This window comes from Empedobacter sp. 225-1, assembly GCF_030328185.1.
Classification (GTDB): domain Bacteria; phylum Bacteroidota; class Bacteroidia; order Flavobacteriales; family Weeksellaceae; genus Empedobacter; species Empedobacter stercoris.
In genome coordinates this window covers 1-57671 of sequence record NZ_JACALO010000015.1, presented here as the reverse complement: position 1 = coordinate 57671, position 57671 = coordinate 1, and the positions used below count along the sequence as shown (strand labels likewise).

General features: G+C 31.1%; 55 protein-coding genes (1 of these 55 running past the window's edge). 20 read left to right on the top strand and 35 right to left on the bottom strand.

Annotated elements, in window-relative coordinates:
• The 3 genes from HX088_RS06260 to HX088_RS06250 all read right to left on the bottom strand — a co-directional run.
• A protein-coding gene (locus tag HX088_RS06260; protein WP_260543371.1) for an AMP-dependent synthetase/ligase crosses the window boundary here: on the bottom strand, positions 1-628 show its 5' end (the start). 1148 nt of this gene lie to the left of the window's left edge; only the first 628 of its 1776 coding nucleotides appear in the window; the start codon lies at positions 626-628; the stop codon falls past the left edge of the window.
• A gap of 121 nt (positions 629-749) precedes the next feature.
• The gene (locus HX088_RS06255) at positions 750-986 is read right to left on the bottom strand and encodes a DUF8828 family protein (protein WP_171621734.1); all 237 of its coding nucleotides are present in this window, start codon (positions 984-986) and stop codon (positions 750-752) included.
• A 1-nt stretch (position 987) separates the two neighbouring features.
• Positions 988-2439, bottom strand: coding sequence for an MATE family efflux transporter (locus HX088_RS06250; RefSeq protein ID WP_260543372.1), 1452 nt, complete (start codon positions 2437-2439; stop codon positions 988-990).
• A gap of 136 nt (positions 2440-2575) precedes the next feature.
• Between HX088_RS06250 and HX088_RS06245 the strand changes: the two genes are divergently transcribed.
• The 4 genes from HX088_RS06245 to HX088_RS06230 all read left to right on the top strand — a co-directional run bounded on the left by HX088_RS06245 (position 2576) and on the right by HX088_RS06230 (position 5593).
• The gene (locus HX088_RS06245) at positions 2576-3541 is read left to right on the top strand and encodes an NAD(P)H-dependent flavin oxidoreductase (RefSeq protein ID WP_171621732.1); all 966 of its coding nucleotides are present in this window, start codon (positions 2576-2578) and stop codon (positions 3539-3541) included.
• 8 nt (positions 3542-3549) lie between these two features.
• Positions 3550-4419 carry an acyl-CoA thioesterase gene (locus HX088_RS06240; protein WP_286483692.1) on the top strand — a complete coding sequence of 290 codons (870 nt, stop codon included), beginning with the start codon at positions 3550-3552 and terminating at the stop codon, positions 4417-4419.
• Between the two features lie 10 nt (positions 4420-4429).
• Positions 4430-4957, top strand: coding sequence for an NADPH-dependent FMN reductase (locus HX088_RS06235; protein WP_260543373.1), 528 nt, complete (start codon positions 4430-4432; stop codon positions 4955-4957).
• Between the two features lie 90 nt (positions 4958-5047).
• Positions 5048-5593 carry an NADPH-dependent FMN reductase gene (locus tag HX088_RS06230; RefSeq protein ID WP_286483691.1) on the top strand — a complete coding sequence of 182 codons (546 nt, stop codon included), beginning with the start codon at positions 5048-5050 and terminating at the stop codon, positions 5591-5593.
• Between the two features lie 78 nt (positions 5594-5671).
• On the opposite strand, the gene fsa is transcribed toward HX088_RS06230, so the two are convergent.
• Together fsa and HX088_RS06220 are read right to left on the bottom strand one after the other, a co-directional pair.
• Positions 5672-6328 (bottom strand): fructose-6-phosphate aldolase, encoded by a 657-nt coding sequence (gene fsa / locus HX088_RS06225; protein WP_171621728.1) that lies wholly within the window; start codon positions 6326-6328, stop codon positions 5672-5674.
• Between the two features lie 84 nt (positions 6329-6412).
• Positions 6413-7165: an SDR family NAD(P)-dependent oxidoreductase gene (locus HX088_RS06220; protein WP_260543374.1), complete on the bottom strand. Its 753-nt coding sequence runs from the start codon at positions 7163-7165 to the stop codon at positions 6413-6415.
• 159 nt (positions 7166-7324) lie between these two features.
• Between HX088_RS06220 and HX088_RS06215 the strand changes: the two genes are divergently transcribed.
• Genes HX088_RS06215 through HX088_RS06205 form a run of 3 tightly spaced genes read left to right on the top strand, consistent with a single transcriptional unit; the run spans position 7325 to position 10929 of the window.
• Positions 7325-8083 carry a hypothetical protein gene (locus tag HX088_RS06215; RefSeq protein WP_225538974.1) on the top strand — a complete coding sequence of 253 codons (759 nt, stop codon included), beginning with the start codon at positions 7325-7327 and terminating at the stop codon, positions 8081-8083.
• Between the two features lie 6 nt (positions 8084-8089).
• A complete protein-coding gene (locus HX088_RS06210) occupies positions 8090-8851 on the top strand; it encodes a hypothetical protein (protein WP_284583789.1) in 762 nt (253 codons plus the stop codon).
• A 35-nt stretch (positions 8852-8886) separates the two neighbouring features.
• Positions 8887-10929, top strand: a complete 2043-nt coding sequence (locus HX088_RS06205) for a S9 family peptidase (RefSeq protein ID WP_286483690.1) — start codon at positions 8887-8889, stop codon at positions 10927-10929.
• Positions 10930-10999: 70 nt separating this feature from the next.
• Here HX088_RS06205 and HX088_RS06200 read toward each other — a convergent pair whose 3' ends face one another.
• From HX088_RS06200 to HX088_RS06175, 6 genes are all read right to left on the bottom strand, one after another.
• The gene (locus HX088_RS06200; RefSeq protein ID WP_260393761.1) at positions 11000-11644 is read right to left on the bottom strand and encodes a SanA/YdcF family protein; all 645 of its coding nucleotides are present in this window, start codon (positions 11642-11644) and stop codon (positions 11000-11002) included.
• A gap of 112 nt (positions 11645-11756) precedes the next feature.
• Positions 11757-12323 (bottom strand): elongation factor P, encoded by a 567-nt coding sequence (efp, locus tag HX088_RS06195; protein ID WP_171621722.1) that lies wholly within the window; start codon positions 12321-12323, stop codon positions 11757-11759.
• A gap of 23 nt (positions 12324-12346) precedes the next feature.
• A complete protein-coding gene (gene lpxA / locus HX088_RS06190) occupies positions 12347-13132 on the bottom strand; it encodes an acyl-ACP--UDP-N-acetylglucosamine O-acyltransferase (RefSeq protein WP_225539029.1) in 786 nt (261 codons plus the stop codon).
• A gap of 18 nt (positions 13133-13150) precedes the next feature.
• Complete coding sequence (locus HX088_RS06185) at positions 13151-14539, bottom strand: bifunctional UDP-3-O-[3-hydroxymyristoyl] N-acetylglucosamine deacetylase/3-hydroxyacyl-ACP dehydratase (RefSeq protein WP_286483689.1); 1389 nt, start codon at positions 14537-14539, stop codon at positions 13151-13153.
• Between the two features lie 6 nt (positions 14540-14545).
• On the bottom strand, positions 14546-15571 hold the full coding sequence (gene lpxD / locus HX088_RS06180) for a UDP-3-O-(3-hydroxymyristoyl)glucosamine N-acyltransferase (protein WP_171621720.1): 1026 nt from the start codon (positions 15569-15571) through the stop codon (positions 14546-14548).
• Positions 15572-15658: 87 nt separating this feature from the next.
• Complete coding sequence (locus HX088_RS06175) at positions 15659-16849, bottom strand: HD domain-containing protein (RefSeq protein WP_286483688.1); 1191 nt, start codon at positions 16847-16849, stop codon at positions 15659-15661.
• 279 nt (positions 16850-17128) lie between these two features.
• Between HX088_RS06175 and porX the strand changes: the two genes are divergently transcribed.
• The 4 genes from porX to HX088_RS06155 are packed head-to-tail and all read left to right on the top strand — an operon-like array spanning position 17129 to position 20676.
• On the top strand, positions 17129-18682 hold the full coding sequence (gene porX / locus HX088_RS06170; RefSeq protein WP_286483687.1) for a T9SS response regulator signal transducer PorX: 1554 nt from the start codon (positions 17129-17131) through the stop codon (positions 18680-18682).
• Positions 18683-19087: a tRNA (adenosine(37)-N6)-threonylcarbamoyltransferase complex ATPase subunit type 1 TsaE gene (tsaE, locus tag HX088_RS06165; RefSeq protein ID WP_286483686.1), complete on the top strand. Its 405-nt coding sequence runs from the start codon at positions 18683-18685 to the stop codon at positions 19085-19087.
• 6 nt (positions 19088-19093) lie between these two features.
• A complete protein-coding gene (locus tag HX088_RS06160) occupies positions 19094-20299 on the top strand; it encodes an alanine dehydrogenase (protein ID WP_284583794.1) in 1206 nt (401 codons plus the stop codon).
• Positions 20300-20316: 17 nt separating this feature from the next.
• A complete protein-coding gene (locus tag HX088_RS06155) occupies positions 20317-20676 on the top strand; it encodes a hypothetical protein (protein ID WP_260543384.1) in 360 nt (119 codons plus the stop codon).
• A 274-nt stretch (positions 20677-20950) separates the two neighbouring features.
• Here the strand turns inward: HX088_RS06155 and HX088_RS06150 are convergent, their stop codons facing one another.
• From HX088_RS06150 to HX088_RS06130, 5 genes are all read right to left on the bottom strand, one after another.
• The gene (locus HX088_RS06150; RefSeq protein WP_284583796.1) at positions 20951-22165 is read right to left on the bottom strand and encodes a porin; all 1215 of its coding nucleotides are present in this window, start codon (positions 22163-22165) and stop codon (positions 20951-20953) included.
• Positions 22166-22231: 66 nt separating this feature from the next.
• Positions 22232-22762, bottom strand: a complete 531-nt coding sequence (locus HX088_RS06145) for a hypothetical protein (RefSeq protein WP_284583797.1) — start codon at positions 22760-22762, stop codon at positions 22232-22234.
• Between the two features lie 149 nt (positions 22763-22911).
• A complete protein-coding gene (locus HX088_RS06140; RefSeq protein WP_225532372.1) occupies positions 22912-23160 on the bottom strand; it encodes a T9SS type B sorting domain-containing protein in 249 nt (82 codons plus the stop codon).
• A 13-nt stretch (positions 23161-23173) separates the two neighbouring features.
• On the bottom strand, positions 23174-23590 hold the full coding sequence (locus HX088_RS06135; protein WP_171621712.1) for an OsmC family protein: 417 nt from the start codon (positions 23588-23590) through the stop codon (positions 23174-23176).
• 82 nt (positions 23591-23672) lie between these two features.
• Positions 23673-24866, bottom strand: a complete 1194-nt coding sequence (locus HX088_RS06130; RefSeq protein ID WP_188320137.1) for a Pycsar system effector family protein — start codon at positions 24864-24866, stop codon at positions 23673-23675.
• A 24-nt stretch (positions 24867-24890) separates the two neighbouring features.
• Here HX088_RS06130 and HX088_RS06125 point away from each other — a divergent pair, with 24 nt between their 5' ends.
• From HX088_RS06125 to HX088_RS06110, 4 genes are all read left to right on the top strand, one after another.
• Positions 24891-28613 carry a metallophosphoesterase gene (locus tag HX088_RS06125; protein ID WP_286483685.1) on the top strand — a complete coding sequence of 1241 codons (3723 nt, stop codon included), beginning with the start codon at positions 24891-24893 and terminating at the stop codon, positions 28611-28613.
• Between the two features lie 90 nt (positions 28614-28703).
• Positions 28704-30566, top strand: coding sequence for a RecQ family ATP-dependent DNA helicase (locus HX088_RS06120; protein ID WP_286483684.1), 1863 nt, complete (start codon positions 28704-28706; stop codon positions 30564-30566).
• A gap of 2 nt (positions 30567-30568) precedes the next feature.
• Positions 30569-31510 (top strand): methionyl-tRNA formyltransferase, encoded by a 942-nt coding sequence (gene fmt, locus HX088_RS06115; RefSeq protein ID WP_225538988.1) that lies wholly within the window; start codon positions 30569-30571, stop codon positions 31508-31510.
• A gap of 132 nt (positions 31511-31642) precedes the next feature.
• Positions 31643-31927, top strand: a complete 285-nt coding sequence (locus HX088_RS06110) for an HU family DNA-binding protein (RefSeq protein ID WP_171621708.1) — start codon at positions 31643-31645, stop codon at positions 31925-31927.
• Between the two features lie 62 nt (positions 31928-31989).
• Here the strand turns inward: HX088_RS06110 and HX088_RS06105 are convergent, their stop codons facing one another.
• The 7 genes from HX088_RS06105 to HX088_RS06075 all read right to left on the bottom strand — a co-directional run bounded on the left by HX088_RS06105 (position 31990) and on the right by HX088_RS06075 (position 38527).
• Positions 31990-32823, bottom strand: coding sequence for a 5'-nucleotidase, lipoprotein e(P4) family (locus HX088_RS06105; protein ID WP_260543389.1), 834 nt, complete (start codon positions 32821-32823; stop codon positions 31990-31992).
• A 54-nt stretch (positions 32824-32877) separates the two neighbouring features.
• Positions 32878-33372 carry a hypothetical protein gene (locus HX088_RS06100; RefSeq protein ID WP_260543390.1) on the bottom strand — a complete coding sequence of 165 codons (495 nt, stop codon included), beginning with the start codon at positions 33370-33372 and terminating at the stop codon, positions 32878-32880.
• Between the two features lie 154 nt (positions 33373-33526).
• Complete coding sequence (locus tag HX088_RS06095) at positions 33527-34090, bottom strand: GNAT family N-acetyltransferase (protein ID WP_171621705.1); 564 nt, start codon at positions 34088-34090, stop codon at positions 33527-33529.
• A gap of 53 nt (positions 34091-34143) precedes the next feature.
• Positions 34144-34671, bottom strand: coding sequence for a hypothetical protein (locus tag HX088_RS06090; protein ID WP_284583803.1), 528 nt, complete (start codon positions 34669-34671; stop codon positions 34144-34146).
• Between the two features lie 107 nt (positions 34672-34778).
• Positions 34779-35606 carry a peptide chain release factor N(5)-glutamine methyltransferase gene (gene prmC, locus HX088_RS06085; protein WP_171621703.1) on the bottom strand — a complete coding sequence of 276 codons (828 nt, stop codon included), beginning with the start codon at positions 35604-35606 and terminating at the stop codon, positions 34779-34781.
• A gap of 201 nt (positions 35607-35807) precedes the next feature.
• The gene (locus HX088_RS06080) at positions 35808-37190 is read right to left on the bottom strand and encodes an MFS transporter (RefSeq protein ID WP_188320144.1); all 1383 of its coding nucleotides are present in this window, start codon (positions 37188-37190) and stop codon (positions 35808-35810) included.
• Between the two features lie 14 nt (positions 37191-37204).
• Complete coding sequence (locus HX088_RS06075; RefSeq protein ID WP_171621701.1) at positions 37205-38527, bottom strand: DcaP family trimeric outer membrane transporter; 1323 nt, start codon at positions 38525-38527, stop codon at positions 37205-37207.
• A 588-nt stretch (positions 38528-39115) separates the two neighbouring features.
• On the opposite strand from HX088_RS06075, the gene HX088_RS06070 reads away from it, so the two are divergent.
• The gene (locus tag HX088_RS06070; protein ID WP_286483682.1) at positions 39116-39955 is read left to right on the top strand and encodes a GNAT family N-acetyltransferase; all 840 of its coding nucleotides are present in this window, start codon (positions 39116-39118) and stop codon (positions 39953-39955) included.
• A 42-nt stretch (positions 39956-39997) separates the two neighbouring features.
• Here the strand turns inward: HX088_RS06070 and tyrS are convergent, their stop codons facing one another.
• On the bottom strand, positions 39998-41200 hold the full coding sequence (gene tyrS, locus HX088_RS06065) for a tyrosine--tRNA ligase (RefSeq protein WP_171621699.1): 1203 nt from the start codon (positions 41198-41200) through the stop codon (positions 39998-40000).
• A gap of 296 nt (positions 41201-41496) precedes the next feature.
• On the opposite strand from tyrS, the gene ybaK reads away from it, so the two are divergent.
• Positions 41497-41988, top strand: coding sequence for a Cys-tRNA(Pro) deacylase (ybaK, locus tag HX088_RS06060; protein ID WP_286483681.1), 492 nt, complete (start codon positions 41497-41499; stop codon positions 41986-41988).
• Positions 41989-42001: 13 nt separating this feature from the next.
• Here the strand turns inward: ybaK and HX088_RS06055 are convergent, their stop codons facing one another.
• The gene (locus tag HX088_RS06055) at positions 42002-43123 is read right to left on the bottom strand and encodes a redoxin domain-containing protein (protein ID WP_286483680.1); all 1122 of its coding nucleotides are present in this window, start codon (positions 43121-43123) and stop codon (positions 42002-42004) included.
• Between the two features lie 186 nt (positions 43124-43309).
• Here HX088_RS06055 and HX088_RS06050 point away from each other — a divergent pair, with 186 nt between their 5' ends.
• Positions 43310-44080, top strand: coding sequence for a hypothetical protein (locus HX088_RS06050; RefSeq protein WP_225541571.1), 771 nt, complete (start codon positions 43310-43312; stop codon positions 44078-44080).
• Positions 44081-44371: 291 nt separating this feature from the next.
• Here HX088_RS06050 and HX088_RS06045 read toward each other — a convergent pair whose 3' ends face one another.
• The 3 genes from HX088_RS06045 to HX088_RS06035 form a co-directional block, all read right to left on the bottom strand.
• Positions 44372-44710: a cysteine-rich CWC family protein gene (locus HX088_RS06045; RefSeq protein ID WP_171621695.1), complete on the bottom strand. Its 339-nt coding sequence runs from the start codon at positions 44708-44710 to the stop codon at positions 44372-44374.
• Between the two features lie 271 nt (positions 44711-44981).
• Positions 44982-46271 carry a branched-chain amino acid transport system II carrier protein gene (brnQ, locus tag HX088_RS06040; RefSeq protein ID WP_260543398.1) on the bottom strand — a complete coding sequence of 430 codons (1290 nt, stop codon included), beginning with the start codon at positions 46269-46271 and terminating at the stop codon, positions 44982-44984.
• Positions 46272-46641: 370 nt separating this feature from the next.
• A complete protein-coding gene (locus HX088_RS06035; RefSeq protein ID WP_171621693.1) occupies positions 46642-47361 on the bottom strand; it encodes a 3-ketoacyl-ACP reductase in 720 nt (239 codons plus the stop codon).
• Between the two features lie 149 nt (positions 47362-47510).
• Between HX088_RS06035 and HX088_RS13920 the strand changes: the two genes are divergently transcribed.
• Positions 47511-47780, top strand: coding sequence for a DUF1294 domain-containing protein (locus HX088_RS13920; protein WP_188320150.1), 270 nt, complete (start codon positions 47511-47513; stop codon positions 47778-47780).
• A 2-nt stretch (positions 47781-47782) separates the two neighbouring features.
• Here the strand turns inward: HX088_RS13920 and arfB are convergent, their stop codons facing one another.
• The 7 genes from arfB to HX088_RS06000 all read right to left on the bottom strand — a co-directional run bounded on the left by arfB (position 47783) and on the right by HX088_RS06000 (position 55934).
• Positions 47783-48175, bottom strand: coding sequence for an alternative ribosome rescue aminoacyl-tRNA hydrolase ArfB (arfB, locus tag HX088_RS06030; RefSeq protein ID WP_286483679.1), 393 nt, complete (start codon positions 48173-48175; stop codon positions 47783-47785).
• A gap of 19 nt (positions 48176-48194) precedes the next feature.
• Positions 48195-49148 carry an aldo/keto reductase gene (locus HX088_RS06025; protein ID WP_225541576.1) on the bottom strand — a complete coding sequence of 318 codons (954 nt, stop codon included), beginning with the start codon at positions 49146-49148 and terminating at the stop codon, positions 48195-48197.
• 260 nt (positions 49149-49408) lie between these two features.
• Positions 49409-52438, bottom strand: a complete 3030-nt coding sequence (locus tag HX088_RS06020; protein ID WP_286483678.1) for a sensor histidine kinase — start codon at positions 52436-52438, stop codon at positions 49409-49411.
• Positions 52425-53219, bottom strand: coding sequence for a LytR/AlgR family response regulator transcription factor (locus tag HX088_RS06015; protein WP_284583809.1), 795 nt, complete (start codon positions 53217-53219; stop codon positions 52425-52427). The genes HX088_RS06020 and HX088_RS06015 overlap by 14 nt, the downstream gene beginning before the upstream one ends.
• Before the next feature lie 78 nt (positions 53220-53297).
• Positions 53298-54452: an MFS transporter gene (locus HX088_RS06010; RefSeq protein WP_286483677.1), complete on the bottom strand. Its 1155-nt coding sequence runs from the start codon at positions 54450-54452 to the stop codon at positions 53298-53300.
• 8 nt (positions 54453-54460) lie between these two features.
• Positions 54461-54850: an SMU1112c/YaeR family gloxylase I-like metalloprotein gene (gloA2, locus tag HX088_RS06005; protein WP_260543406.1), complete on the bottom strand. Its 390-nt coding sequence runs from the start codon at positions 54848-54850 to the stop codon at positions 54461-54463.
• A gap of 4 nt (positions 54851-54854) precedes the next feature.
• A complete protein-coding gene (locus HX088_RS06000) occupies positions 54855-55934 on the bottom strand; it encodes an NADH:flavin oxidoreductase/NADH oxidase (protein ID WP_260543408.1) in 1080 nt (359 codons plus the stop codon).
• 294 nt (positions 55935-56228) lie between these two features.
• Between HX088_RS06000 and HX088_RS05995 the strand changes: the two genes are divergently transcribed.
• Positions 56229-57563 carry an NAD(P)/FAD-dependent oxidoreductase gene (locus tag HX088_RS05995; RefSeq protein WP_260543410.1) on the top strand — a complete coding sequence of 445 codons (1335 nt, stop codon included), beginning with the start codon at positions 56229-56231 and terminating at the stop codon, positions 57561-57563.
• Positions 57564-57671: the final 108 nt, after the last annotated feature.

Sequence of the window (57671 nt, the reverse complement as noted above, 5' to 3'; positions counted from 1 at the left end):
CTGGGATACGATCAACAGACATTAACACATTTGAAACAATATTTTCGTGTGTTAAGACCACTCCTTTTGGACGTCCTGTTGTTCCTGAAGTATAAATTAAGGTAGCAACTTCAGAAGGTTTAATGATTTCCTTGATACTATCGACTTCGTGTTGAGTAGAATTATCTTCGCCCAAATCTAAAATTTCTCTAAAATTGGGAACTCCATTAATTTCATCAAAACTATAAATCCCAACTAACGTTGAAACCTTCTCTTTTACCGCAGACACAGTATCGTATAAATTTTTGTCGGAAACAATGACGAACTTACATTCGGCATTATTTAATATATAATCAAAATCATCTTCTGAAAGTGTAGGATAAAGCGGAACAGAAATAGCACCAACTTGTTGTATACCGATGTCACAAATATTCCATTCGGTACGGTTAGTAGTAGTTACAATTGCTATTTTATCTTGTGGTTTTATTCCTAATTGTAATAATCCTCGACTAAATGCATTGGCTTTAGCAAGATATTCCTGCGTTGAGGTTTTCACCCAAGCTCCGTTTACTTTGGACACTAATGCATCTTCTCGAGGATTATTTTCTAATTGATTTTGCGGAAAATCAAATAATCGTTTTATTTCCATGGTTTTGAATAATTTTCTTAGTTGCAAAATATGAATAAAAAAAATAGTATGCAAGCATAAAAAAATATTTTAGTGTATTTCGTACACTAATAAAAACTATGGTTTTTTATTAAAAAAAGACTTATTCTTCTTCATCTAAAAAAGACATTTCTTGATCATAAAAATCTAAAGCGTCTTCAATAAGATTTGCAACTTCTGTGTTAAATTCTTCATTATCTTCTTCTTCAGAAATATCTTCAAACCACTCGATATCGTCTGTTTCAACATCTAATAAAAAGCGTGGATATTCTGTATGTAGAATAAAGATTTTCTCTGGCATTGTTGAATTATCTGCCAATAAAAATTTTGGTAATTCCATGTTATATATTATTTAATTTATCTTCTAAAATTAGTTCAGAATTAGGATTTTCCCTAATCATTTTTTTGGTTTGACGATTATATCGAATCATTAAAAATATTGCTGATGCTGTTAGGCCTGTCCCCAAACCAATCCACATCCCGAAAGCTCTCATTTCGAATACAATTGCTAACACTACACCTATCGGAATTGCAATTAACCAATATGAAATAAAGGTCAATATTGAAGGGATTTTAACATCCGTCATTCCTCGCAAAGCTCCTAACAATACCAATTGTACTCCATCTGACATCTGGAAAAGAGAGGCTATAATTAATAACGAAGCAGCCATATTTATGACTTCTGGATTATCTAAATAAATGGTTGGCAGTTGATAACGAAAAACAATAAATAAAATTCCACAGAATATCATAAAAGTTAACACCATCAAAATACAAGACCAGCCAGCTTCTCGTAAGGTTTTATAATCCTTTAATCCCAATTGATTTCCAATTCTAACAGTTGCCGCCACTCCAATTCCAGTACACATCATAAATGTCGTCGAAGCAAGGTTTATTGCAATTTGATGCGCAGCCAAATTTACTTTTGCCAGTTCTTGATCAGCAATAGAATTTGTAAACGTATATCCACAAACAAAAGCTGCCAAAGAGAACGCACTCATTTCAAAAAATGAAGTCAAGGCAGTTGGAATACCAATTCCTGCAATTTTTCGAAAAATAACTTTCTTAAAATTACTTGTTTTGAACTGAACTTCTTGTAGTACTGCTTTTGTTTTCTTAAAATTAAGTAATACAACAACCAAGAAAATCATCATCACCAAACGAGCAACAAATGTTCCCCAAGCTGCACCAGCAACTTCTAAACGAGGAAATCCCCAATTCCCATAAATCCATCCATAGTTTAACGCAATATTGATAACATTACTCAAAACAGTTGCAATAGTTACAGGGACAGTCAAAGATAAGCCTTCAGATAATTGACGAAACGTTTGGAAAACCATCAAAGGAATCATAGAAAACGTCATGATCGTTAAATATGGAATACATTTTTCGACTACATCTTCTGGTTGTCCCATGTGATACATTAATGGTTTTAAGAACGTAATCAATAAGAATAAGCCAATCGATAAAGTAACATTTAAAACAAAACTATGCGAAAAATAACTTGCTGCCATTTTTTTATCTCCTTTCGAATCTTCTGCGGCTATCAAAGGTGACAAAGCAAAACTAAATCCAAAGGCAAATACTAATACAGCAAAAAACAATGAATTTCCTAACGATGCTGCAGCTAAAGCTGTTTTTCCTAAAACTTCATCCTCAATATTATCGTATTTTCCACCTAAACCTCCCACCATAATATTATCTATAATGTTGACAGAAATCTGCCCCATTTGAGTAATCATTACTGGAAATGCTAATTTTATATTACGTCTTAAATGTTCTTTTAACTCCAATGTATTATTTATTTTCGTTTGCAAAGATACATTAAAGGATTTGCTTCTACATTTAGAAATTGTGAAGGAATTTTTATTTTCCTAAAATTAATTTATACTTATATTGCAGATGTAACCACATTAGAAAATTTTAAAAATGACTTTACACGAATTTAAAAATAGTTTAGACCTACCCTTAATTACATCACCAATGTTCTTAGTTTCAAGAACAGAATTAGTTGTAGAAGCTTGTAAAAATGGTGTTTGTGGAACATTTCCTTCTCTCAATGGAAGGACTGCCGAAGATTTCGAGCAAATGTTAATTGATATCACTACTCAATTAAAACAATTTGAAGATGAAACGGGAAAAAAAACAGCTCCATTTGGCGTTAATTTAATTGTTAATAAAACGAATCCAAGATTAGAAACTGACTTATCTTTGTGTGCAAAATATAGAGTACCACTTATTATTACTTCGCTTGGTGCTGTAAAACAAGTTGTAGACGCTGTACATAGCTATGGTGGTTTGGTTTTTCATGATGTAATCAAAAAACGTCATGCAGAAAAAGCTGCTGAAGCGGGGGTTGATGGAATAATTGCAGTTGCTTCGGGTGCCGGCGGTCATGCAGGTACAGCTAATCCTTTTGCTTTGATTGATGATATTCGAACATTTTACGATGGTTGCTTGATTTTAGCAGGTGCTATGAACGATGGAAATGATATCTTAGCAGCTGAAAATATGGGAGCTGACTTTGCGTATATTGGAACTCGATTTATCGCTACAAAAGAAGCTTATGCTGAAGAAGATTATAAAAAAATGTTAGTCGATTCTACTTTTGAAGACGTGCTATATACGGATGGAATTTCTGGCGTAAATGCTAATTTTTTGAAACCAAGTATTATTCATTCTGGAATTGATTTAGACGAAAAGAAAGAAGAAGATTTTTCTAAACTAATCGGCGGTGACGGACATAAAGCATGGAAAGACATTTGGTCAGCTGGTCATGGTGTTTCAGGAATTCACGATGTTATTTCGACAGCAGAATTAATCACTAGAATGAAAAAAGAATATAAAACTGCATTGGAACAAAATATGCAGAAATTAAATAATTTGAAATTTTAAACTTTATAATGAAAACGACTCAAGAACTCATCGAATTGATTTCACTCAAAAAATTAGAAACAAATCTATTCGAAGGGAAAAGTTCTTTTATGGGAAGTCCAAACGTTTTTGGAGGTCAAGTCGTAAGCCAAGCGTTACATGCCGCTTATCAAACTGTACCTTCAGATCGTTTTTGTCATTCCCTTCACTCTTATTTTATTTTACCAGGAGATTTAGAAAAACTAATCTATTTTGAAGTTGCAAATCTTCGCGATGGAGGAAGCTTTAGTACACGTGTTGTCACAGCAAAACAAGACAATGTTCCGATTTTTGTGATGGCATGTTCTTTTCAATTAAAACAAGAAGGTTACGAACATCAAGATGAGATGCCTGTTGTCACACCACCTGAAGAATTGATGAGTTGGAATGATGTTGCAGAACAATTTGGATCAATTTTACCCAAATCAATTATGCGATTTGTTTTAGCTGAGCGACCATTAGATTTCAAACCAGTTGAATTGATGAATCCTTTCGAAAAGAAAGACTATCCGAATAAAAGTAATGTTTGGTTAACATTTAATGATGTGCCTGATAATTTACCTTTGCCGATTGTACACCAATTAATGGCATATAGTTCGGATTATAATTTACTTTCGACAGCCATAAAACCACATGCGTCCAAAGCTCATTTCGGGAATACACAAATGGCAAGTTTAGATCATTCGATTTGGTTTCACCGCAAACCAAATTTACAGGATTGGATTTTAGTCAATGTAACTTCTCCGAGTGCTGTAGACACAAGAGGTTTTACGAGAGGAAATCTTTTTAATCGATCTGGAGAATTGATTTGTAGTGTAGCGCAAGAAGGTTTAATGCGACCTATTATAAAAGATAAATAACAATAACACTATGATAATTAAAGCTTTTGCAGGAAGTAATAGTTCAACATCTATTAACAAACAATTGGTAACCTATGCTTCATCTTTGTTGAATGAACATGAAATTGAAATTTTAGATTTAGATGATTACAATATTCCAACTTTTGATATTGACATCGAAAAAAACGAAGGCTTCTCTGATGAAGTCAAAAGATTCTATTCAAAATTAGTCGATTCAGATATTCTTATCATTTCATTAGCAGAACACAACGCAAGTTTTTCAGCTGTTTTTAAAAGTTATATGGATTGGTGTTCTCGTATCAATTACAAATTTCTCGAAGGTAAAAAACTATTTGTTATGAGCACTTCTCCAGGTGGATATGGAGGAAAAAATGCTTTGGAGGCAGGATCTAAATTGTTAACAAAACTTGGAGGAACCATCTTAATTGATTTTTCTTTACCAAAATTTGACGAAAATTTTTCGGACGGAAAAATCTCAAACGAAGAATTAAATAACGAGTTAATGAAAAAGGTAAATGAATTTAAAAATAAAATTTAAGTTATTTATCATTTCCTAACATAGGTCAATAAAAATTGCTTGGTGTTGCGATAAATTTGCTTTATCAAAATAAAATAACGAAATAGAAATATGAAAATTTTAGCATTTGCCGGAAGTAACAGCAAAACATCAATCAATAAACAATTATTAAATTATACATTAAATCAAATCGAAAATGCAGAAATTGATTTAATCGATATTAATGATTTTGAAATGCCAATTTATTCCACTGATCGACAAGTAGAAAATGGGTTTCCACAAGAAGCGCAAGATTTTTACAAAAAAGTACAAGATGCAGATGGCTTGGTCATTTCTTTAGCAGAGCATAATGGTAATTTTTCTGTTGCTTTAAAAAACATTTTAGATTGGGTTTCTCGTATTAATATGCCTTATTTAAAAGGAAAAAAATTATTGTTATTAAGTACTTCTCCAGGTGGATACGGTGGCGGAAACGTGATGGAAGTTGCAACAAAATATTTCGGAATGTTTGCAAGCGGAGAGATTGTAGCAAGTACTACATTTCCTTCTTTTCACGATAATTTCCAAAACAATGAAATTGTAAATGAGGAATTAAAAAATAAAGTATTAGATCAAGTTAATATTTTTGTTGAAGCTTTAGCAGCTGTTGAAGCTTAATTGAAAAGTATGTACATAAAAAAGCTCATCAAAATTTGATGAGCTTTTTTTCGCGTATAGTTTTTTTATAAATAAATCTTAGTTATTACCCTTCGCGTAATCAGCTAAAAATTGAGCTAAACCAGAATCTGTTAAAGGGTGTTTTAATAATCCTAAAATAGACGATAAAGGCCCAGTCATTACATCAGCACCAATTTTAGCACAGTTTACAATATGCATTGTATGACGAACTGAAGCTGCTAAAATTTGAGTTTCGTATAAGTAGTTATCATAAACCAAACGAATTTCTTCGATCAAGTTTAAACCATCTGTCGAAATATCATCTAAACGTCCGATAAAAGGAGAAACGTAAGTTGCACCAGCTTTTGCAGCCAATAAAGCTTGTCCTACTGAAAAAACTAACGTTACATTAGTTCTGATTCCTTTTGTAGAAAAGTATTTACATGCTTTAACACCATCTTTTGTCATTGGAATTTTAACCACAATTTGAGGATTCAAAGCAGCTAAAGCTTCACCTTCTTTTACCATTCCTTCAAAATCAGTAGAAATTACCTCTGCAGATACATCTCCATCTACCAATTCGCAAATTGCTTTGTAGTGATTGATAATATTTTCTTGACCAGTAATTCCTTCTTTCGCCATTAAAGATGGATTCGTTGTCACACCATCTAAAATCCCTAAATCTTGCGCTTCTTTAATATCAGCTAAGTTTGCTGTATCGATAAAAAATTTCATTGCTTGTTTGTATTTCGTTTAAGCAAAATTAAGGATTAAATGCTAATTATCCATTCAATCCTTTAAGATAAGATCAAAAATATTCTAAACAGCTGTGTATCCTCCATCTACAAGATAATAACCTCCTGTCATAAAAGATGCTTTGTCCGAACTTAAGAATAAAACCAATTCAGCAACTTCTTCTGGTTGACCTAAACGACCCATTGGATGTTTTGTAACCAATACTTCTAAATGATCTGCACTCAAATTATTTGATAATAAAGGGGTCATAATATAACCAGGACCAACAGCGTTACAACGAATATTTTTTGGCCCATATTCTGCTCCAATATTTTTCGTCAATCCAACTACTCCATGTTTAGCAGAAGTATAAGCAGAACTCATTGGTGCTGCTACCTCTCCATGAATAGAAGCCATGTTCACAATAGCACCTCCTCCATTTTTTTCCATTGCTTGTAGTTGATATTTACATCCATAAAAAACACCATTAAAATTAATGTCAATTACTTTTTTCCAACCATCCAACGGATAATCTTCTGTTAATGCAGCAGGACCTCCAATTCCTGCATTATTACAAGCAATATCCAATTTTCCATACACCTCAACCGCTTTATTCACTAAGGCTTCGTTGTCTTCTGCCAAAGCAGTATCAGCTTTGAAAAAAAACGCTTCTCCTCCATTTTTTTTAATGATTTCGACAACTTCTTTTCCACCTTCTTCATTAATATCAGAAACGACAACTTTTGCGCCTTCCTTTGCATACAATTCAGCAACAGCTTTTCCAATCCCAGAACCTGCACCAGTTACAATGGCAACTTTATCTTTTAATATTGACATAATTTTATGATTTTTTATTGATTAAATTTAAACAATTATTATTGAATTAATACAATATTATATAATTAGAATACTATTTTAATTAAAAATTATCATAAAATAGTATTATCACCTAAGTTTGAATGCTTTTTTTTATATTTGATACAAATAACTTTTTACATGAAAAACTTAATAGCAACATTACTTTTATGCAGTATCTCAACTGTAAATGCACAAGAAGTAAATGATTATAAATATATTCATATTCCAGAAAAATTTTCGGGTTTTGAACAAGATCAGTATCAATTAAATAACCGATTGAGATATTTATTAACTCAAAAAAAATATGAAGTTTTACCTTCTGACAAGTCAACTTGGCCTCAAGAAGTCACTCAAACTCCATGCTCTGTATTAAATACTGATATTCTTAAAGTAAAGAGTTTTTTAAATAATAAATTAGAAGTCGTTTTTACGGATTGTTCTCAAAATAATATTGAAACTTTTGAAGGAACTTCAAAAATAAAAGAGTTTGATAAAGGATATCAAGAAGCATTAAAACTTGCTTTGATGAAACTAAAAACTCAAAATGCGAAAACTTCTATTCCAATGACTAAATTGGAACAATCGAAAAAAGAAGTAAACAAAGTCGCTACTCCCGAACCTAAAAGTGCGGACGTAACCATTTCAAATCTTTTAACAGATGGTTCAAAAAATTATCAAAAAATTGACTTACAAAATGGTGGTTTTATGCTGATGTCAGAAAACGGAAATCAAGTTATTGCTAAATTCGAAACTACTTCAAAAACGGGTGTTTACAGAGTAGTTGTTACAAATGGTAATTCTAATTATTCGTCTGTTGGTTACAGCAATGAAAATTCTATTGCGTACGAAGTTTTAGAAAATAATGTTTGGAAAGAAGTTAAATTAACGGCTAAATAATCAGCGATGAAAAAAATACTTTCGGGGTTCTTCTTTCTTGCCTTAATTTCTGCGCAGGCACAAAGTGTTACGGATTATAAATATGTTATCGTTCCTGATAAATTTACTGATTTTGCAAAAGAAGATTATCAACTAAACACAGCATTAAAAATCGCTTTAAAAAAGAAAGAATTTGAAATTGTAAATGAAAAATCAATTCCATTAGATATTCAAATTAATCCATGTTTAGCTGCAAAAGCAAATATTGAAAACACTTCTGTTGCTTTTCGAAATAAACTAAAAGTTACTTTTTCTGATTGCAATAATACTGTTTTTGATTCTTATGAAGGTATGTCGAAAGAAAAAGAATTTGCAAAAGGTTATCAAGAAGCGCTTAGCGTTGCTATGAGTCATGTTAAAAAACAGAATGCAAAAGCTTTACCTTTAACAAAAATTGAAAAAGGAACATCAATTACTACAGAAACTATCAAACCAAAGGAAGATGTAATTGCTGCTAAAAAAGATATAGCTGAAGCAGATATTTATAAACTTGATGGTAAAAATTATATCAAAACAGTTACTAAAAACAATGAATTTGTTTTAATTGATAAACATAATTCGAAAGTTATAGCTCAGTTTTATCCTGCTTCACAACAAAATGTTTATCATGTAACTGTTATTTCTGCAAATGGTAATTACGAAACTATTGGCTATACAAATGATCAGAATATTATCATCGAATATAAAACAGCTGACAAATCATGGTCAACAACAACTTATACAAAGTAGTTTTACACTAACTTTGTCCCTTAAAATTAAACGCAATGCAAGCACCTATTGCTAAAAAAATAGAACAAAAATTAGAAAAACACGGCGATATTCGCATCGATAATTATTATTGGTTAAATGACCGCGAAAATCAAGAAGTGATTGATTATTTAAATCAAGAAAACGAATATACTAAAGCTGTTTTAGCGCCAACAGAAGAATTACAAACTAACTTATTTGAGGAAATGAAAGCGAGAATCAAAGAAGATGACTCGTCTGTTCCTTATAAATTGAATGGTTATTGGTATTTGACTGAATTTCAGAAAGGCAAAGAATACCCTATTCACAAACGTCGTAAAGACACTTTAGATAACGCTGATGAAATACTTTTTGATGTCAATACAATGGCAGAAGGTCATTCGTATTATCAATTAGGAGGAATTTCGATGGCTCCAAATAATCAATTGGTTTCATTTGGAGTTGACAATGTTTCGCGCAGAATTTATACGATACAAATCAAGAATTTAGCAACTGGAGAAATACTTTTAGATAAAATTGAGAATACTACTGGTGGTTCTGTTTGGGCGGCAGATAATCTAACATTATTCTACACGCGAAAAGACGAAACGTTACGTGCTTATCAAATTTGGAAACATAAATTAGGGACAAAACAAGAAGAAGATACTTTGGTTTTTGAGGAAACAGATGACACCTTCAATGCGTATGTTTACAAATCAAAATCACGAGATTATATTGTCATTGGATCTTCGAGTACTGTTTCAGATGAATACAGATATATTCCTTCTAATCAACCAGATGCTGAATTTAAAATCTTTCAAGAAAGAAAACGAGATTTAGAATATTCGATCGAACATTTTGGAGATTCATTTTATATTCAAACCAATAAAGATGACGCATTTAACTTCAAATTAATGAAAACTTCTGTCGAAAAAACAGAACAAGAAAATTGGGTTGATGTAATTCCTCATCGTGATGAAGCATTGATTGAAGGATTCGAAATTTTCAAAAATTATTTGGTTATCGAAGAACGTACAAATGGTTTGTTGCAAATGAATATCAAAGCATGGGACAAATCGACAGATTATTATTTACCATTCAACGAAGAAACCTATACAGCAAATGTTGGTACAAACCCAGATTTTGAAACAGACATTTTACGTTATGGATATACATCTCTAACAACGCCTTCCTCTGTGATTGATTTCAATATGAATGATAAAACATTCGAAGTAAAAAAAGAGCAAACAGTCTTGGGAGATTTTGATAAAGAAAACTATATTTCAGAACGTATTTGGGCTGAAGCACGCGATGGAGAAATGGTTCCAATTTCATTAGTTCGTAGAAAAGACACTCCTCTATCAGCCGAAACACCACTTTTACTTTACGCCTATGGATCGTATGGTTACACCATCGAACCTTATTTTAGTTCGATTCGTTTAAGTCTTTTAGATCGAGGATTTATCTATGCAATTGCACACATTCGTGGCGGACAATATCTTGGTCGTGAATGGTATGAAGATGGTAAAATGTTAGAAAAGAAAAATACGTTCTTTGATTATATTGATGCTGCTAAACATTTGATCCAACAAAATTACACGTCATCAAAACACTTATATGCAATGGGTGGTTCTGCTGGAGGATTGTTGATGGGGGCTGTGATTAATTACGAGCCATCTTTATTTAACGGTGTTATCGCACAATTTCCTTTTGTAGATGTTGTGACGACTATGTTAGACGATACTATTCCATTAACTACAGGAGAATATGACGAATGGGGTAATCCAAATGAGAAAGAATATTATGACTACATCAAATCTTATTCGCCATACGATAATGTCGAAGCAAAAGATTATCCAAATTTATATGTTTCGACTGGTTTACACGATTCGCAAGTACAATATTGGGAACCTGCAAAATGGGTGGCTAAATTACGAGAATTAAAAACAGACCATAATATTTTACTTTTGGATACCAATATGGATACTGGTCATGGTGGAGCTTCTGGTCGATTTGAATCTTTAAAAGAAGATGCAAAAGAAGATGCTTTTTTATTTATGTTGGAAGGAATTAAAAATTAATTTTAAAAAATATTTTCTAAAACACCTCTAAAATAAATTCCATTTTAGAGGTGTTTTTTTGAAATGCAATTTATATTACGTCTATTTTCTCACCTAAAAATTTAGGTTGAATCCCTAAAAAACTATCCACAAAAACTTTTGTTCGTGCAAAATATTCACGGATATTTGTTTTCAATCCTGCTTGTTTATTCACATCTTTTGCATTATAACCATAAGCATTTATCCCGTTCTGTCTTGCAATGTAAACTGCTCGTTGATTATGAAACTCTTGCGAAACCACAATAAATTCATTTTGACTAAATATTTCTTTCGCACGAATCATCGAATCCAATGTTCTAAATCCAGCATAATCTAAATAAATTACGTGTTCTGGAATTCCATTTTTTATCAACGCTTGTTTCATCGCTTCAGGTTCATTATAATCTTTCTGACCGTGATCACCACTTAAAATAAAATGGGTTACTTTTCCTGATTGATATAATTTAGTCGCTGCTTCGATACGATAAGTAAAGTAATAATTTTGATAACCATTCATCAAATTTGGAGCAGTCCCTAATACAACTGCAACTTTTATTTTGGGTAATTTATCCGTATGATTTGTTACAAATTCTTCTGTAGATTTTTCGATTCTATAATTCGAAAAAGCGGTAAATAACAGACAAAAAACACAGAAAATTGCTCCGTAAATAAACATTTTTTTGAATATTTTTTTCATCTTCATAAGATTTGTTCATTAAACTCTTAGCTAAAATACACGATTAACTTGATTTTACCCAATAAAAAAAGTAGCTATAAATAGCTACTTTTTGATATGATATGTACTTCAATTATTCTTTAATACGTTCAACGTAAGAACCGTCTTCTGTATTGATTTTCACTTTATCACCTTCGTTAATAAATAAAGGAACACGGATTTCAGCACCAGTTTCCGTCGTTGCAGGTTTTGTAGCATTTGTTGCTGTATCGCCTTTAAGACCTGGCTCTGTATACGTAATTTCCATAATTACTGTATTTGGTAACTCTGCTGCTAAAGCAGTTTCATCAGAAGCACGGAATAAGATTTTCACTTCGTCTCCAGCTTTCATAAATTGTGCATTTTCGATCAATTCTTTGTTTAAATAAACTTGAGAGAAATCATCATTATTCATAAAGTGGAAACCATTATCGTCTTCGTATAAATATTGATAGTTACGTGTTTCTACACGAACTTCGTCAATTTTATGACCAGCAGAAAATGTATTATCTAACACTTTTCCTGTTGTTAATGATTTTAATTTTGTACGAACGAAAGCAGGACCTTTTCCTGGTTTAACGTGTAAAAATTCGATAATTTTGTATGTATCATTATTAAAAACGATGCATAAACCTTTTCTAATATCAGCAGTTGTTGCCATTTATTCTATTTTATTATTTTTAATTAAACTCCCGAACTATATCCTTTCATAATTCCACGATCACTTGTATTAATAAAATTTAAGATCACTTCACGATAATGTGAATCTGGGAATTTTTCTAAGATTTGTTCTACAGCTTGAGATACATTATTTTTTTGTTGATATAAAATTCTGTAGATTCCTTGAATTTCAAAAATTTCTTCTGAAGAGAAACCTTTTCTCCTTAATCCAATTGCATTAACACCAGCATAAGCGACAGGATTTTTTGCAGCTTTTACATAAGGAGGCACATCTTTACGAATTTGTGTTGCTCCAGCCACAAAAGCATGTTCTCCAATTTTTGTAAACTGATGTACAGCACTATATCCTCCTATAAAAGCGTAATCTCCAACTTCTATATGTCCTGCTAAACCAACGGCGTTAACAATCACAACATTGTTTCCAACAACACAATCATGTGCAATGTGAGCTGTTGCCATAATCAAGCAATTATCACCAATTTTGGTATATCCTAAAGCGTTTGTTCCTTTGTTTACTGTAACACATTCACGAATTGTGGTATTGTCACCGATATAAGTAAAAGTTTTTTCACCTCCATATTTTAAATCTTGGGGCTCACCAGAAATTACTGTACCTGGATAAATTTTACAATTTTTCCCAATACGAGCTCCTGACATAATTGTTACATTAGGACCAATCCATGTTCCTTCACCAATTTCCACATCTTCATAAACAGACGAAAAGGGGCTTATAGTAACATTTTCACCTATTATTGCAGTTGGATGAACATATGCCATCGGATAATTCATAACTTCCATTTCTTTAAATTATTCTTTTGTAATAACTGCCATCATTTCTGCTTCCACAGCGATTTGATTGTTTACATATCCAATTCCTTGCATATGAACGATTCCTCTTCTAATTGGTTCTACCAACTCTAACTTAAACACAATTGTATCTCCTGGGATAATTTTACGTTTAAACTTTGCTCCTTCAATTTTCATGAAGTAAGTTGAATAATCCTGAGGATTTTCGAGTTCACCTAAAATTAATAAACCTCCTAATTGTGCCATTGCTTCGATCTGTAATACACCTGGCATTACTGGTTCTTTTGGAAAATGTCCTACAAAAAACGGTTCGTTCATCGTTACATTTTTCACACCAATCAGTCCAGTTGCAGTTTTAGAAATTACCTTGTCAATCAATAAAAATGGTGGACGATGAGGTAAAAGTTTCATAATATCATTGATATCATAAACAGGTTCAGCTGTTAAATCAAATTCAGGAACTTTGTTACGTTGTGCTAATTTGATTTGTTTGCTTAATTTTTTTGCAAAATTTGTATTGGTGTGATGTCCAGGTTTTGTGGCAATAATTTTAGCCTTTAACTTCTTTCCTACTAAAGCTAAATCTCCCACAACATCTAATAATTTGTGACGAGCAGCTTCGTTTGGATAGTGTAAAGTCAAGTGATCTAAAATTCCATTTGGACGTATAGAAACATTATCTCTATTAAAAGCTTTACAAAGTTTTTCTTTCGTTTCTGGCGTAATTTCTTTGTCAACATAAACAATTGCATTGTCTAAATCTCCACCTTTTACTAAACCAGCTTCTAACAATTGTTCTAACTCATGTAAAAAACAGAACGTTCTTGCTTGAGAGATATCTTGTTTGAAATTTTTTATAGACGATAATGTCGCATTTTGAGTTCCTAAAACCTTAGTTCCAAAATCAACCATTGCCGTAACTTGATATTCATCTGCTGGAATTGCAGTGATTTCTGATCCTGTTTCTGGATCTACGTAAGTTACAATTTCTTTAATTCTATAATATTCTCTGTCTTTGTCTTGTTCAACAATTCCTGCAGATTCTATTGCTTCTACAAAAAAACGTGAAGAACCGTCCATAATTGGAGGTTCTGCATTATCGATTTCAATGTAACAGTTATCAATATCCATACCTACCAAAGCCGCCAAAACGTGCTCAGTTGTATGTACTTTAACTCCCTTCTTTTCTAAAGTTGTTCCTCTCGCTGTACTCACAACATATTGTGCATCTGCTTCTACTTGAGGTTGACCTTCTAAATCTGTTCTAACAAATACAAATCCTGTATCCGGTTCAGCTGGTTTAAATGTTAAGGTAACAAATTTACCTGTATGTAAGCCTACACCTTTTAGAACGGCTTCATTCGCTAAAGTTTTTTGTTTATCAGACATTAACTTTTACTTTTGTTTGTTCTCTTTTTCTAATTTATCGATTCGTTTCACAATTTCTGGAAACTTTCTAAAATGTACGTATGCTTTTCTAAAGCTTGCCGCCTCCATTGCTGGTGAACCATACAACTGCGTTTTGCTTTCTACATCTCCGTTAATACCACTCTGAGCTTGTACTTGTACAAAATCTCCAATTGTCAAATGACCTGCGATACCAACTTGACCTCCAATCATACAATTGCGTCCAATTTTGGTCGAACCTGCTACTCCACTTTGCGAAGCTATAACAGTATTCTCATCTATTTGAACATTATGAGCAATTTGTATTTGGTTATCTAATTTTACTCCTTTACGAATAATTGTAGATCCCATTGTTGCTCTATCTATTGTTGACCCTGCTCCAATTTCGACATTATCTTCAATTAAAACATTTCCTATTTGAGGAATTTTTTCAAAAGATCCGTCTGGATTTGGTGCAAAACCGAAACCATCAGCTCCTATTACAACGTTAGAATGAATGATGCAATTCTGACCAATTTCACATTCTTCATATACTTGTACGCCTGAATGTAAAACAGTATTATCTCCAATCTTCGCATAATCACCAATGGTTACATTTGGATATATCTTCACATTATTCCCAATCGAAACATTAGCTCCAATATAAGAGAAACTTCCTATATATACATTATCCCCTAATTGGGCAGTAGAATTAACTTTCGTATATTCTTCTATTCCAACTTTATTATTTTTTATGGTATTGTAATAGTGTAATAATTGTGTAAACGCTTGATAAGCATCTTCCACAACAATTAAAGTAGAAGATATTGAATCTGTCGCTACAAAATCTTTACTCACAATTACAATAGAAGCATGAGTTGAATAGATAAAATGTTCGTATTTCGGATTTGCTAAAAACGAAATCGAACCTTCTTTTCCCTCCTCTATCTTTGATAGTGTGGAAACCTCTACATTTGCATCCCCTTTTACGGTTCCTTGCAATAATTGCGCAATCTCTGCAGCTTTAAACTTCATAGTCTGCAAAACTAATAATTATTCTTAAATTTATAAAATGATTATATAAGTTATTTAACTTTTTTGTCAAATTCTTTAAATCAATCCTTATACACTATGGTAGTGATATTTTGTAATTTCTTGTCCCAAAAATTGCGTTAACAAACTTTTTCCGGAACAGGATAATTCTTTAACATCACCATTCTTATACAAAACCTTAATTGGACTTTTTGATTTTTCGTACGGAACTATTTTAATTATTGTCTGCTCCACAAAATAGCTTGCATCTTCAATTTCTAAAGCTTCTTTTACTCTATTCTTTTCAAACAAAATTTCTTCGTCAGTCAATTTATTATCCATTAAATAGGATTTTGGTAACGTTCGCTGAATGATATTTTTTGATAATTTACTTAAAATAAAATCATCGTGATATTGCCATTCTTTAATTGCTGATAACACATCCGAATCGTCTAAATGCGTAAATATCTCTAAACCTTCTTTTGATAAACTTCCCTGTTCATTATCTTCTAAAAAATACTTAAAAGCTGAAGTAGCAAACAGATGTTCACCTTTTCGTGTCAATTCTTTTGCTCTTCTTAAAACATTAATCAAAAAATTTTCGGCTGTAAAAGATTTTTTGTGCATGTACACTTGCATATACATAAACATACGTGCAATCAAAAATTTTTCGACAGAAGGAATTCCTTTCGCTTCGATCACCAACTCATTATCCGAAACATTCATCATCGAGATAATTCGTTCTGGATTAATATTTCCTTCTACAACACCAGAATAAAAACTATCTCGTTTCAAATAATCCATACGATCGCAATCCAATTGACTCGAAACCAATTGTGTTAAAAACTTTTTTGGATATTGTCCTTTAAAAATTTGAATAGCTAACGTTAATTTTTGATCAAAAATTTGATTTAATTCTTCCATCAAACGAAGCGAAATTTCTTCGTGATGAGAACCATTAATAATCGAATGTTCAAGAGAATGTGAAAAAGGACCATGTCCCAAATCATGTAAAAGAATGGCTATCAACGCCGCATTCTCTTCTTCGGAAGTTATTTCAACGTTTTTTCTTTTAAGGATATTTAGGGCTTTTTGCATCAAATGCATACAACCTAAAGCGTGATGAAAACGAGAATGTCTTGCACCAGGATACACCATTTCAGTCAGTCCTGTTTGCGAAATTCTACGAAGTCGTTGAAAATATGGATGTTGAATAATCTGATAAATAAGCTCGTTTGGAATCGTTATAAATCCATGAACTGGATCATTTACTATTTTCAACTTATTATTGTTTAATGGATTCAAACGTACAATTTTGTTAACAAAGATATAAATTTTTACCCATTCTAAAGAGTACTTTGATCAGAAAGAAACGTTTTTATAAAATATTTTTCTTTAAAATCATTTTTGGAATTATTTATGCTAAAAAAACAACGCAAATTTTAGCAAAACTCCTGTTTTGTTTAACATACAATTTAGATGTTAACATTTCTGTTATCGCTATATTTGGAAGAATTCTGATAGTAGAAAAATCATAATAAAAAATATAAATTATTACAAATGGCTATAAAAATTTTATGGATTGACGATGAAATCGATTTATTGAAACCGCACCAACTTTTTTTAGAGAAAAAGGGATACGATACGACAATGATAAACAACGCAACGGATGCGTTAGAAGTGATTGAAAAAGAAAATTTTGTAGCGGTTTTAATCGATGAAAATATGCCAGGGTTAAGCGGCTTAGAAGCTTTGCCAAAAATCAAAGAAATCCGCCCAAATCTTCCCGTTATTATGGTCACAAAAAGTGAGGAAGAACATATTATGGAAGATGCAATTGGTGCACATATTTCAGATTATTTGATTAAACCTGTTAACCCAAATCAGATCTTATTAAGTTTAAAAAAGATTTTGGATGCTTCTAAAATTATTTCCGAAAAAACAGTTATCAATTACCAACAAGAATTCAGAAATATTACGATGAATATGATGAATGCGCATGATTTTGAAGATTGGCAAGAGATTTATAAAAAATTGGTTTATTGGGAACTTGAATTAGAAAATATTGAAGATACTGCTTTAACGCAAATCATCGAAAATCAAAAAAGTGAAGCCAATGCAGCTTTTTTTAAATTCATTGAACGTAATTACGAAGATTGGTTACATGATGACGAAGATCGCCCTGTTTTATCGCACACAGTTTTTAATCAATTGGTTCGCCCACAATTAGGGAAAGACAAAAATGTATTATTGATAATGGTGGACAATTTACGCTATGATCAATGGAAAGTGATTGAACCTATTTTTAATCGTTATTATAATTCTGAAAACGAAAATCTATATTACAGTATTTTGCCGTCAGCAACACAATATGCAAGAAATGCATTCTTTTCGGGACTGATGCCACTTGAAATTGAGAAAAAATATCCTCAGTATTGGTTAAATGACACCGATGAAGGAAACAAAAATATGTACGAAAAAGAATTGTTAGGAGAACAATTAAAACGTCTTGGATTGGGAGATCTTACATACAATTATTTCAAAATTTTAAATTCTGATTTTGAGAAAAAAATTGCAGATGATTTTAACAATTACAAAAACAATAATCTGAATGTTATCGTCTATAACTTTATTGATATTTTATCGCATGCGAAAACTGATAATCGTATTGTAGGCGAAATGATTCGAGACGACAAAACCTATCGTTCAATTACAAAACATTGGTTTGAAAATTCGTATTTAATGGAAATTGTAAAAAAAGCGGCTCAAAACAAGATGAAAATTATTGTAACAACCGATCATGGAACAATTTACGTGAAAGAGCCAACAAAAGTCATTGGAGATAAAGAAGCAAGTACCAACCTACGTTACAAATTAGGGAAACAATTGCAATATGATCCAAAAGATGTTTTGGCAGTTGATCAACCAGAAAAATTCCTTTTACCTAAGGTTAATGTTACGTCAAAGTATATCTTTGCAAAAGAAAATTTATTTTTAACGTATCCAAAAAATTACAATCATTTCGTTAATTATTACAAGAATACTTACCAACATGGTGGAATTTCGTTAGAAGAAATAATTATACCAATGGTTGTTTTAACACCAAAAAATTAAATGGAATTTATCATTCATAATTTAGACGAATTACCCGAAGTTGCACATCAAATAATAGATCAGCTTCACTATAAATTAATCACTTTCGAAGGAGAAATGGGAGCTGGAAAAACAACTTTTATTAAAACGTTTGTAAAAGCTTTGGGAACAAGAGACGAAATATCGAGTCCTACTTTTTCGATCGTAAATGAATATGACACCAAAAAAGGAAAGGTCTTTCATTTTGATTTTTACCGTTTGAATCATGAAGATGAAGCATTAGATTTTGGTATTGAAGAATATTTATATTCTAATCATTATTGTTTGATGGAATGGCCAAATAAAATTGCTAACTTTATACCTGATGAGCACCATACAATTACACTAAAAAATGTAGATGGAATTCGTCATTTAAACTTTAGCTAATACATTATGGACGGAAAAAATATTTTCACGCCGTTTTCTCAAGAAGAACTTATTCCTCAACCCGAGCGTTTAGAGATTCCTCATAAGAAAGAGCGCTTCGATATTGGAATTCCAAAAGAAACAAATAATCAAGAAAAACGAATTTGTCTTTCTCCTGATGCAGTCGAAATTTTAGTCAATAACGGACATCAAGTAACGATTGAAACTGGAGCAGGAGAAGGTGCAAATTACTCAGATAAAGAATATTCAGAAGCTGGTGCGCAGATTTCTTACAATACGCAATCCGTTTTCGAAAAACCAATTATTCTAAAAGTAGGCCCACTTACATTAGAAGAAATTGATTGGGTAAAACCCCATGCATTAATCATTTCTTCTGTACCTACCAACACGTTGAAACGTGAATATTTTCAGAAACTTATCGCAAAACGTGTAGATGCTGTAGGTTTTGAGTTTATTCGTGATGAACAAAATCATTTACCAGTCGTTCGTTTATTAAGTGAAATTGCAGGAACTACGGCTATTTTGGTAGCGAGTGAATTGATGTCTTCAACAAATGTTGGGAATGGTATTTTAATGGGAGGCGTTACTGGAGTACGACCAACAGAAGTTGTTATTCTTGGAGCAGGAACTGTTGCTGAAAATGCAACAAGAACTGCTTTAGGTTTGGGCGCTTCGGTTCGAGTTTTTGACAATTCATTGACGAGATTAAGACGTTTACAACAAAATATTGGTCAACGCGTTTCCACTTCGACATTAGATCCTAAAGAATTAGGAAAAGCTTTAAGACGATGCGATTTAGCAATTGGAGCACTTCGTGGCGAAACACGTACACCATGTGTCGTTACTGAAATGATGGTTCAAAATATGAAAGCTGGCGCTGTTATTATTGATGTTAGTATAGATCAAGGTGGATGCTTTGAAACTTCAGAGTTGACAACACATGATCAACCAATCATTATAAAGAATGATATCATTCATTATGCCGTTTCTAATATCACTTCTCGCGTTGCACGTACGTCTACTAAAGCGTTGAGTAATTATTTTTTATCCTATTTATTTCAAATATCAGAAGAATCTGGTTTTGCAAATGTGGTACAAACGGATAAAACTATAAGAAATGGCGTATATTTGTACAAAGGAAGAATTGTAAAAAAGAACTTATGTGACTGGTTTGATTTACCATTTCACGACATTAATTTATTGATCATATGACGTTTACGCAAAGATTTATGAAGTATATGATGGGAGTAGGAATTGGGATGGTTTTCGTCGCAATGGCGTTTGGTCCACGCGCATTCTCATGTAATTACTTTCCAAATGCAAGAGTTTTGGACGAAGCTTATTCTAAAAGATTATCGATTTCACCAGAAGCACAAGCATTTATGAAAACTGAAAATTTAGATTCTACATTTTTGAAAAAAGAATTATTCAAAAGAAGTAAAGTTGATTTTGATAACTCTAAAAAAGATCAAGTTCCATGTAGAGAATATTTAGCAAATTACAAAAGCAAAGACAATTCTAAAGATTATGACTTCGTTCTTGAGATTTGTAAAGAAGATTCGAAATTAGTTTCTATTGAGAAAAAATAGATAAAAAAAATCCCTTCATCTGAAGGGATTTTTTTATTAGATTATTTTTAATTTACAAATTTCAATATTGTTAAAACGATTACAAATATTAAAATTGCTACAATTATTACGTCTTTAAACTGTACTTTTTTTGTGCCGAATTCCACATTACGATTCAGGCTGCTTTTTCTTTTATTGGGTTGCATGGGTTGATATTGTTACTACAAATTTAAACAATTTATTTAAATATCATACCATTAAATCTTCGTAAAATAGTTTACTTAAATAAGATAGCTTATATCCCAATTTCTATTTGTAAACGGGCATACCAATTGTTTTTCTTTTCTAAATTATAAAACTTCTGTTGCTCATAGGACACTTCTGCTTGTAATTTGAAGGCATGTTCCCAGATATACTTCGTCAACCCTAAACTATATTGATTTGTGTTTGGAGTAAATTCAAAAATTTTATCATTTACTTTTTGCGTAGAATAGCGTCCAATTACTTCCCAATGTTTTGGAAAAGTGTATGAACCTTGAAAATCCATTCCATGACCATTGTAGATGTAATTAAAATCGGTTGCATCTTGCGGGTTATGGAATACAGTTTGATCAGAATTTCTATTCAAGTAAGCATACATAAAACTCCAACCACGATATTTGAACATTGCATCAAAAAATAAAGATTGAATATTTGCTGTTCCAAATAACTCATCTCCTTGCTGACCTTTGGTTTTATGCGCATTATTATTGTAACTGTACGCACCAGAAAGCATCAACTTTGGTGTTTGCTCATGAAATAAATCTCCTTCGTAACTACTTCCGTCATTTGTAAAAGCCCCGAACGGAAACAATTCTACTTTTCCTGTATAGGCTAAACCTGTATCATCAAACTTTGTCCAATTTCTCCCTTCTCCAGTAGAAACAGCTCCACGCAATGTATACGAAAAATGTTCTTTTGATTTTTTTGAATGTTGTACTTGAAATCCAAAATCACGGTCGATGTTAAAGTCCGCATTGTTGATGGAACGATCTGTTAACTGTAATGCACCCGACGAATTATTTCGCTGTCTATTTCCTGGCAATTTGGTTTGACCAAATCCAAAACTCCAATGTTTATTTGGGTTATAAAAAATCATGGCATCTCGAATGATGTTAGTATTTTTTCCCTCCTCTGCCTTTCCTACATCGCCAGAAGCAAAAGAAAGTTGCAACGAATATTCGAACTTTGGATTACCAATATAACCGTCTAATCGAAGCCTTAAACGACGAATTTGCGCATCAATTTTATCTTCTTCATCTTGATTATCAATATAAGACACTCTATTTTGCATTCTGAATCGAATATTTACCTGATACAAACTATCGGGAGAAGTAATTCCCAAACCATCTCCATAACTGTAATAAGGCGACATCAAGTTTTTATATTCTTCTGTTTGAATAGAATCTTTATTCTGTCCAAAAAGACTTACAGTTATTAATAATAACGGTAAAACTAAATAATGCTTCATAATTTGAGTGACTTAATTTTGATGCAAAAATGCATGGAATAAAATTAAATAATTGTAAAGAGTAAATTAAATTAACGTTAACAATGACTCGAAGTTATGAATACGATGATCATCATCAATTTCGATCATATCAATTTGATTTGGAAAAATATTGTCTTGCATTTCGAAGAATTTTTTTAACTTTTCAAAATCTAACACTTCATCATGAACGGATAAAAAAACTTTAGTATTTTCGAAACGATTCATATCTACTAAAAATTGGATAAGATTTTCTGGAAAATCAAGCTCTTTTATGACTGATACATCAACCAAAGGATTAAGTAAAATCAATTCACTCGATTTACCATTTTCTTTTAATTTCTGTTGCAATTGCCACGCAAAATTACCTCCAGTAGAACTCCCAATAATAGTTAAATCTTCCACGACTCCTTTTAAGTGATCGTAAGCCTCAAGCAAAATGGCCGATATAGTATCCTCTACTCTCCATTCTACACAAATTGCTGAAGGATATTTCTTTAAAATCGATTTGAATTTCGAAGAATTAGCCGAGCTATATAGTCCGTGGACATAAACAATTTGTTGACTTTTCGTATTCATATTCAGTATAATTACAGGTTCAAACTAAACTTTTTCAGGAAGTTAATATACATTGAATTGTAAATTTAACAAAAAAAGATGTAACCTATAAGGCTACATCTTTTTGTTATCATCATTTTACGATTTAATCTTGTTTCAAAAACTTAAGATTATCTGATTTTAATTAATATTGAACCTGATTTTGTTTGTTCATCATTTAGTTTGATTACATACCAATAATTATCTGTAGGCACAGATTTTCCTCGTATTCTTCCATCCCAAATAAACTGATCAGCTTGTGTAATTGTTTTCACATTTTTTTCAAATCGGTCATAAATTTCTATAACAGCATTTGGATAGGCAGTTAAGAATTTACTCAAATCCCATTCGTCATTTATTCCATCATTATTTGGTGTAATGTTGTGCTACAATTTAATTCACATTAATTTCGTACGTAATATCGATACCTCCGTTTGCTAACATATCGTGTACGCTACAATATTTTTTCACTGCTAATTCAGCAGCTTTATTTGCTTTTTCCAAATCGATGTTTCCTTTTAAGAAAAATTTGATGTGAATGTTTGTGAAAATATTTGGAATTTCTTCGCGGCGTTGTCCTTCTACCTCAACTTTAAGATCTTCGATTTCTTGACGTTGTTTTTTTAAAATTTCTCCCAAATCAAAAACACTACAACTACCTAAAGCTATTAAAACTAGCTCCATCGGACGAACTCCTTTTCCCTCTCCTCCTATCGATTCTGGCCCATCTATATTCACCTTCACAGAAGAACTTGCTGCAGTTGCTTCGTAATGAGAAGCTTTGTTTACTCTATTTAATTCAATTTTCATCTCAACTATTTTATGGTCTAAAAATAGGCATTCTTAAAGTATTTATAAGAAAAAATAGGCGAATTTTTAGTTGGAATTGTATTTATCCAACATTTGTAAACATTGCATAAGCAAAAGTCAAAACTGATAATATAGTACCAATCATAAAAATGGTATACGTTATACTCAACAAGCGATATTTTCGCTCCAAAACTTTTCCTAAATAGTATAAATCTCGAGTTAAAGATGTATAAACATAATCTCTGTCTTTCATCAATTCTTCCATCGCCTCTTCGTAGGCATCAAGCGACATTTGATAAAAATTTCCAAAGAAAAGCAAATTAACTTTTCTATTTTTTACATCTTCTTCGTTAAAACTTTCGTAAGTAACTTTTGGTTTTGTGGCTAAAATTGCAAAAATAATCGAAATAACACTTGACAAAAGCATAACAATAGAAGGTAAAATCAAGTATTCATTTTTTGGACTTCCTAATTTCGGAACCAACGTAGAAAGTGCAATCGAAATTACAATTGCATTTACAGACAATAAAATATTGGCTTTACTATCTGCAATATCACTTAAACGCGTATGATTATTTAACGTTACACGGAAAAGCGTATCTACTCCTCGATCGGGTTGTTGAATTTTATCGTTTTTCTTTTTCTTTAATTCGTATTTGTTCGGTACATCACCAATCAACTCAATTTCTTTGATTTTACTTTGTGTATAAATCAAATTTTCTTCTTTTCCTTTTTGCCAAAGTTTTTTTGCCGAATCGGTATAAAAATGATGCACATTCAAAAAGAAATTTCGGTTTTCTATATGCCATTCATAATCTGTAAAGTCTTTTTTACAAATTTTCGAAATCTCATCTCGTAATAATTCGGCTATTTTTGGATATTCAGTTTGACCCAAATGATAATTATCTGCATCTTTTACAATTGCTTCGCCAATCGTCTTCGGAACTTTATATAAAGTTGTAATCAAAATATAATCTTGAACTTCTTTAATATATTTTTCATCAAAATCAAGTTCACTTAAATACTCTTTTACAATATTTGCACTCTCAATTTCATGACCTTGCACGATTTTTGTGTAACCGGTATCGTGAAACCAACCTGCAATTATTAATTTTTCTTGTAGATCTGTAGGAATTTGTTCTTCAGCACTCAAGGTTTTTATGGCTTCTACAACTTTTACGGTATGCATAAAATTATGGTACGTAAAATCTAAAGAAAGTTTATCTTTGAACAGATTGAAAACATAGTTTTCTATATTTAATAACAATTGGTTCATCACAAGTTTTTAACGCTTAAATGTATGAAATTATTACCAACACTGAACAACAAAAAATTGAATTATCCTTTTTTGGCTTTAGTAGGTTCGTGTCTTTATATGACATCTTGCGCAACGCAACATCCTCAATACGGGAAAAATATTAAGACCGAGAAGACACAAAAAGTTGAAGGCAACAAAATCCAATCAATCTATTTAATTGGTGATGCTGGCGATTTGGATCAGCCAATAAATAAACAGAATTTGAAAACGCTAAAAAATGAATTAGCAAAAGCAGATTCTACTTCTTATCTTTTCTTTTTGGGTGATAATATTTACGAAAATGGAATTGTAGTTGATCCTACAAAGAAAAATTATACGACAAGCCGGGATAAACTTCAACTTCAGATTGATTTAGCAAAAGAATTCAAAGGAAAAACACTTTTTATTCCTGGAAATCATGATTGGAGAAATGGCGTAAAAGGGCTAAAAGAACAAGAAAAAATAGTTAAAAAGCAATTAGGAAATAAAAAAGCATTCTTACCAAAAGATGCTTGTCCAATTGATAAAATAAATGTCAACGATAGTATTGGGATAATTGCAATAGATTCTGAATGGTATTTACAAGATTGGGATAATCACCCAGGCCTTAACGAAAAGTGTGATATCAAATCGCGTGAAGCTTTTTTTGAAGAATTAGAATCACAATTAAATAAATATCAAAATCGCACAACTATAATCACTATGCATCATCCCTTGTTTTCGAATGGTACGCATGGTGGACAATTTGATTTCAAAAAACAATTTTATCCATTTGGAGATGATTTCAAAGTTCCTTTACCTATCATTGGATCTTTTATTAATTTGTTGCGTAGCACGACTGGGTTGAGTCCGCAAGATGTCAATAATTTCAAATATAGAGAAATGGCATCTCGTATTGCGACAATTATCGAAAATAGGAATAATGTCATTGTTGTTTCTGGTCATGATCATAATTTACAATACATTCAACAGAACAATGTCAAACAAATTATAAGTGGATCTGGCTCTAAAAAAGAATCGGCAAAAGCGGTTGGTAAAAATGATTTCTCTTATGGTGACAATGGTTTTGTTGTTTTAGATTTATATGACAATGGCGCTTCTTTGGCAAATTTTTATGGGTTCAAAAATGATGAAATCGAATTGTTATTATCAAAACAAGTTACAGAAAAGAAAAAGCAATATTTGGCTCAGGTATATGACGATAAAAAAATGCCAAAAACAAAAGAAACAAGTGTATATGAGTTAGATGTAACAAAAAAATCTGATCCATATAAATTCTTTTTTGGTCGTCATTACCGCAAAACTTTCGGCCAAACAATAACAGCTAATACTGTTAATTTAAATCAACTGTATGGAGGTTTAACACCTATCAGAATGGGGGGCGGACATCAAACGAAAAGTTTGCGTTTAGTGAACAATAAAGGTGAAGAATACAATATGCGTTCGGTAAAAAAGAGTGCTACACAATTTATTCAACAAGTTGCCTTCAAAAATAAATATGTTGCAGATGAATTTGAAGATTCTTTTACTGAAAAATTTTTGATGGATTTTTACACAACCAATCACCCTTATTATCCGTTAGCAGTTGCAAATTTGATGAAGCCTATCCATATTATGCATGCTACGCCAAAATTATTTTATGTTCCCAAACAAGAAACGTTAAAAGAATACAACGAAAATTTTGGTGATGAGCTATATATGATTGAAGAACGTCCAATGGCTGGATATCAGGATGGTGTTTTCGGAAAGCCAACCGATATTGTAAGCACGGATGATATGCTGTTTGCGATTCAAAAAAATAAAGATGTAATTGTAGACAAACAAGCCTACATTCGTGCGCGACTTTTTGACATGTTGGTTGGCGATTGGGATCGACACTCGGATCAATGGCGTTGGGGTGCGTATGAAGAAAATGGAAAAACGATATATCGTGCAATTCCACGTGATCGCGATCAAGCATTTCCTCGTTACGATGGTCTTTTCTTTAACCTTATTATGCGGATTCCACCACTTCGACATATGCAAGATTACAAAGATGATATCAAAAATGTAAAGTGGTTCAACCGTGAACCCTATCCATTAGACTTGGCTATTTTAGAATCATCTGATCTTAACCTTTGGAAACAAGAAGCACGCTATATTCAAGAAAATTTGAGCGATGAGTACATTAAACAATCGTTCGAATTAATTCCTACGGAAACAAAACAAGAATATGATCAAGACGTTATCAATCATATCATCTCTCGAAAATCTAAATTAGAAAAATTTTCAGAGGAATACAATAAAATACTTCGCAAACTAATCATTTTAAAAGGGACAGATGAAGATGACGAATTTATCATTACTCGTTTAGCAAAAGGTAAAACAGCTATCAAAATCTATTCAGGCAAAGAAAAAAAATTAATTTTTAATGAAGAATTTGATAAAAAAGAAACCAAAGAAATTCGTTTGTATGGATTAAATGGAAAAGATAAATTCAGAGTCGAAGGTAAACCAAGTAATGCTATTTTAACACGTATTATTGGTGGAATTGATGATGATGATTACGAGGTGAAACGTGCAGCGAAAATAAAAGTATATGATTACGCCAATGGCAGTAACGCTTCTGAATCTACTTTTCTAACTTCTAAAAATTTTGTCAACGATTATGAGGTCAATACATACGATTATAAACAACCGATGTATAATTTCTTTACCATGTTACCCAACATTGGTTATAATCCCGACGATGGTTTAAAAATTGGACTTTCACCAACCTATACTATAAATGGATTTGACCGCAAACCATACTCTCAACGTCACAATTTACAAGTTAGTTATTATTTTGCGACAGGTGGTTGGGATGCGAAATACAAAGGTACTTTTACAAAAGCCTTAGGTAAGTGGAATTTAGACTTAAACGCTGCTTACACCAGCCCTACTTATAGTACAAATTTCTTCGGTTTTGGAAACGAAACAGTAAATAATCAAGAAGAAATAGGAATAGATTATAACCGTGTAAGATTAGAAAGTTATAGCATTGGTCCTTCTATTTTCAAAATTATGAACAACAATGGTCGATTAGATTTTTCTACCATTTATAGTTACAAAAAAATTGAAGAAAACCTTGATCGTATCGTTGGTGACTTACCAGATATCAACCGAGATGTCTTTAAAGGACAACATTTTGGAGAAATCGGTGCTAAATATCTTTTCAAAAATTACGATAACGAATCATTACCAAAATTAGGAATGACATTTTTAGCACATGCAAAATGGATTTCGAATTTAACGGATTTTGAACGTAATCACTTTTATACAGAGCTTAACTTAGGATTTACGCATAAAATTTCAGCAAATGGCCGATTGACAGTTGCTTCTATGCTTAAAGGAAAAGCTATTTGGGGTGATTTTATGGAGTTTTATCAAATGGCTAACTTAGGAGGAGATCAAGATTTACGTGGATACCGATTAGGACGTTTTGCCGGAGACAAAGTTTTCTTACAAACATCAGATTTACGTTTTGACGCATTACGTTTCAAAGCTATTGTTCCATTGAGATTAGGTGTTTTTTTTGGTGCAGACTACGGACGAGTTTGGTTAAATGGAGAAGATTCCGATAAATGGCATTCATCTATGGGTGGAGGATTATGGATCAATGGAGCGCAATCCATTACCGCAACCATCTCTTACTTCAAAGGTGAGGATCCAGGTCGAGTAGTTTTCGGATTAAATTTTGGATTTTAATAAATCTTTCAATAACGCTAAAGAAAAGAATGATAACTCGATTGTTTAATTGAGTTATATTTTCCTAATTTTACAACAAAGCTTTGTAATTTGACTGCAAAAGAAATTCTTTTCAAATATTGGAACTACCCTTCTTTCAAAACGCCGCAAGAAGAAATTATTTCTAATGTATTAGAAGGTAAAGATACTTTGGCTATTTTACCTACTGGTGGAGGAAAATCCTTGTGTTATCAAGTTCCTGCAATTATGTTTGATGGATTGACCTTGGTAATTTCTCCATTAATTGCTCTGATGAAAGATCAAGTACAGAATTTAACGTCCAAAGGTATTTCTACGGCGTATATTACGAATGAAATCGATCAAAATACAATCGGAAAAATTTTAGACGATTGTCAAAATAACAGAGTAAAGTTGTTATATGTTTCGCCAGAACGTTTGCAAAGTAGAATTTTTATCGAACGTTTGAAGCAGATTAATATTAGTTTACTTGCGGTAGATGAAGCACATTGTGTTTCTGAATGGGGACATGATTTTCGCCCAGCCTATCATCGAATTGCTCGATTAAAAACCATTCTACCCAAAGTACCTATTTTAGCACTTACAGCGACAGCAACTGAAAAAATTCAACTTGAAATTATTGAAAAACTTGAGCTTAATCAACCTCAAATTTTCAAATCCTCTTTAAAACGAAAAAATCTTTCGTACAATGTTTTTCTATCCACCGACAAGAAAAAAGATTTAATTTATTACTTAAAAAAATATTCAGGTTCGAGTATCATATTTGTTCGAAATAGAAAATTAACGTACGAAATAGCTAATTTTTTGAGTCAAAATGGTTTTGATGCCGATTATTTTCATGCCAAATTAACCAAAGACGAAAAGGAAGAAAAACAACGCAATTGGATGTTGAGTAATTCGCGTATTATGGTTTCGACAAATGCATTTGGAATGGGAATCGATAAACCGAATGTACGCACAGTCTTTCATATCGATTTACCACAAGGTATAGAAGCATATTACCAAGAAGTCGGACGCGCTGGTCGTGACGAACAGGAGTCGCATGGAATTTACCTCTATCATCCCGATGATCGTATACAAGCCGAGAATATTTTCAAAGCTAATTTACCTTCGCAACAAGATTTTATCAAAATCTCGAATTGTTTATTTAGTCAATTACAACTTGCTGAAGGCGAATTAACCGAAATGAATTACCAGTTAGACATTCCGAAATTTGCCGAAAAATTTGGTTTAAATCTAAAAATGGTTCTTCAATTTTTAGATTTTCTAAATACAAAAGAAATTATTCAACAAAAGAATTATACACAAAATAGTACACTTCAAATTTTAGCTTCGCCACATTCAATTAATCAAGGTGAAAACCAAATTTTTGATTATTTACAACGTCATTATCCTGGAATTTACACTTACAGTAGAGAAATTTCGGAAAGTAAAATGGCGTTTGATTTGCACAGAAGTATTGGTGACATCAGAAACGCTTTGCATGATTATTATAAAAATGGAACAATCGATTATTCGGATCGATTTTTAGCGCGTTTTAGATTCCTTATCCCAAGAGATTCCAATACATTTAAAAACAAACTGTGGAAAGATTTCGAATCAATTCAAGTGAATAACTGGAAACGTTTGCAAGCAATGATATATTATGCTGAACAAAATACAATTTGTAGAGAACGTTTGTTGTTTGGTTATTTTAATCAAAAATCTGATGAAAATTGTGGAAAATGTGATGTTTGCCAATCAAAAAAACAAACTAAGAATTTTAATGCTAACGATTTGATTGAATATTTAAAAGAAGGTGAGAAAACGCAAGCCGAAATCCTCTCAAAATTCATAAATTTGCCAAAAGATATAATCGTTGAAGAATTGCAATATTTAATCGACGAAATGCGAGTTCAACCAATTGGATTCGATTCTTATAAACTAATAGAATAAAAATGCGAGTAGTCTTTATGGGTACGCCCGAATTTGCGGCGACATCATTGAATGAAATCAATACAAATAGTCATCACGAAGTAGTTGGAGTTGTTACTGTTCCTGATAAACCATCTGGAAGAGGACAGAAAATGAATATTTCAGATGTTAAAAAATATGCGTTAGAACATAATCTACCTTTGGCTCAACCAGAAAAATTACGTGACGATGCATTCATCGAAACATTAAAAAGTTGGAACGCAGATGTTTTTGTTGTTGTTGCTTTTCGTATGTTACCACAAGTTGTATGGTCTATTCCTGCAAAAGGAACATTTAACCTACACGGATCGCTACTTCCTCAATACCGTGGAGCAGCTCCGATCAATTGGGCAGTAATGAATGGAGACAACGAAACTGGTGTAACCACTTTTCTGATTGATGAAAAAATTGATACAGGAAATATCTTAATTTCTGATAAAGTCACAATTGAAGAAAATGATAATGTCGGAAAAATTCATGACGAATTGATGCATATTGGTGCTAAATTAGTAGTAAAAACATTAGATGGTTTAGAAAACGAATCGTTGAAACCTCATCCACAAGATGAAACAATCGAATTAAAACACGCTCCTAAAATTTTTAAAGAAGATTGTAAAATTGATTGGAATCAATCAATCAATACTATTCATAATAAAATTAGAGGACTTTCTCCTTATCCATGTGCTTGGACAACTTTTGGCAATGGAGAAAACTATAAATCTTTAAAATTATATGGTGGTTTAAAAACTGATTTAGTTTTAGAGGCTGAAAATTTTCAATTAGTTCTACAAAAAAATAATCTATATATTAAACTACCTCAGGGAGTTTACGAAATTTTAGAACTTCAACCCGAAGGAAAACGTCGAATGTCTGCCAAAGATTTTATCAACGGACATCAAAACGAAGATACCTTATTCGTAAAATAAGTACTTATTTACTGATTTTTGACACAAATTTGAAGAAAAGTGCAAAATTTATTGATTTTTTTAGCCTTGAAACTTGCACAAATAAAGGGAAAGAGTATATTTGTGTATAAATTAATTTAAAAAGTTACAACTATGAACAAATCAGAACTTATTGATGCAATTGCAGCTGACGCTGGAATTTCTAAAGAAGCCGCTAAAAAAGCCCTAAACTCATTTACAGAAAATGTAACTAAAGCTTTAGCAAGTGGAGATAAAGTTGCTTTAGTAGGATTCGGGACTTTCTCTACGTCGGAGAGAGCTGCAAGAACAGGTATCAACCCACAAACTAAAAAAGAAATCAAAATTGCTGCTAAAACTGTAGCTAAATTTAAAGCTGGATCTGAATTATCAGGAGCAGTTGATGCAAAAAAGAAATAATAATTTTCTGATAAAAAAAATCCACTCATTGAGTGGATTTTTTTATTCTATTTTAATAAATATTAATGACTTGGCGTTTCTTTTGCTGCTTCGTAAATAATTGAATCTTTCTGTTCTTGGGTCAAATCATATTTATAATCAAAAATTGCAGATTCCCAATCTCCATAGCCAACATTAGGTAAAACAATAAATCTTTTTCCAAATTCAGCTTTCAAAGTCTCAACTGCTGCAGCTCTTTCATTTTCAGATTTATGATTATCAAACAAATTAGAAAAATCTGTTAAACTATCTCCTAATAATAGAACAATATCAAAATCTTTTGCAATATTTTGACGACGAGTTTCTTTACTACTCTCTTTGCTTCTCAAAATCAAATTTTGAGGACTTTGTAACGGATAGTTGTATTTCATCAAATTAGCTAAAGTTCCTGGACGTTCTTCTTCGTATCTATTCGTGATATAAAAAATCTGAACTCCCTTACTCGCTGCGTATTGAAAAAACTCTAAAGATCCTGCTAATGGAGTTGCAATCCCTTTTGAAGTCCAATTTGCCCACGTATCTTGCGACCAAGTTTTACCTTGTTTCGCCATTTCTACTGCGTAATATGAATTATCTAAAAATGTTTCATCAATATCTGATACAATAGCGATGGGTTTTTCGCCTTTCGCTGCGATCGCTTCATCTAAACGCAATTTCGCAACGTTATAAGCTTGTTGACTTAAAGCCTGATACTCAGCTGCTCTTTGTTGAAAAAAAGCGGCATATATTTTACCATCAACTTGTAAACTATGATTTGTTGTTGTTTTCTGTTGCTCTTGTATAGCTACTTTCGGTGTTTGACAAGCTGTTAAACCAAAAAGCATTACACTTCCCAACATCAATTGTAAATGTTTCATATAAACTTATTCTTGCTTGCAAAATTAAGCATATATCTAATTTGTTAACTATAATTAATGAACGAATTTAACTGAATCAAGATTTGACTCGTATAAATATTGTTTCAAATGAATAACTTGTTGATGAATTTCTAATGTAATCTCCACAAAATCCATTTCATTAAAATTTGAAAAATTGTGATCAAAAAAATAAATATTTCGAATGACATGCGCTTCAGGAAGAATCGTATTCTTAAGTAAAATATCATTTGTTCCCATGTTCAATTCTCCATAAAAAGTTACGTCTGCCTTTATTTTTTCTTGTAAAGTAGAAGAAAAATAAGTCGCTTCTTTCAAATTAATTCGAATTGTTTTATGGGTATGATTTTCTATAGAAATCAATAATTCTAACGTTTTCTCTTTTTTTGTAATCGAAGAAATTACAAAATTATAAGGCAACGCATTGTGTTCAAAATTCTCCTTCTTTTCGTTTGATTTATCAATTGCAATAAACGATACTTTTGGTTCTTCTATTTCAATATTTTTGACTACTGTTTTCTTAGAATTCATTTTTTTGTAAAGCACTAAAATAATTAAAATAAGAACAAATAAAATTAAATATTTCATTTTACAAAGTTAACTATTATTGCATTCTTTACAGAAATGTGTTCACAAAAAAAGTAAGTGATTAAACTTACTTTTTATCTGATAAATTATTGTGATATTAAACAGATTTGTACTGCATATGTTCATGATTTTCATTCATCAACATTTTTTCGCCAACGACAACAAAACCTTTTCTTTCATACAACTTTTTAGCATTCGGATTGGTAAAATCAACCAATAAGCCTAACGTTTGTTTTCGATGATGAACAATTTCTTCAATCAAATAATCTAATATTTTAGAACCAATTCCTTTCCCTCTAAAATCTTCAGAAACAGCAATTGTATCTATATAAATTTCTCCAGCTTGCGTTTCATCTTGAGGTTGTATAGTTTGATTATAATTAGTTTTTAAAAAATCTAAAACGGGTTTTCTTAAATCATTTAATTTTCCTCCATCATAAAAAGTTGTTGTACCAGCAAATTGATTTTCATATTCAATTACAACTGTATTTTGATAACTGTATTGATTATTCTCTTGTTCGATTAATTTTTTTAAGAATAAAATTCCTTCTTCGTAGTCAGTTTTTCCAATAAAATCAAACACAATTTTATCCATTGCTAACATCATCAATTTTGCGATAGATGCAGCATCTTCTTTTGTTGCTTCTCTAAAATTTAACATAAAAAATAGCCTTGAGATTTCTCAAGGCTAAGTTAACAATAATAATATTGATATTATTTTGCTTTCAATTTTTCTAAGGTATTGTTATACCCTTCTTTCGCTTTTTCTCCAGCTTCTTTTGCTTCCGCTTTTACATCTTTTGCCGCTGCATTAATGTCTGCTTTAGCATCTTTCGCTGCAGTATTGATATCTTCTTTCGCTTTAGTTGCTTTTTCATCAACTTTATCTACTGCATTATTTACACCAGCTTTTACGTCTTGTGCAGCGTCTTTCACTGCTTCTTTAGTATTTTTCCAAGCTGTATTAGCATCATCATACGCTTTCTGAGCTGCTTCCTCTGCCGCTTTATCACCTTTAGCTTTCGCTTCATCTAATTTAGCTTTCGCCTCATCCAATCTAGCTTTCGCTTCCGTTTCAGAAACTGTTGTAGTCGTTGTAGTTGTTTCCGTAATAATTGCAGTCGAGTCGTTTGCTAAAGAATCTACCGTAACATTAGTTTCAGTCGTTTTAGCTGTTTCTTGTTTACAAGATGTAGCAAAAGATAATGATGCGACTGCTACTAATACAAATAATTTTTTCATAGTTGTTTATTTAATTGTTTTTTAATAATGTAAAACCTAACAATTTTAATACCAATTTTATTTGAAATACAAGAGGTTTTACTACATAAACGAAAAAAATATTTTCATTATTGTGTGTTTGAAGCTTTTAACATGCGATCATTTCCTGAAATATCTTTATAAATAGTTACAAATTCATAATTTTTCTCAAAAAGTTGTTTTGTTTCTTGTCCTAAATATTGATTAATTTCACAATAAATTGTTCCATTTTGATTCAGATGATTCTCTGCAAAAACAAGCACACGTTCATAAAAAATAAGGGCATTTTCATTTTCGACAAAAAGAGCCAAATGAGGTTCGAAATTTAATACATTTTGATGCATTTCTTCTTTCTCTAAATTTCTGATATAAGGAGGATTAGAAACAATAACATCAAATTTTTGATTTAACTGAATATCTTCGAGAAGATTTTGTTGATAAAAATCAATTTTAACATTCAAATTTTGGGCATTCGATTGAGCTACTTCTAAAGCTTTTTCAGAAATATCAATAGCCGAAACATTTGAGTTCGGAAATAATTTGGCCAAAGAAATAGGTATACAACCACTTCCAGTTCCTAAATCAATCAGTGATAATTCAGTTTCAGGATTATAATCATTTCGAATCAATTCGATTAATTCTTCCGTCTCTGGACGCGGAATTAATGTATTTTCATTGACGATAAAAAAATCATTATAAAAAAAAGCTTTTCCTGTAATATGTTGTACGGGTTTTCCTTTTTTTAATTGCTTAATATCTGATGAAATTTCTGATGTATAATCGATTTCATTAGAAGGAATAAATTGAATATCAAATTTATCTTCTAAATAAATTAAAAAAACACCTTCAATTTCATCTTGATCATAAATAGATTCTAATTCTGAAATAAAAAGTTGCTTTAACTCAGCTAAAGTCATTCTATTAAATTTTTGTAAAGTTAAATTTTATTACGTGATAATGCACGATTGTTGTAAGACAAAACACAACAATACAATGTATCTATTTAAAAATTAACAAATAAGTTGACAATAAAATCATACAACAGAAATCATTAAAAACTAAAAATGCTTCAAGAAATCTTGAAGCATTTTTAGTTGTAATCAATGAATTATAAAGAATTAATTATCTTCAGTCAAATCTGTTTTATATGTTTCTGGAATTGTGAAATAATTCACTAAAATCGCAATAAATATTAAAACTAAAGGATATACAAGACCAATATATGGTGACATTGCTGCCGAAACGATAATGGTACTTTTGATTAATTCCGTCACAAAGGTTGTTGCACCTCCAATAAATCCATTCCCCATATTTTGAGCAAATCCCATACTTGTATAGCGAATTTTAGTAGGGAAAATTTCTAACATAAATGCACCAAGTGGTCCGTATGTCGCTGCTCCAGCAATAGAAGTAATTAAACTTACTACAATAATCCCGACTACAGCTAAATTCGAAATATCATGAATTTCTTTTAATCCATCTGGATTTCCTAATTGCATGTATAAAAAGAATGACAATGGAATCAAAATAAAACTACTAATCATTCCTCCTAACATAACAGGCTTACGACCAATTTTATCACTCAACGCTCCGAACCATTGATAGAAAAATGAACTAAATAAAGTAGAACATAAAACTACGATTAGAACAGTCTCGTATGGTAAATTAACTGCTCTTTGTAAAAAGAATAATGTTACGAATAACGTTGTTTGCATAATTGTACTTTGTGCTGCATTTCCACCAAAAATAGCTTTTAGCATCAATTTTACGTTTCCTGGTGTTGTAAAAGCATCTTTAATTGGAGTCTTAGATGTTTTTCCTTCTTTTTTCAATTGCTCGAAAATTGGACTTTCATGTAAACGTTGACGAATAAAATAACTTAAAATAACTAATATTCCACTAAATAAAAATGGAATTCTCCATCCGAAGCTGCTAAATGCTTCTTCTGATAAAACAGACTGAGTTAAGAAAACAACTGTTAAACATAACAATAATCCGATAGGAACTGTTGCTTGAATAAACCCTGTGTAAAACCCTCTTTTCTCTGCTGGAGCATGCTCAGCCACATAAATTACCGCACCTGCATATTCTCCACTAATTGCAAGTCCTTGCATGATGCGGCAAACCAATAATAAAACTGGAGCTAGCCAACCAACATCCTCAAAAGTTGGAATACAACCTATTAAAAATGTAGCTGCTCCCATCATAATTAAAGAAACTAGGAATGAATATTTTCTACCAATACGATCACCAATACTTCCAAAAATTAAAGATCCAATTGGTCTAAACATAAAAGACGAAACAACAACTGCAAGTGTTTCTAAGAAATGTGACGAACCGTCATTCGGAAATAATTGTGTCGAAAGTACACTTGCTAAGATGATTGCTAAGAACATATCGTACCATTCAATCAATGTTCCGACTGATGATGCTAAAATAATTTGGAAAATATTATCCTTCTTCGCTTCTGTTTGCGAAGTATTTAAAGTGCTTGTACTCATTTTTTGTGTGATTTTTAGAAGTTAAATAATGTCGTTAATTGAAATCTGTTGTTATTTGCTAAATATTTATTCTCAGTTCCTGTTCCTTTTATGGTCGCATCAGCCCATTGAGCCGTACTACGATCATACTCTAATCTAAATTTTAATGCTTTGCTTAATGTAAAATCTAAACGAGGAACTACTTTATACAAATAATTAACTGTTCGTGTTCCTGGAGTAGCAGAAATAGCTCCCCAATTGGTTGTTACACCATAAGAAGTTGCACTTGCATCTTCTACTGGATTTTTAACTCCATTATTTCTGACATATCCTGCAAATAATCCGAACGAAAACTTACCTGTGGAATTTTGTTGCAAATCAATCCACATACTGTGTGTATTCATCGGTTTATATGTTTCTACTTCTAAAGGACTTTTTTGATACCCTACAATTCCTCCTAATTGCACAAATGATGATGCGTCTTGCATCAAATATCCTGCAACAGTGACTTGAAGCGGTTTTGTATTTAATTTTGAGTAAGCCATGAACGAAACATTTTCTACTCGTTCACTTGATTTTATCGGTGGATTACCCGAAGATAGTTTTGGTTTTAAATTCTCATACTGAGCACCTACTCCTCCTGTAAAAACTGGAGATTTATACTGCAATTGTAAATGAGCAGCTGGCATTCCACTGTTTCTAAAAGGTTCTGTGTTGGGTGTAAAATCGCGTTGAGAATGTAAAGCAGCGATCACTTTAAATTTATCTGTTAACTTATGCGTTAATCGCACTTGTGGATTTCTATTCAATGCATAAACAGGAGCGCCAGTTCCATAATTAGCAACATTTGGCAAAGCTTCTAAAACAACAAACGGATGCCAATATTGACCAATCCCTAATTGCGTTTTCTCCCAATCTAACATCACGTAGGCGTGGCGTAAACGAAATTCATTAATTCCTCCTTCTGTTGCTCCAAAAAATTCTCCTTCTAAAATACCCGAAGTTTTAGCACCAAGTAGTTCTGGTCCTTTTAAATTAACACCCGCTCTCGAAACAATTGATAGCATATGAAATTTTGATGCATCATTAATATCTGCACCATTCACATCTAATAATCGATCTTTTGGATAAAGAGGAACCAAGACCTCTCCTGCTCCGATCATTTGACGTGTATCCATAAAAATATCATTCCTGATAAATCCATAAAATTGAACATCAACTTTATCTTTGTTTTCTTGGGGTTGTATTACCTCAACTTTTTCTACAACTATAGTGTCATTTATACGCTGTTGAGCAACGACATAGGAATAGCAGCAAAACAAGGCAATGGAAGCCAATTTTGTTAAATTTTTACTCATTTTTTTGTGATAATTTGAGCGACTAAAATAACAAAAAGAAAAAAACTAACAAATGTTCGTTATTCATTTTTGAATAAAAGTTATTAACATTATCAAATTGACGATTTGCAAATAGTTTTTTTGAGAATTAGGTATTTTTGAAAATAAATAAGAAAGAATTTTTATGAAAATCACATTTTAAATAGTGTATTAATTACACCTTTGCTGAAATTCTACTTCAAGATTTTTATAAAAAAATCGAGAGAAGAATAGGTGTTTCAACAAATGAGGAGAAATATTTCTTCTCTCGTAGTTTTAGTTTTAAAAATGTATGCAAATTTATTAAATAGAGAATATTGTGCACTAAAAACCAATGATAAGCTTATGTTAAATCATAAACAAAAGTTTATTTGTTAATTTTATTCAAAGTAACTTAACTTAAACATAACTTTTTTGAATAAAAATTCATTCTGATTTATTAAAACATATAATTATTTATCAAATTCGGAATTAGAAGGTAAACGATTATTCGGTTGAGGTGAATTTTTTAAGATTTTTTTTAGAAATTTATTAAATGTTGGGGCTATTTTTGCTTTGCAAATTATGACTATGCAAACAAACATTAAAATACATTCATTAGCTCATGTAGATTTGGAAGAATTATCTGCTTTGTACAATCTTTCTTATCAAAATTACTACATTTCTATTCATCTTTCTTTAGATCAATTTAAAGGAAAGTTAAAAATGGAAGATATCAATCTTGATTATTCTATTGGTGCAAGTATTGATGGAAAATTAGTTGGGTTTTTACTTTATGGCATACGAAATAATGCCGGTATAAAAACAGCTTATATTGGAGGAACGGGAGTTTGCCCTACACACAGAGGCAAAAAAATCACCCAACAAATGCTTGATTTTAGTTTTCCGAAATTAAAAGAATCTCATGTTAAAAACATTTTTTTAGAAGTAAATACTCAAAATGATTTTGCAATAAACGCTTACGAAGCTTGTGGTTTTAAAAAAACAAGAACATTAAATAGTTACAAAGGAATTCCAATTCTTGTCGTAAATCCTTTACATGAAATTGTTGATTTTGAAGATTTAAATCTGATAACAGGAGAAAATTTTTGGGATATAAAACCAACATGGAAAAACGATATTCAAAGTGTAAAAAATATCATTGATAATTGCCAAATAAACGGAATTTACGAAGACGGGATTTTAGTTGCTTACAAAATCATCAATAAAAATAATACACGTATTTATCAATTTGGTGTACATCACGATTATAGAAATCGTTACTTGGCTTCTATTCTATTCAGCGATTTGAAAAATAAAGAAATCAAAATGATAAATGTTGACGAAAGAGAAACCTCAACAAACGATTTCATACAATCATTGGGATTAAAATTGTATGATAAACAATACGAAATGAAAAAAGAATTATAATATAAAAGCCTCTAAAATAGAGGCTTTTGTTATAAATGAAATTTATTTTAATTCGAAAAAATCTCGTTTTCCTATTTTGATTTTAGTTTCCTTTTCGACTAAAAAATCAGCCAAAGGATCTGTACTTTTTTCACCATTAATTTGCACCGCACCACTTTCTATCAAACGTCTAACAGCCGTTTTTGATAAATCATTTTTTAATTGATGACAAACCTCTAATACAGAAATTTTTTCAGTTGTGATTTGCAATGAATCTATTTCAACTGGTTCAAACACTCTATTGTCATCATTCCTTTTTTGAAATTGATTGTTAAAAAATGCTTCAGCAGCTTCAGCATCTTTTTCTGAATGATATTGCGTAATGATATTTTTAGCAACTATTTTTTTGATTAACATAGGATTATCCGATTTTAATCGTTCATTCAAATTTGCTTTTTCTTCAATTGAAAAATCTGTTGCTAATGCAATGTATTCTTCCAATAAATCGTCAGGAATAGACATTGTTTTTCCAAACATTTCGTTTGGTTCATCTGTCAATCCGATAATATTATTCAACGATTTACTCATTTTTTCTTTTCCATCTGTTCCTCTTAAAAGTGGCATACACAATACAATTTGTGCAGCATCGCCATTCGTTTCTTGTAACTGACGTCCCATCGTACAATTGAATAATTGATCTGTACCTCCCATTTCGATATCAGCATTTATTTGAACTGAGTCATAAGCTTGTAAAATAGGATAAACCAACTCGTGCATCGCAATTGGTGTATTCTCTGTAAATCGTTTGTTAAAATCATTTCGATGCATTAATTGTGCAACCGTTACTTTTGACAACAATTGAATTACGTCCGAAAAAGGTAAATGATCTAACCAATCCGAATTAAAGACAATTTCTGCTTTATCAACATTAATTATTTTTGATAATTGATTGATATAAGTTTCAGCATTTTTCTGAACTTGATCTGCATTTAATGGTTGACGACTTTTGTTTTTTCCTGTTGGATCACCGATTTGAGCTGTAAAACTACCTACTAAAATAACAATTTGATGCCCTAAATCTTGAAACTCTTTTAATTTTTTTAAAACTACTGCATGACCCAAATGTAGATCTGGTGCAGTTGGATCAAATCCTAATTTAATTCGTAGAGAACGATTTTCTTTTTCAGCTAATTTTAATTTTTCTTCTAATCCATTCTCAGGTAAAAAAATGGCTACATTTTCTTTTAAACTTTTTAAACTTTCCATATGATTGAAAATAAAAAAGCCCGAGCAAAACTGCTCGGGCTTGTAGATTATGATTAAATTTTTGACGTACAAAATTAATACGAAGTATACACATAGTCTACCCGAGCAAATATTGTACGATAATAAGTGCTAAAGAAAGGTAAACGTAATATATGTTGTAAAAACTTCATAAGTGGTACAAAGGTAGCAATAGTTTTTTAGTTTAAGGATTTTCTTTCAAAATTTTGTCGTAATCTTCAATTCATAAATAGTCAAAAAATAGTTTTTCGTTTTAACTTTGTCTAAATTTAGTTAGAATGAGTAATAAATCTGCAAAAACAAATGCAGTCCGATTATTGGATACACAAAATGTTTCGTATACATTACGCGAATATGAAGTCGATGAAGAACATGTAGATGCTTTGCATGTGGCAAAATCTTTGGGTGTAAATCCTGAAGGCATTTATAAAACGTTGGTTTTGAAAGGAAATATAGCGCCTTATCTTGTTGCGGTAATACCCGCGAATACGCATCTTGATATGAAAAAGTTTGCCAAAGTTTCTGGAAATAAAAATTGCGAGATGCTTCCTTTGAAAGATTTATTAAAAGTTACAGGATATATTCGTGGTGGTTGTTCACCTATTGGAATGAAAAAACAATTTCCTACCTACATTGAGGAGTTAGCACTTATACAAGATCAGATTTGTATTAGCGCAGGAAAAAAAGGGTTGCAAATTTTACTAAATGCAGAAGATTTAGGAAATATAATCGATGCTAAATTTGAAGATATTACTCAATTCGACATCTAATTTTCTCAGCTTATTATTTACTTTTCAAAATTATTTTTTCCAAAATTGTAGGAAATTTTGCTTCATCTTCGAATGTTAAATTTGGATTCGCATATACAATAGTTCCATTTTTATCAATTACATAAGTTGCTCTATTGTTGTATCCTAATCGATTGTACGAATTATACGCCAAAGAAATCCCATAATCCTCATCATTTAAATACGTGATGTTTGTTGTACGTAAAGCTGTCTTCCATAATGTTAACAAAGAATTTGTAGAACTGGAAATTGCATAACTTTTTACATTTTGTAACAATGGGTTATGATCTATTAATTGAATTTGAGCAGCACATGTCATTGGCGCTTTTGTGTCTATTGTATTAAAATTAGGTAATATTTGCCCACTAAAAGCTGCAGGATAAAATGTCAACACTTTGAAGTTTGATTGATCATCCAATAGTTTTTCTGTTGAATTCATAGCGTAATTAGGACCTTTCAAAATAAAATTAGGTGCTTTGTCTCCTACTTTTAAGGTAACATTTTTATTGAAATCTACATTCAATTCTTCTATTTTAGAAGCTCTTTTAACTAATTTCTCTAAGGGTTTTAAATGCTCTCCTTGTGCTCGATAATCATTATCTCTCATCAAAATTTTATTATTTTGATCCACTAAAAAAAGTATCGAACTTTCGACTAAGAGTGAATTAGAATTAGAGGTTGGAATTATAGTTGAAATAGAATTCTGTTTAAAAGGTTTAAGCCCAATTGCAGTATAAATTTTACCAGCTTCATCATAAATTACTTTCGCACCTTCTAACTTATTTTGATTCGATGAATCATTAAACGTTAATGATTGTTGCGCATCCTTCCTCCATTTATCTTCTTCGTTTACAACATAAACCACATTAATTTTAGGAGGATTTGTTGTAGCAAAAGCTAATCCTTTCACAAAATAATGATGCAGAGAAGTCGTTAACATACTTGCGTAATTATTTGTTTTGTAAAGACTTGGCGTAAAAACAATTATTTTAAGATCTTGAGATTGACCTAAATTCTCAATTTTATGAACAGGAAATTGATCACCTACATTCAAATGTTGTCCTTTAACAACGGATAAACTACAAATAAATAATACAATGGTATAGATTCGGAACATAAGTCGTTTATTTTAATTAAACTAATCATTTTAAACTTCCACAAGATAACTAAAATTATATTCTCACAAAAAAGTACATCTTTATTTCTCATTAAAAATAAGACATTAACTTTTGAAGTTGGCGATTCCTTATTACACTAAATCCGCTATCTTTGTAATGATTTTAACTTTAAAATTTATAGTCAAATGGAATTTAATGTAACCAATGCTTTGAAACAATTAAACACTGAGTATTCAGAAGAAAATGCATCAGAAATTATTGAAAACTTATTGTACAATCCAACTGATTTTTCTGACGAAGACCATACGATAATTGACTCTTTGGGAGATAAATTCTTACGAATTGCAGCACAGATTTTCGTTGAAGATTTGGCATACGATTTCAATACTTTAGTTAATTATTGGGAAGCTTTTATTGGACAATTAACAGAGGAGCAATCTCAAAATCTATTGAATTTTGCTATTGAACAAACAGAGGTAGATTTTGTTGAAGATTTTATTATCGGTTACAGAAAGTTCTATACAAATCCGAAAGAAAGTATTACATTTTTCAATAAACTAAATGAAGATGAATTTTACGAAATTAAATTTTTTAAAGCTCGTTGTTATGAAGTTTTAGAAGAAAATGAAAATGCTGTTAATGCTTACATCAATTATTTAAGTACTACACACTTTAAAGAAGAGGAAAATGCAGAACAAGCTGCGGTAAACGAATTTTACATTAGCCATAGCATTGCGCCATTGTTAGTAAAAATGAACAAATTTGACGAAGCTAAAATTTATTTTGACAAGGTTTTAAATAATTTGAGTTTAGAAGATTATTTAGCAAATTTCGAGAATTCGAATCATCAAGAAGTTAAATCATTTTTAGAAGATTACGCAACAACTTTAAAAGAAACTGGAGATAATACAACAGCAACAAAAGTCTCTAAAAAAATAATGGAAATTTTTTCTTAAAAATACAACACTCGTAAACGGTTTATTGATTACCAATAAACTACTCATATATAGGTAGGTTTAACATTTCATTACCAATTTCATAAATCTAATCTATTGTTAGATAAAAAAATAAATAAGATATTATTTATCAATTCAAGAAATAGATCTAAATTTGTCTTATAAATAATTTATTCATAGTTGTTAAGGATAATGGAGATTGATCTTTTGAAGAGGAATCCTTAATAAAAATAGAGTTTTTTTATAGTATTTTTAGGTTGGTTAATGGTTCAATGCAAATTGAACCATTTTTTATTTCTTAAAACCATATGCACAATGTCTACACCCATTTTGGCAACATTTACCTTTTTGATAATGAAAAAATTCTGTAAAAACCCAATTCCCGTTTTCGATGTAATAATGTATATGCGGAACAAATTCTGAAGGCATGGTTGGGTACTTGTATTCTTTATCTAAAGTTTCGAAATAATTCAATTGCTCCAAGCAATTAGTGCATAAACACTTGTAATGCGTTTTTGTTAAAAACTCTTTCGTTTCTGGTTTCAATTCAATTTTAGAGCAACTGCAATTATTAATATCATTTACATTACACGTTATTTCTTTATTACAACGCGAGCAAGTTTCTTCCATTTTATTTTTATTGATTTTCTTTCAAGTTAATAAATAATCTTAAACTTATATTAAAATTAATGATTGAATACCTTTGTAATCATGATTAATAAATGAATATAAATTAATTCTATTCGGACATAATATTAATCTTTCGTAAATAAATTATTTATAATCATAACTTTAAGAACTTTGTAAAAGAATAAAAGATAGACATTATCATTATTCTTTTAGTGTTTTTATAGTAGTTTTGATTGGTTAAAATCCTCTGAAAGTTATTCAGAGGATTTTTTTATTTCTTTATTTTATCAATCAATAAACCAAATCCAAATCCAATAATTGAAGGAACTACCCAACCTAAATCATATTCGAAGAATGGTATTTTATTTAAACTTGAAACAGTCGATTCATCAAAATAACCTAATAATTTTAGTAAACCTAAAATTGCAATAATTGTAGATGCCAATAAAGCAAAAACAAATGGTGTTTTACTTTTTACTATTTTACCAAATAACACGATATAAATAACTAAAGTAATTGTAATTGGGTATACAAATGCCAAAGGCGGATAAGCAAAATTGATTATCTCATCTACACCTTTTATGGATAAACCAAATGAAATTAAGGTACACAAAACGACTAAAACAGAGTAACTTAGTTTTCCGTTTGTTAATCGTCCAAAGAACGTTCCTACAGCAGAAGTTAGTGCAATAGAAGTAGTAAGACAAGCGAAAGCCATACACAAGGCAATTGCAATTAAACCATAATGTCCTAATGTATTTCTTGAAATTTCGATCAATAATTCTGCTCGTGTAATAGTTGGATTTGTTTCCCCTGAAGTAGCTCCTAAATAAATCAAACCACCATAAACAAATAATAAGCACGTTGTAGATAACAAGCCCGAAATGATAACAATTTGAGATTTACTTTTCGTATCTGTATAGCCTTTATTACGCGCTGCTGCGATAATAATTCCTGCAAAAATAACCGATGCCAACACATCTAATGTTTGATAACCTTCGATAAAACCTTTGGAAAATGATTGCATCATTGTTAATTCAGAAGGCATAAAATCGGCTGTTGGATTCAAAATTCCCATCGTTATTAGCAAAAATAATAACACTAATAAAACAGGAGTAAGATAATTCCCTATAACATCTACAACTTTAGAAGGACGGATTGCCAGTAAAATTGTAATTGCAAAGAAAATCATTGACCCCCAAATAGGATCTAACGTCGGAAAAAATGGTTTGATTCCAACTTCAAAAGTAGTTGCAGCTGTACGTGGAATGGCAATTAAAGGTCCAATACAAATCATAATAATTGTTCCTAAAATAGCTGCTAATCGTTTGTCTACACGATTTCCTAAATCATTAAAATTATTTCCAGAAAAAACTACCGACAAAATTCCAGTAAATGGCAATAAAATTCCAGTTAAACCAAATGCAAGCATTGCAACAAAATAATTAGAGCCTACTTCTACTCCAATCATCGGAGGCAAAAGAAGATTTCCTGCTCCAAAAAACATTGCAAATAACGCAAATCCAAGTGTTAATACATTGTTTAACTTTCTATTTTTCATATATCTATTAATTCTTACTGTTCAAAAAAATTGGTCTGCAAATTACTACAATTGCATTTTCAAGCCTTAAACTTAGTCGATTTATTCGATAAATGCATAGCTAAATTATAAATTTGACAGATATGAATAATAATTTTTATATTTATCAAAATTTAAACCTTGTATATTAGGAATGTTCTAATCTTTCTTTGTTAACAAATCTTAAAACATATATTTAAAAAAAATTTAATACTAAACTTAGTTGGTATAATTTTCTTCTTTTGGGCTGAAAACATTTAACATATAACTTACTTTATTGTGAAGCGTTTTAATACAAAAAAATCCAATTTCAGTTTGAAATTGGATTTTAATTATGTTATAATATTAATTTTTAAGGATTTGTTGACCACAAAGAAGCTGATGCTAACATTGCACGTTTGTCTAATTTTAATAAATCGACAATTAATTGAGCAAAATCTTCTGGTTGAAGAACAGTCTCTGGGTTACCATCTGTAATTTTTAAAACATCTTTTGACATTTCAGATGCAATGGTACTTGGCGTTAAAGTTGTAACGCGAATATTTTTCTTTCTCAATTCGAACATCAACGACTCAGATAAACCAATTAATCCCGCTTTAGATGCTGAATAAGCAGAAGTTACAGCGTTTCCTTTTAAACCAGCAGTTGAAGAAACATTGATAATATCCCCACTTCCTAATTCGACCATTGAAGGAACTACTGTTTTGGAAACGTAATAAGGTCCAAATAGATTTGTACGAACAATCTCTTCCCAATCGTTTTCTTCCATCTCTAAAAAACTACCGAAAGCTGCAATTCCAGCATTATTGATCAAAATATCAAATGCACCAAATGATGTAATTAATTTTTCTAATTGTGTTTTTACTTCATTTTTTTCTGCAACATCAAAAATTGAATAATCAGATTTTACACCAAAATTTTTTATTTCGGTAACGGTTTCTTCTAATTTGTTTTTATTTCTTCCCGTAATTGCTACATCTACTCCTTCTTTCGCCAATGCCAAAGCAATTGCTTTTCCTAATCCTCTACTACCGCCAGTAACTAAGGCTTTTTTACCTTTTAAATCTTGCATAATAATTTTTAAATTTATGTTTTACAATTATTTGGAAGTTTTTTAATTATGATTTTGATATACAAAGATAAACAACAAAGTATTGCATTAAAAATTTTTATATTTTCTTAAGATTAATTAATTTAGTTTTCAAATTACACACTAATAACATGACTACTTTTTTAATTATTGCTTTACTTACAATTAACGCCATAGCGTTTCTTCTATTCAAAATAGATAAAAGAAACTCAATTTTAGGAAAACGAAGAGTTTCCGAATGGACGCTTTGTTTAATTACATTAATTGGTGGAACAATAGGTTCATTAATGTCTATGCAAATTTATCGTCACAAAACAAGAAAAAAATCTTTTATTTTTAAAATAATCCTTATTGCAGTTCTACAATGTAGTGCTTTGATATTTCTAATGGATCGTATTTAATTTTAATACCTAAACCTACGACTGTCTTTTTTCTCTGCGAGTTGTTTCTTTTGATTCAATCTTTTTTGTTGAGAAGCTTTCGTAGGTATTGTTTTCCTTCTAAACTTCGGTATAATCAATGATTTTTCAACCAATTCCATCATATTCTTTGTCACTTTTTCTTTATTATCTAATTGCGATCGTGACTGTTGAGAACTTAGTTGTAAATAACCTTCAGCATTAATTTTATTTTTTAATTTTTCTGAAATCATCGTCTTCTCTTCATCTGAAAAAAATTGAGATTCGAAAACATGCCATTTAGCTAAAACCATTGTTTCAACTTTATTTACATGCTGTCCTCCAGCTCCACTACTCCTTGCAGTTTTATAATTAATTTCAGAAGTAAAATCTTTCATTTTATGAATTTAAAACAATTTAATTATTACTTGCCTCTGTTAAAAGTTTTACATCATCATGAGATAATTTCACATTAACAGCTTCAACAAAAGCATCAAGATGTTGCTCTTTTGTAGCACTTGCAATTGGCGCAACAACCGTTTTTTGTTCTAATAACCAAGCTAACGAAACTGCCGAATATGAGATATTGTATCGATTAGAAATTGTTTCTAATGCATCTAAAATTCGAAAACCTTTTTCATTTAGATACTTCTTTATTCCATCACCTCTCAAACTTTTTTGCAAATCCTCTTCGTTTCTATATTTTCCAGACAAGAACCCGCTTGCTAAACTATAATAAGGTATTACCGCTAAATTATATTTTTCAGCAATTGGTTGCAAAAACTCTTCGAAATGTTGACGATCATACAAATTGTATTCAGGCTGCAACGTCTTATAGTGAGGTAAATTATAAAGCTCTGATTTATCAAGAGATTCACCCAAACGTTCTGAAGAAAAATTTGACGCTCCAATGAAGCGAACCTTTCCTTCTTTTACTAATTGATTGTAGGCTGATAAAGTTTCCTCTACAGGTGTATTGACATCATCATAATGTGTTTGATACAAATCGATATAATCTGTTTGTAAACGAGTAAGTGACTCTTCAACTTCTTTTAGAATATGTGCTTTGGTTGTATTTGGTTTATCTTGAATCATATTTCGTCCACCAACTTTCGTTGCCAAAACAAGCTGATCCCTACCGCCTCTTGACTTTAACCAATTTCCAATTATTTTCTCTGATTCTGTTCCAACATTACCAGGAACCCAATAAGAATAATTATTTGCAGTATCTATGGCATTAAATCCTCTATCGATGAAAGCATCCAAAATTCGGAATGATTCTTCTTCATTCAATGTCCATCCAAAAACGTTTCCTCCAAAAAAAATTGGCTCGATCTCTAAGTCTGTATTTCCTAATTGTACCTTTTTCATAGGTATAAAGATAAAAAAAAGCTACTTTGCAGTAGCTTCCTGGTGTAAAATTTTTTGACTCACACGTCGAAAAAATGTAACTTTTAAGATACTTATGATGTCTTCATAGGTTTAGAAAACGAAGTATCTAAGTTTAATACTTAGTTTGAAATCGATACACAAATATAGATACTGAATATATTCTATCACAAAAAACGGAATCTAACTTCGTAAATTGTATTTTTAGCAAGGTGAAATTAGCAACCAATCGGGTGAAAATTTTAAATGATTTTTAAAATCAGCCTTACTCTTGTCCCTTTTTCTTGAAAAGAAATAAAAATATTCTCATCTAAATTGTGATTTAACAGTTGTAATCGTTCGTTGATAATTTTCAACGCTTTTGATTCGTAATTTTTATTACCTTTTTCCTGGTTCAAAATTCCTTTTCCATTATCTTCTACCGTAATTTCTAAGAAATTCTGTTGCAAAGCTAACTTCAAGTTAATGGTTGGTTGTAAACTGTATTGATCAAACGCATGAACAAACGCATTCTCGATAATAGGTTGAATCAACATTGGAGGGATTTTAATCCGATGAATATCTACATTTTCATCTTTTTCGATAGTAAATTGTATCTTATTATTCCATCTAAAATTTTCTACCTCAACATATAATTTTAAAAAATCAATTTCATCTTTCAAACTAATTTCATCTTTTGTTGATAGATTCAGCATTTGACGAATTAAATGAGAAAAACGACCAAGCGAATTCAATGCATTATCAATATCATTGTCCAAAATATAAAACTGTATAGAATTCAGAACATTGAAAATAAAATGCGGATTCATCTGCGATTGTAACGCTGTTAATTTAGTTTCTGTCAATTGACGCTCCAACAACAATCGTTGATTTTCTTGTCGATTCTTTTCATTCAATTGATTAATTTTTAATTGGTTAAACTTATTTAAAGTTTTGATTTTATTTGCATTATATCGATAAATAATTAAACTAACAACAAGAATAGATGATAAAATAAAATAAATATTCAAATAAAAAGGTTCGTCAATATCAAGCGAAATAAGGTCAATAATTTGCTTTGTTCCATTATTGGTATCTGTAATTTCGAGCTGAACTTTATACTTTCCGTATTGTAAATTTCGTAAATGAATTGTCTCATCTCCAAAATATTCGTTCCAACTTTCATCTGGATTAATTCGATAACGATATTTAAAATTTTGAGCAAAATTTACATCAACAACAGAAAAATTAATGGTGACATTATTTTCATTATTTTTCAGTTTTAAGTTTTTATCAATCAAATCAAACCATGCAAATTTATCAATTCCATAATCTTCATCATTCACTTTAAAACTTGTAATGATAACTTTTTTCGGATGATTATTTTGTTTAAACAAATTTTCTAAATTCAATTTATAAAATCCGTTTTCAACTCCAAGTGTCACAATTTTTCCATCAAAATTTGATGAATGAATATCTTTATTGACAAAACCTTGTTCGTTACTAATCATATAAGTTTTTCCCTTATTAAAAACCAATAAATTACGATTCGTTCCGATTAAAATACTTTCATCAAAAATATCAATCGAACTGATATTTTCTCCTCCAATTTGACGAATATCAAACATTTTTTTAGTTTTCAATTCATCTCCTTTCACTTCTAGAATGTATACTTTCGCAAATTCTGTCGCAACCATCAAAAGGTTATCGCCAATACATTTTATCATTTTAATTTTTGATTCTGTAAACTGATTATTTTCTAAATACGAAACAAATTTTCCATTTTCATATTTAAACAATCCATCCAAAGAAGAGCCGAAAAAAACAGCCTTTTTATTTTTACAAATCGATACCACATCTTTCGGTACGTTTCCTTGTTCTGGTGAATAGGCACGATAATTCAACGAATTAAAATCTTCAAAAATTAAAATTCCTCCGACAGGACTTGTTTGAATAAATTGATTGTTAAAAAACGTAAACTGACTTGTTCTGTTTGGTAAATATCTTTTGAAATTTCCTTCAAAATCCAATTCAAAAAGGCCCAAATTTGTAGCAATAACAAACGAATCTCCATGAATAATTAGTTTATAAAACCGAAGATTTTTTTCTTTTAAATTGAAATCGATTTCATAAAAATCTTTGTTCGACTGATTAAGAAAATCTTTATATTTTGCTTTATTACGAAGCATATAATCATAAAACTCTTCTCTTTTTATCAATTTATTGACAACATCATTTTGTTTAAAATAAAGTCCTTCTGGTGTTAGAAAATAATGTGTATTGTTGATTTTAAAAGTTTCAATTATTCGCTTATTATCAATTGTCGAGAACTCTAAAAAATGATTAAAATGAACTTCAAAAAGCCCTTTATCAGCACTTCCTACATAAATCAAATCATCTGTTTTGCTACTAAAAATACGATATGGGAAATCTGAAGCAATTCTAAACTTATCGGTTTGATTTAAAATTTGATTATTCCTTAACTCCGCAATCATTCCGTTTCCTGCGCCAATATCATAACCTGCAAGTAAAATAGATTGTCGTTTTTCAGATTTATTATGGTTTCTAAAAACTGGTAAATCATAGGTTTCAAAATTCGTTTTATGATTTAAAAAATCGTTGATTGGAATTACTTTTAGACCTTTGTTTGAAGATAAATACAGTTTATTTTCATCCACAAAGCTATAATTAATACGATTATAGGAATTGGCTAATTTTAATTTATTCGGTTGAACTTCGTACACACCATGATCAATTGTGGTAACATACACTTTGTTTTGATACTCAAAAAAAGAGACAGCCTCGAATACAATATTATTGTTTTTCTCAAAAGCTGGATTATAAATTTTATTTGATTTTGTATCAATTATAGAAACTCCACCTTGAGTAGCAATATAGATTAAATCATTCAAATAAAACAAATTACGCACCCTGTCCGAAACTAATCCTTTAGATGTATTAATAAGTTCGTATTGTTGACCAGTAAATTTCAATATTCCTTGTCCATAGCTTCCAAACCAAATATTATGATCTTTGTCTTCGATAATTTTCCAAATATTATTGTACTGAACTTTCTCAAAACTCTTCATAATTTTGAAATTATCCATATCCTTTACAAAAACACCAAAACGAGTACCAACCCAAACAATATTTCGTGAATCTTTGTAAATACTTAAAATTTCGTTAGCAGGTAAACCGTTCTCATAGGTATATTGTTTTGTAAGGACAAATTGCGCAGAAAGCCAATTTGAACAAAAAATAGCGATTAGTAGAATGAAGTTACGAAACCACATTTGATACTATTTTATAGCCAAGCGACGTGACAGGTAAATTTGATTCGCCTTCTTTTGGTTTACATGCAAGAATCAATACATTGTTTCGTTTATCGAATTTTTTAGCAAAATTTATATTGACCAAATATGAACGATTGACGCGAAAAAAGTTAGTTTGATCAATTAAATTCTCGACTTCTTTCAAGGTTTTTGTAACCATATATGCATCATCTTTTGTAAATATCGTACAATAACTATCGTCTGCTTTGCAATAAATGATATCGTCTATTTTAAGAACCAAGACTTCTGTTATAGATGGAATAAAAATAATTCCATGTTCATTTTTAAAGGTATCTTTTAAATTTTCTGTTTCAACTTCTTCTTCAAAATCGTCGTTGACAGTAACTACTTCATTATTATGATTCAATTGACTTTGACGTTCTACAAAACGATTCAATAAAATTTTCAAATCTGAAATTGCGATTGGTTTCATCAAATATCCCAGACATCCCCATTGATTAACTGCTTGTAAAATATAGTCTGAATGAGCTGTAGTAAAGATCACATCAAAAGTAATGTCATCAAAATAATCAAATAATTTGAAGCCATATTCATCTGGCATTTGAATATCTAAAAAAACAATATCAGGTTGATTTTCTTTTATTTTTTCAACACCTTCTTTTACAGAACTTGCGGTATCAATCAACTTAAAAAAATTAGGTAAAGCATGTTGAATAATTTTCTTTAACCCTTGTTGAGCAAAGTGTTCATCATCAATGATAAGAGCTTTATAATTGTCCATTTTAGCGTATTTAATACAAATATAAACAAAAAAGGATGCTCTATAGAACATCCCTTTTTTAATCAAGTAATTCTTGATTTATATTTTTTTTGATTTTAATTGAAAAAATAGTGCTGCGATGATAGCTCCTACAGCTGCCATTATAAACCCGACCCATAATTGCGAATTAAAACCTAATCCCAATGCAATTGGAATTCCTCCTAAGAATGCACCTAACGCATTTCCAATATTAAAACTCGCTTGTCCAGCTGCTGCTGCTAAAGTTTCTGATCCTTTTCCGTTATTGATTAGCATCATTTGAATTGGAGAACCAATTGTAAAAGCGATCAATCCTGTAATAAACGACATTATATATGCCATTGCTTGAATATGTGACGTAAAATAAACAATAACTAAGCAAACTGCCATTGACGCAAATGATATAATTGCTGCTTTATTTGGAGACATTGTATCGGCTAATTTTCCTCCAATAAAATTTCCAACAAACATTCCCAAACCAATTAATGTCATAATAATAGGAACCTGTGTTTTTGGCAAATCTGCGACATTTGTCATTAATGGAGAGATGTAACTAATCCAAGCAAATAAACCTGATGTACCGATTGAAATCATGACGATTAAAACCCAAGCTTCCCATTTTTTGAAAAAACTAAGTTGTTCTATCAAGCTTCCTTTGTTTGTATTTTTGATATTAGGCACCCATAACGATATGGCTAACATTGTGATTAATCCAAGGCTTGCTACAATTCCGAATGTTAAACGCCAAGAATACAACTGCCCTAATTTTGTCCCCAAAGGAACACCTACTAAATTGGCAAAAGTTAATCCTGCAAACATGATTGATATCGCTTGCGCTTCCTTTCCTTTAGTAGCTAATTGTGCTGCAACAACAGAGCCAACTCCAAAAAATGCACCATGAGGCAAACCAGACATAAAGCGAGCAATTAATAATGTGGTGTAACTTGGAGCTATGACAAAAAGAGAATTAAAAATAGTAAACAACAACATAAAAAATATCAATACTTTTTTAGGTGAATACTTACTTGTAGCCATGATTAATGTTGGAGCGCCAACCATTACACCCATCGCATACATTGATATAAAATTCCCTCCTTTTGGAATTGATATGTTCAAATCTTTTGCAAAATCCTCTAAAACTCCCATCATCGAAAATTCCGTCATTCCGATGGCTAAACCTCCCATTGCTAAAGCAAGTAAACTCTTTTGTACCATTTATTTTTTTATTCTTCGTATAATTCTATAGGTAAACCGTCAGGATCTTCAAAAAAAGTAAACTTTTTCTGCGTGTATTCATCCACACGAATTGGTTCTACCTTTATTTCTAACTGCTTTAGTTTTTCAACTTCATTTTCAATATTCCCAACAGCAAAAGCAATGTGTCTCAAGCCAGAGGCCTCTGGTCGAGAAATACGTTTTGCTGGTTTTGGAAAAGAGAATAATTCGATGCAGTAATAATTTTGCAAAGCTAAATCTAATTTATAAGAATCACGTTCTTTTCGATAAACTTCTTGTACAACTTCAAACCCTAAAATTTCAGTATAAAACTGTTTTGACTTTTGGTAATCGGAACAAATAATTGCTATGTGATGAATTTTATTTAATGTTAACATCTATTTATTTGTAATGATTATTTTTTGCTCTTTCATATTGTGGCAACCATTTAATGTCTTCTCCTAACTCTTTCGCTGCATGCAATGCGAAATAAGGATCTCTTAACAATTCTCTTCCTAAAAAGATTAAATCTGCTTCATTATTTTGTAAAATTTCTTCTGCTTGATTGGGTTCAAAAATTAATCCAACTGCTCCTGTTATAGCATTTACTTGATTTTTAATCTCTTTAGAAAATGGAACTTGATAATTTTTCTTCACTTCAATTTTTTGATGACTCACTCCACCTCCAGACGAAACATCAATTACTTCAACACCTCTATATTTCAGAATTTTACACAATTCTATTGTTTCTACTAAATTCCATCCATTTTCAGCCCAATCAGAAGCGGATAAACGAATCCAAAGTGATTGAGTCGTCATGTATTTTTTTATTTCATCAACAATTTCCAAAACAAAACGAATTCTGTTTTCAAAACTTCCACCGTATTCATCTGTTCGATTATTAATCAATGGCGATAAAAATTGATGAGCCAAATAACCATGTGCACCATGAATTTCTATAATCTCAAAACCAGCTTTTATAGCACGTTCTGTAGCTTTTCCCCATTCTTTTGTTACTGCATTAATTTCATCAACTGATAATTGATTTGGAATTTCATCTGTTTCATTGAAAGGTAAGTTTGAACTTGAAACCGTTTTCCAACCATTTTCTTCGTTTGATTTTATTTGATGATAACCCTTCCAAGGTATTTCAGTACTTGCTTTACGTCCTGCATGCGCTAATTGAATTCCAGGAACACAATTGTAACGTTTAATTTCTTTTGTAATTTTTTGATAAGCTTCGATGTGTTCATCTTTCCAAATCCCTAAATCTCCATATGAAATTCTACCTTCGGGAACAATTGCTGTAGCTTCTATAATAATCGCCGAAACATTTCCTACCGCACGAGAAACATAATGCTGAAAATGCCAATCATTAGGAAAGCCATCTTCGGAAGAATATTGACACATTGGCGACATGATTATTCTATTTTTTAATGAAATTGATTCATTTATTTTAATCGGTTCAAATAATTTACTCATAACCTGTATTTTTTAAATATAATTTTGACTAAAATTCGACAATTTGATTCAATTCTTAAAATGATTTACCTTAAAATAATTTCTATTTCATCTCATTTTTCAAGTTTAAAACGAGACGAAAATCGTTAAATCATAAATGTTTTTAACATTTTATCAAAAGCTGACAAAAAACATAAATTTTAAAAAATCTAATAATCAATCCGATATCATAGTAAATCTCTAAGGTTCAGAATAATTTTTAATAAATCTTGCATTGTTTCTTAGTTTGTTCGTAATTTTACAAAAAAGTGAATTTTGGAAAAGAAAAAGATTGTCATTTTAGGTGCTGGATTTGCCGGACTTAAATTAGCCCGTAAATTAAATAATAACCCACACTTTTCTGTTACACTTATTGACCGCTATAATTACCATCAATTTCAACCTCTTTTTTATCAGGTTGCAACAGCTGCTATCAACGCGAGTGATATTTCATTCCCGATACGTAAAGTTTTTCAAAACAGTAAAAATGTAAGCGTACGATTAGCAGAAGTAACTGGAATTAACAAAGAGAAAAACGAAGTTGAAACCACAATTGGTGATTTTTCTTATGACTATTTGGTTGTTGCCATGGGATGTACCACAAATTTCTTCGGGAACAAACAAATTGAGGAATTATCATTCCCAATGAAATCGACGAATGAAGCACTAACGCTTAAAAATCGATTACTAACAAACTTCGAGAGTGCATATTCTGCAGAAACTCCTGAAGAATTGGAAGAAATAATGAATATTGTCGTTGTAGGTGGAGGACCAACAGGAGTTGAACTTTCAGGTGCAATTGCGCAAATGAAAAAATTTATTCTTCCGAAAGATTACCCAGATTTAGATTTCTCTAAATTAAATATTTATTTAATTGAAGGAGGTCCAAATTTATTAGGTCCTATGTCTGATTTAGCACACAAAAAGTCTTACGAATATTTGACGAATATGGGTGTTAATGTTTGGACAGATGGTCGCGTAACAGACTATGATGGAAAAACAATTTCTTTAGCAGATGGTCGTACAATCAAAACTCGTAATTTGATTTGGGCTGCTGGAGTTATGGGAAATGTGCCTGAAGGTGCTGTTGCAAGAGAAGATTTACAACGAGGAAATCGTTTGAAAGTAGATCGTACGTCTAAAGTTTTAGGAACAAATAACATTTATGCAATTGGAGATATTGCTTCGATGGAAACACCGAAGTACCCTCATGGACATCCTCAATTAGCACGTGTTGCTGGAGACCAAGCTGTACAATTGGCTAAGAATTTTGACAAATTGGGGCAAGGTTTATCTGAAGATAAATTAACTTTTTTCGAATATCAAGATCCAGGTTCTATGGCAACAATTGGTAAGCGTAAAGCAGTTGTAGATTTACCTAAGTTTTCATTCTCTGGACGAATAGCTTGGTTTACTTGGATGTTCTTACACTTGATGTTAATCTTAACAGTTCGTAACAAACTGGCTATTTTCTTAAACTGGGCACAAACATATTTTACGAATGATTCCTCATTACGTATTATTGTTCGTCCTACGAAAAAAGATTTTAGATTTAATTTGAAAGGTTACAGACGTTTCCCTAAAAATCGTGAAAAAGAAATAGAAGCTTAAAAAACTTTATTCAATAAAAAAAATCCGCTATTACACTGCCCCCAAAAAGTTAGACACTTTTGGGGGCATTTTTTATGACAAGAAAAGTAAAATATGGTGTAGCATTTA

What these genes read in the sequence shown, in the direction of transcription:
- HX088_RS06220 (WP_260543374.1), bottom strand. Translation starts at nt 7,165, where the DNA reads ATGTCAATATTAAAAGATAAAGTTGCCATTGTAACTGGTGCAGGTTCT.
- HX088_RS06205 (WP_286483690.1), top strand. Translation starts at nt 8,887, where the DNA reads ATGCAAGCACCTATTGCTAAAAAAATAGAACAAAAATTAGAAAAACAC.
- HX088_RS06050 (WP_225541571.1), top strand. Translation starts at nt 43,310, where the DNA reads ATGGAATTTAATGTAACCAATGCTTTGAAACAATTAAACACTGAGTAT.
- prmC (WP_171621703.1), bottom strand. Translation starts at nt 35,606, where the DNA reads ATGACTTTAGCTGAGTTAAAGCAACTTTTTATTTCAGAATTAGAATCT.
- HX088_RS06230 (WP_286483691.1), top strand. Translation starts at nt 5,048, where the DNA reads ATGAAAATTTTAGCATTTGCCGGAAGTAACAGCAAAACATCAATCAAT.
- HX088_RS06105 (WP_260543389.1), bottom strand. Translation starts at nt 32,823, where the DNA reads ATGAAACATTTACAATTGATGTTGGGAAGTGTAATGCTTTTTGGTTTA.
- HX088_RS13920 (WP_188320150.1), top strand. Translation starts at nt 47,511, where the DNA reads ATGACTACTTTTTTAATTATTGCTTTACTTACAATTAACGCCATAGCG.
- HX088_RS06090 (WP_284583803.1), bottom strand. Translation starts at nt 34,671, where the DNA reads ATGAAAAAATTATTTGTATTAGTAGCAGTCGCATCATTATCTTTTGCT.
- HX088_RS06125 (WP_286483685.1), top strand. Translation starts at nt 24,891, where the DNA reads ATGAAATTATTACCAACACTGAACAACAAAAAATTGAATTATCCTTTT.
- HX088_RS06150 (WP_284583796.1), bottom strand. Translation starts at nt 22,165, where the DNA reads ATGAAGCATTATTTAGTTTTACCGTTATTATTAATAACTGTAAGTCTT.
- porX (WP_286483687.1), top strand. Translation starts at nt 17,129, where the DNA reads ATGGCTATAAAAATTTTATGGATTGACGATGAAATCGATTTATTGAAA.
- HX088_RS06240 (WP_286483692.1), top strand. Translation starts at nt 3,550, where the DNA reads ATGAAAACGACTCAAGAACTCATCGAATTGATTTCACTCAAAAAATTA.
- HX088_RS06245 (WP_171621732.1), top strand. Translation starts at nt 2,576, where the DNA reads ATGACTTTACACGAATTTAAAAATAGTTTAGACCTACCCTTAATTACA.
- HX088_RS06130 (WP_188320137.1), bottom strand. Translation starts at nt 24,866, where the DNA reads ATGAACCAATTGTTATTAAATATAGAAAACTATGTTTTCAATCTGTTC.
- gloA2 (WP_260543406.1), bottom strand. Translation starts at nt 54,850, where the DNA reads ATGTTAACATTAAATAAAATTCATCACATAGCAATTATTTGTTCCGAT.
- tyrS (WP_171621699.1), bottom strand. Translation starts at nt 41,200, where the DNA reads ATGGAAAGTTTAAAAAGTTTAAAAGAAAATGTAGCCATTTTTTTACCT.
- HX088_RS06000 (WP_260543408.1), bottom strand. Translation starts at nt 55,934, where the DNA reads ATGAGTAAATTATTTGAACCGATTAAAATAAATGAATCAATTTCATTA.
- HX088_RS06210 (WP_284583789.1), top strand. Translation starts at nt 8,090, where the DNA reads ATGAAAAAAATACTTTCGGGGTTCTTCTTTCTTGCCTTAATTTCTGCG.
- HX088_RS06200 (WP_260393761.1), bottom strand. Translation starts at nt 11,644, where the DNA reads ATGAAAAAAATATTCAAAAAAATGTTTATTTACGGAGCAATTTTCTGT.
- HX088_RS06045 (WP_171621695.1), bottom strand. Translation starts at nt 44,710, where the DNA reads ATGGAAGAAACTTGCTCGCGTTGTAATAAAGAAATAACGTGTAATGTA.
- HX088_RS06255 (WP_171621734.1), bottom strand. Translation starts at nt 986, where the DNA reads ATGGAATTACCAAAATTTTTATTGGCAGATAATTCAACAATGCCAGAG.
- HX088_RS06145 (WP_284583797.1), bottom strand. Translation starts at nt 22,762, where the DNA reads ATGAATACGAAAAGTCAACAAATTGTTTATGTCCACGGACTATATAGC.
- HX088_RS06070 (WP_286483682.1), top strand. Translation starts at nt 39,116, where the DNA reads ATGCAAACAAACATTAAAATACATTCATTAGCTCATGTAGATTTGGAA.
- HX088_RS06075 (WP_171621701.1), bottom strand. Translation starts at nt 38,527, where the DNA reads ATGAGTAAAAATTTAACAAAATTGGCTTCCATTGCCTTGTTTTGCTGC.
- HX088_RS06215 (WP_225538974.1), top strand. Translation starts at nt 7,325, where the DNA reads ATGAAAAACTTAATAGCAACATTACTTTTATGCAGTATCTCAACTGTA.
- HX088_RS06015 (WP_284583809.1), bottom strand. Translation starts at nt 53,219, where the DNA reads ATGGACAATTATAAAGCTCTTATCATTGATGATGAACACTTTGCTCAA.
- lpxD (WP_171621720.1), bottom strand. Translation starts at nt 15,571, where the DNA reads ATGAAGTTTAAAGCTGCAGAGATTGCGCAATTATTGCAAGGAACCGTA.
- HX088_RS06095 (WP_171621705.1), bottom strand. Translation starts at nt 34,090, where the DNA reads ATGTTAAATTTTAGAGAAGCAACAAAAGAAGATGCTGCATCTATCGCA.
- HX088_RS06235 (WP_260543373.1), top strand. Translation starts at nt 4,430, where the DNA reads ATGATAATTAAAGCTTTTGCAGGAAGTAATAGTTCAACATCTATTAAC.
- HX088_RS06110 (WP_171621708.1), top strand. Translation starts at nt 31,643, where the DNA reads ATGAACAAATCAGAACTTATTGATGCAATTGCAGCTGACGCTGGAATT.
- brnQ (WP_260543398.1), bottom strand. Translation starts at nt 46,271, where the DNA reads ATGAAAAATAGAAAGTTAAACAATGTATTAACACTTGGATTTGCGTTA.
- fsa (WP_171621728.1), bottom strand. Translation starts at nt 6,328, where the DNA reads ATGAAATTTTTTATCGATACAGCAAACTTAGCTGATATTAAAGAAGCG.
- HX088_RS06080 (WP_188320144.1), bottom strand. Translation starts at nt 37,190, where the DNA reads ATGAGTACAAGCACTTTAAATACTTCGCAAACAGAAGCGAAGAAGGAT.
- HX088_RS06135 (WP_171621712.1), bottom strand. Translation starts at nt 23,590, where the DNA reads ATGAAAATTGAATTAAATAGAGTAAACAAAGCTTCTCATTACGAAGCA.
- ybaK (WP_286483681.1), top strand. Translation starts at nt 41,497, where the DNA reads ATGAGTAATAAATCTGCAAAAACAAATGCAGTCCGATTATTGGATACA.
- HX088_RS06100 (WP_260543390.1), bottom strand. Translation starts at nt 33,372, where the DNA reads ATGAATTCTAAGAAAACAGTAGTCAAAAATATTGAAATAGAAGAACCA.
- fmt (WP_225538988.1), top strand. Translation starts at nt 30,569, where the DNA reads ATGCGAGTAGTCTTTATGGGTACGCCCGAATTTGCGGCGACATCATTG.
- arfB (WP_286483679.1), bottom strand. Translation starts at nt 48,175, where the DNA reads ATGAAAGATTTTACTTCTGAAATTAATTATAAAACTGCAAGGAGTAGT.
- tsaE (WP_286483686.1), top strand. Translation starts at nt 18,683, where the DNA reads ATGGAATTTATCATTCATAATTTAGACGAATTACCCGAAGTTGCACAT.
- HX088_RS06055 (WP_286483680.1), bottom strand. Translation starts at nt 43,123, where the DNA reads ATGTTCCGAATCTATACCATTGTATTATTTATTTGTAGTTTATCCGTT.
- HX088_RS06155 (WP_260543384.1), top strand. Translation starts at nt 20,317, where the DNA reads ATGAAGTATATGATGGGAGTAGGAATTGGGATGGTTTTCGTCGCAATG.
- HX088_RS06010 (WP_286483677.1), bottom strand. Translation starts at nt 54,452, where the DNA reads ATGGTACAAAAGAGTTTACTTGCTTTAGCAATGGGAGGTTTAGCCATC.
- HX088_RS06025 (WP_225541576.1), bottom strand. Translation starts at nt 49,148, where the DNA reads ATGAAAAAGGTACAATTAGGAAATACAGACTTAGAGATCGAGCCAATT.
- lpxA (WP_225539029.1), bottom strand. Translation starts at nt 13,132, where the DNA reads ATGAATTATCCGATGGCATATGTTCATCCAACTGCAATAATAGGTGAA.
- HX088_RS06035 (WP_171621693.1), bottom strand. Translation starts at nt 47,361, where the DNA reads ATGCAAGATTTAAAAGGTAAAAAAGCCTTAGTTACTGGCGGTAGTAGA.
- efp (WP_171621722.1), bottom strand. Translation starts at nt 12,323, where the DNA reads ATGGCAACAACTGCTGATATTAGAAAAGGTTTATGCATCGTTTTTAAT.
- HX088_RS06185 (WP_286483689.1), bottom strand. Translation starts at nt 14,539, where the DNA reads ATGTCTGATAAACAAAAAACTTTAGCGAATGAAGCCGTTCTAAAAGGT.
- HX088_RS06020 (WP_286483678.1), bottom strand. Translation starts at nt 52,438, where the DNA reads ATGTGGTTTCGTAACTTCATTCTACTAATCGCTATTTTTTGTTCAAAT.
- HX088_RS06160 (WP_284583794.1), top strand. Translation starts at nt 19,094, where the DNA reads ATGGACGGAAAAAATATTTTCACGCCGTTTTCTCAAGAAGAACTTATT.